Consider the following 54,779-nt stretch of genomic DNA (forward strand, 5'->3'; position numbering starts at 1 on the left):
GCATACATTAGACTAACGGATAAATACAGAACGCAGTTTGTAGCTAGGACAGCTTTAGCGACGGAGAGGCCAAATTGCGTAGATGACAAATACTGAAGGTGACGAGATGGGAAGTGCATGGAGTGTGTCACCAAGGAAAAACGGATGTGTCAGTATTGTAACTAATGGATGCCTGTAGAAGATTCGTTAAATTGCTGGTCGATGATGAGGTTAGGTAAAAGACAACCTAATTAAACTCGCAGGATGCAAGGCACTTGTTTCATAAGGATTGCAAACAAGCTCTGAGTACCTACATCGCAAGCACCGACAGTGATGTCTCGTGCAGCAAGGGATTGTTGACCCAATTTGGATTCGTTGAATGTACGTGTGTGTTGCTTCAGCGAGACCATAGTGAGGACACTGGTAATGTCGTCGATGTTATTAGTGAGTTGTCATCCGACGACTACCCTCTCCCCTCAAAGGCCCATCCCGGCCTTTACATACCTCTGATTTTGGCCCGCCTTTGGCGGGCATTTTTTTATCTTCATTTGTGATAAAATTGTGTTGTTTCTTTATCGCCTACCAAAAGGGCTACCTGCGTGCTTTCGCCGTCTGCATCTACTATCGTTTTTAGAGTTCTTTTTTGTGCGTTGCTCGCTACGTCTGTTGGCCAAAGCGTAATGCTTACCACACTCCCTTCTATGGGGCGACAGGCGAACCTTTCTGAATTCCACATTGCCACTATTATGTCTAGCTCTGCACTTATTTTTGCGTTCGGTACGAATGTGTGGAGCAAGGTCGCTAAGCGTGCGGGCTTTAAACGTATTTTAATGGTTGGTCTGTCGGGTTATAGCTTGGGCACATTTGCCTTCGCTAGTGCATGGATGGCAGGATTTTCTGGCATTATAAGCGGCACCAATTTGTTTTTGGCATTGTTGATAAGCCGAAGTCTGCAATCAACCATTATGTCTGCAACTCCGCCTTCTGCGGTAGGTTACGCCGTCGCTATCAGTACGCCCCAAAGTAGAGTAAGTGCAATCAGCAAAGTCACCTCTGCAAGCAACGTAGGGCAAATTGTGGGGCCCGCCTACGCTGGGCTTTTAGTCGGTTTTGGCTTATTGGCACCGTTGTACAGCATCGTGTTGCTAACCTTACTGGCGCTTTCATTGGTATATTTTAAGCTACCTGTTCTGCCGCCTTTGTCTCAGCAAAAAAACGCTCAGCAGACTAGCGACAATGACCAAGCGCCTAGCAAAGTACCTTATGTATTCGTCGCTGCATGTATTTGTGTATTTTGCGCAATGGCGATGATGCAGCAATCACTGGGTTTCTTTTTTATCGATTTTTACGACTATTCACCCGTAGACGCTGCTCGGCAAGTGGGTTTCGCGATGATGGTCAGTGCTGCCGCGTCTCTCACAGCCCAATTTGGGTGGGTACAAAAAGGCCGAATAAGCAAAGAAGCGATGATCACTATCGCGCTTCCGCTATTGGGCTTAGCCTACTTGCTGCTCTTTCTTCAACATTCGTTATTTATGCTTTATGCGGCCATGACATTAATGGGTTTAGGTATGGGAATGGCCTACCCATCTTTGGCAGCTGCAGCAACGACCTACTGCGCCCCCTCTCAACAAGCCACTATCACTGGGTTAATTACAGCGACTACTGCCATGGGCTACGTAATAGGTCCACCACTGGCAGCTTTCATTTACCAACTGGACATCGCGCTTCCGTTCGCAATAGCGTCAGCGCTAATCGCAGCAACCACGTGCGTCGTCTACATAACATTGCGAAGAATAAGACACGTTGGCTAGGGCCTGTTAACCGTTGCCATACATTTGGCCCAATTCGTCATAAAAGCTAAACAGGCCTGAGCGAATTAATGTCAGCCTGACAGGTGACAGGAATACGCCTATTTCAAAGGTATTTATTTTTTTACCTTTTATTTTTAAAAAAGCGGAACCTTTTTATAATTAGGCTATCTTAACTTATACATGAAGTCGTTGAGTGTGCGTCTTTGTGGTGTGTAAATGTGTTTTCCAAGTTATGTTGTGGTTTTTTAAGGGGCATTTTAGCCCCTTTTCTTTTGCTCCAATCTTCCTTTTCCAGTGTGTATTCCTCGCTTATTGTTATAGTGCTAATCCAACGTACACCTATCTATTTTATTTGTATTAGTTTCTCTTAAGACCGGTCAGTTAATCTAAAAAATAGAACTAAACAATCCTGATCATTTCACCTTTAGAAATAGAAATGAGAATTATTTCTAAATAGAATAGCTACTCAAGATCACAGGAGTAAGCTAATGTCTAAACCGCAACCTCGCAGAGCTATTGTCACCCAATCAGTCCGAATTACCCCGAATATGCAGCGTGTACACCTTAGTGGGGAAGACCTTCTTACCTTTCCCTCGGTCACTGCAGGTGCGTACATTAAACTTATGTTCGACCTAGAAGGAAACTCGCTGAAACGCCCCACAGATACGAACCAAGTGGCAATGCGCACCTATACGGTTGCGCACTTTGACACAGAGAAGCCTGAAATGGTTCTGGATATGGTTATTCATGCCGATGGTGGTAAAACTGGCCCTGCGTCGGCATGGGCGACAAGTACAAAGCCTGGCGACATCATCACGCTCGCAGGGCCCGGTTCTAGTAAGGGACTCAGCGAGCAATATGATTGGATATTGTTGGCTGGCGACATGACAGCGCTTCCTAGTATTAGAAATCACCTCGCCGAGCTTCCTGTACAAACCAAAGGCTACGCCGTGATTAAAATTGAAGACGAAAAGGATGCGGTTACACTTAAGAAGCCCGAAGGAGTAACGGTGATATGGGAACATGAGCAATCTTTACCTTCCCGCCTTGACCAGTTAACTTGGCTCGACGGAAACCCCACAGTTTGGGTGGCGTGTGAATTTTCTGATATGCGAGCGATTCGGACATGGCTCAAGGACGAAAAATCCGTGGCGCACGAGAATATTTATATTAGTAGCTACTGGAAGAAAGGCCGCAGCGAAGATCAACATAAAATAGAAAAAATGCAGGACAGTGAAGCGTATGCTAAAACATTGGCCTAGTTGATGACTATGCTTCCTGTAGGCTTTGCAAGAACTTGTAAATTGTGCATAAAAAACAACTGTACGACAGAATTTTCATAAACAACAAATTCAATACTTTCATATACCTACACAATGGAACAGCATTTGCTGCTAAGAAAATAACTGGCCAATTATTCCGCCAGTTTTTTCAACCAATTGTTTGGATAAGGAGAGCAAGTTATGAACAGTGATCGTATTGAAGGTAATTGGAAAGAAATGAAAGGTAAGGTGCAGCAAAAGTGGGGCAAACTAACCGATGACGACCTAGATGTAATTGACGGTCGACGTGAAGAACTAGTAGGTAAGATTCAACAAGCTTATGGCAAAAGCCGTGACGAAGCTGAAAAAGAGGTCGATGGTTATTTTAATTAATCGCCGTCTCCAATATATGAATTAAGACACTGGCAGTATGACAATCTGGTATCACTGTGTTGTTAATCTTTACTGCTACTAAAAGGGCCGCTGCATAATGCAGCGGCCCTTTTTATTTGTGTCGTAGTCAAGGGAGGTTATGCCCTTTGATTTTTTATCACTCTTCCGTCTTAGGCTGTAAGTTATCGCGAACTTCCCTTGCGTCAAAGCTCGTTGCTTGTTTGGTTTGCGGATAATTGTTCACCGGTATCGGCTGAGTTCTCGGTGGACATTTGGCTCTGCGTAGATGCTTCGCCTTCGGCAGAAATCTGCGTATTAACCTGATTTGCAGACTGTGTAGTTGCACCGCTTTTTAGTGAAAGCGATGCAGAAGTCGACGTATTAGCTGATGTGTTAGCAGAGAACGTGGTTTCTTGAGCCAACACAGACGTTGACGCGATACCTAAAGCCAGTGCAATTGCAGTATTTAAGTTTTTCATCCGTTTATCTCCGTTTTCCATAAAGGACACTGAGATAACGTTTGAAGAAAGTTTTTATTCCGCACTTAGTTTGATTTTTTTAAAAGAATTAAAAAAGCCCTGTAAAAACAGGGCTTTCCGAGCTATTTTTCTGAAGCTGTCATGCTCTTTTCCCACCAGGGAAGCGAAAAATCTATATTATCTGGGTCGTAAGTTTTGGCATATTTCATTTTAACTGAACTCCAAAACGCAGCTTTAAAGGCAGGGTCATAAATTACGAACTCCCCCTTTTCGCGATACTGTTCAAACAGTTTTTGATAAGCACCTACCGGTGTTAACGGGTTATCCTGTTGAAAAACCACATCTCCGCCATACGCTTCGTAAAGGGCTTTCGATACTTTCCAGCTTTTTGCCATGCCTTCCGCCATTGCCAAACGGTAACGCTCTAGCTCTTCATCTTGATAGCCGCCATCGTTGTCCAAATCAACGGTCCATAATTTTATTACAGAATACGCAGATTGAACTTCGCTTTCATTTGGCTCAATCGCATTCTTATCGGCAAAATCTGAAAGCACAGACTCGGTAATTTTATTACCAAGCGCACGCTGAGCTAAAATAGCTCGTACTTCCTTCTCAGACTTGTCAGTTAAAATAGACTGAAAACGGTCGACATCAGCCTGTGAGGGCTGTAGTTCAGTATTAGAAATAGATTTGTTGAACAAACGAGCAATAATCTCGTTTGCGGCTTGCGGTGTATTAATCCCAAGCGAAACCACTATGGCTGCAAATAGCACCATAGGAATAACGTTCGAACGCGTCACTTTGTATGCTTCCTAAGTTCCAATAATTAGCATAAGCACAAGACACATTCATTTATTATTGTAAGAATTTTCCGTTGTCTTGCGAAATGACATCAATAAGGCTTTATACTTTAGATTAGTTTTGTTTAAATTTCCACTTTCTTACGCATAGATTTTTTAGCACCTTGTTGTTTTTTTACATCTACACGACGTGCTTTTGCCGCACGGCTCACCTTTGTTTTTATGCGCGGTTTTTGTTCAATTGTCGCAGCCTTTATCCACGCAACAAGTCGCGCTAGCGCATCTTCTCTGTTTTGTTCTTGCGTTCGATAATTTTGCGCTTTAAGCACAAAAACACCGTCGTTGGTAACACGACTATCTTTAAGCTGAAGTAGCTTTTCTTTTAGCTTTTCAGGCAGCGATGATCCATTTATATCGAAGCGTAAATGTATGGCGCTACTTACTTTATTCACATTCTGCCCACCGCTACCTTGTGCTCGAATAGCTTGCAATTCAGCTTCGCTTTCATCTATCGCGATAGAAGGGGTTATTGTTAATTCCATCTCAAATCCTAATACGTCATGGCGTAACCACGTTAACGTTGCAGCACTAGCGGCCCTACATCTATAGGTCACTATCACTACTGCTTACTTGACCATTTTTGCGTTAACCGATAGGTTGTTTTTTATCCTTATTTTGGACATAAAACATGATCATCGCATTGCTCATCATTATTTGTATCGTTGTAGCGCTTATTTGGTTTACCGCCAAAATGGACAGCAATATCGAAGCTTCATTCACACCATCAGGAAAACTTACGCCTGTTGATGGTGGAATTATTCACTGTCAAAAGCAAGGAAACGGTCCGGCGCTTGTGCTGATTCATGGTTTACTTGGCAATAGTAACAATTTTAGCGAATTAGCAAAAACCCTCGCTTCCCGCTACACGGTCTATACCGTTGATCGTCCAGGCAGCGGATTTTCGAGCCGCTACAAAAGCACATCCGCTAGCTTCGAACAGCAAAGTAAAATGATACTCGAGTGGATGCAAAAAGAGGGAATAGGTAGTGCGAGCATCGCTGGGCATTCAATGGGAGGAGGAATTGCACTGAGGATGGCAATCGATGCACCTGACAAAATAAAATCGGTTTCGCTTCTATGCCCGTTAACTACACCACTAAAAGGTGGTGCCGGGCCTCTTTCGGTGCTTTACATACCCAATGAATGGGTACGCAGCAGTGTTGCAAAAACCATTGCCAGTCCACTGCGTGCAAAGTTAGGTAGAAAACAAGTCGCCCAAATTTTTCACCCCGAACCTGTCCCCCCGTCCTTTTCAACTGAAGGCGGTGGTTTATTAGCGCTTCACTCTCGAAGCTTTTATGAAGGTAGCAGAGATACAGTATCTGCGCAGGGCAGTCTGCACCGTCAGCAAACTCGTTATGAAGATATTCAATGCCCTGTTGGGGTATTGTATGGTGAAAAAGATACTATCTTGAGGCCCGACGAGCACATCACCGCGGTAACAAAGGCAATAGGAAGTGCGGTACACAAAATTATTTCTGGCGCTGGCCACATGATCCCCGTTACTCAGGTGCAAGCGTGCGCAGACTTTATAATATCGATTGACGAAAGCGCTTAAGTAAGTGGCTTAGTGAAGCCTTGCACCTGTCTTTTCAACGTGCTCTTTATGAGAAAACTCAACAACGGCGAGTGTGCGCTCTCGACCATAAGTCGACTGCTTCAGTTTGCGAAGCTGATCGGCGACTCTCTCAATGCCGTCATACGCTTTGCACATTTCAAAAGGGGTCGCGCCCAGCGTTATATTGTAACTGCTAAACCACGCCTTCATTTGCTCACTGTCCCCATCTGACAATGAAATGAGTAAATGATACATACGAATAAAAGCGAGCTGCTTTCTGTACTCTGATGTGCCACTCTCAAACCCAAGTAGCGTAGTCTGCGCCAAAGAAGATGGAGAAATACCCAATATTTCAGAAGCTTGCTTGATATTTAAACCGAGTTCTTGGTATGCCCATGTGAAGGCTTTCGTAACAACGCTGGTAGGAAATAGTGATCTATTCATAATATCGCCTCGTTTCATCGAACAATGTTATACAGATGTTATGAAACGCTGCGAAATGCGTACCAAGTTTTATCTACAGCTTCATTGCTACTTTCTCACGATGCAAATCGATGCCATCTTTATCGACGGAAAATCCTTTTGAAGACAACCAATCAACAGCATCTTCTATGGAATCCACAAAAATATAATCAATATTGGTATCGCGATACACGCGTTTAAGTTGCGCCTGCGTGGTTGCTCGAACGCTTGACTCTCCCATCACTAATGCCACATGAGTGAGCCCTATGGGATTTACCGAAGCCACACGTTCGTGAAGCAGCGCTTCAGCATCAGGAATGAGTAGTGATTCGCCAACAACACTAACAATATCGCACCAAGCTTTCCCATGTAAGCACTCGGAAAGCGTGCGATACTCACTGGCAAAGCTATTTACACACTCTCTGTTCCACGGCCCATAAGCTTGCGTTAGCACCGCATCACCACAGCGTGTAATAATAAATTCGCCATGAGCATACTGCATATAACCACCTAACTACTTCGATAAAATATTAAGCTAGCAAATACCGTTAAGGCGATATATGCCTTTGACTACGAGTTGTTTTGAAACAACACGTAGTCAAAGTATGGTTCAGTATTGAGAAAATTGAAAATTAAGCGGCAAGAATGTTGATCAGCTCAGCAAACGTAGGGCGGCCCTGTATATCAAGCGGCAAACGCAGCTCTCTAGCAATGTCACTCACGCTGATTACGCCACGAATTTCATGGCTGTCTCTGTCCATGACAAGGCAATGGTGCTGCCCGTAGTCTTTGAGTGTTTCTATCACGTCCCCCACTGATGAACGTATTAGCTCACTGAAATCGAACGACATGAGCGAGGTTTTAGGACGCATGAAATCATGAACAGTGAGCTCTTCTCGCTTAACCTTAAGCTCGCTTACACGCTGAATGATTTGCTGTTCACCGACATCGTGACTGGTCACAATACCAATGAAACGGTTCTCACTGTTTACCACCAGCATCATACGAACATGAGACTGACGCATAATCGACTCTATTTTCGTCGCTGGAGTTCGAGCATCAATAACGTGTGGTAAGTGCTGCTTAAAGTCAGTGAAGACCGCCATAGCAGATGATTTTACAGTAATGGTGTTTTCAACAACCGGCCATGCCAATGTATCGATAGCTTCGGTTTTATATAGATTTAAGGCGTGCATACCTTTCTCCTAATCAAAAATAAAAAATTCAGTTTTTTAATGATTAAGTGAAAGAAGGTGGCCCTCGAATAATGTTATCGCGCTGCCTAGTAAAGGCTTTTGCATCAATCGTTTTTCCAGCCGAAAACCGGTATTTTTCCAAGCCGCTGGTGATGTCGACAAACGAAATGCCATCATCAATGTCGTCGTCAGACACTTCAAAAGCGGAGCTTTCCCATTCGCTAATGAGGGTTGAGAGCGTATTTGCACTGTTCGACTGCCCCGCAATATTTTGCACACTTCTTCCCTCTCCCAATACGGAGACGGATACTAGTGATGAAAATAACGCTGGCAGAATAACGGCCAACAAAACGTACGAAACGCGCAAAGCGTACAACCTCTACTGAACTAAACAACATTGAAGCAAAGCAGCCACTTTTGTTACTGCCTATTTAAACTATAAGAGTATTTAGCGCGTTTAATAGAGGTGTTTAGCGCAATTTATCGACCATTAAACGACATGTCTTAGAAAACTAGCCGTGTCGCGATTCAGATTTGGTGGGTTGTTTTCTGTACATCCGTTCTAAAAACAAGAACGAACACTCCCATTAAATGTAATGTTTAGCCAACGTAATTAGAAATACACTAGATTCAATTGATGCATGAGGTGCTTTTTCAGCGGTCATTTCGCGGTTGAGATAACGCGATTAACTGAATGTCTAAACAACCTGATTGCAAGTAAGTAATAACGGAAGTGATATGAAACCAAGATGGTCCAGACCTATAGTTTTTTTGCATTGGATATCTGCTATTGCCATTGTCGGCATGTTTGCTTCAGGGCTGTGGATGGTCGACCTCACATATTACAGCGACTGGTATAAGACGGCACCGCATTGGCACAAGAGTGTTGGATTAATTTTGCTTGCCATCACTGTTATTCGCTTAGTCACGCGCGTTGTTACTTCACGGCCGCCGTCACATGGCACCCCGTTAGAAAAAAGGTTAAGTCGCATAGGTCATGGGCTTTTGTACACCTTGATTATCATGCTATTCGCGAGCGGCTATTTAATTTCAACGGCCGATGGAAGAAGCATCGACGTATTTAATTGGTTTTCTGTACCTGCAATGGGCGAGTTCTTTGAAAATCAAGAAGACATTGCAGGAAAGGCCCATTTTTATATTGCGTGGTCAGTGATTGTATTGGCGATCATTCACGCGCTGGCTGCGCTGAAACACCACTTTATTCGTAACGATGACACACTGAAGCAGATGTTACGGCTTCGATGATATTGAGGAAAAAGGAGAAATGATGAAGAAGTTAACACTTGCCTTGGCCGCTGCGCTGTCTTTAAGCACCGCTAACGCCGCAGATTATGTGATTGATAGCAAAGGCGCCCACGCGTCTATCAACTTTAAAATTCAACACTTGGGCTACTCGTGGCTCACTGGTCGCTTCAACGATTTTAAAGGTACTTTTAGTTACGACGACGCAGCACCTAGTGCAGCAAAAATTATGGTGACTATCGATACCGACAGTATCGACTCAAACCACGCAGAGCGTGACAAGCACCTTAAGAGCGACGATTTCTTAAACGTTGACGACTTTCCAGAGGCGAAGTTTGTCAGCACAAAAATTGTCGATAAAGGCAATGGCATGATGGATGTAATGGGTGACTTCACGCTTCACGGTGTGACAAAGCCTATCACTATAGAAGCCAAAAAGATTGGCGAAGGCAAAGACCCATGGGGTGGCTATCGTGCAGGATTCATGGGCACAACGACGATTGCACTTAAAGATTATGGCATCGACTATGATTTAGGCCCAGCGTCGCAAACGGTAGAATTAGAGCTTCACGTTGAAGGCGTGAAACAATAGCTATTTACGTTTGGTCCCAGCGAACTAAATTTATGATTTGAGAAAGCCCCAAACATGGGGCTTTTTTTATATGTGGTTAGTGAAGCTTCAGCTTAGGGCTGATGGCCTGACTTAACTTCTTCACAAGGAGCTTTAGAGCACCTTTAATTTTTCCGTGTACTGCAAACTGGTGCATATTATACAAAGAAACGTAAACCAACTTGGCTAGACGCCCTTCTATAAACATACTGCTGTTTGACAGTGAGCCCATTAAACTTCCAACAGTGCTGTATTTACTTAAGTGAACCAAGGATCCATAGTCCTTGTAAGTAAAATCTTTCGTGTCTTTTTGAGTAAATAACGACGTTATATTATGCGCAACAATATCCGCCATTTGGTGGGCAGACTGCGCTCGAGGCGGCACCCACTTCCCATTTTCCTGCTGGAAACCACAGCAATCGCCTAACACCCAAATATTCTTATGAGATGAACTGCGAAGCTGCTTATCAACAAGAATTTGATTGGCTCTGTTCGTTTCAAAAAGCGCAAGCTTTGTTATGAAGTCCGGTGCTTTCACCCCCGCAGCCCACACCATTAAATCAGCGTCAATTCGACCACCGTCTTTAGTGATCAGCCCTTTGGCGTCGGCTTCTGCCACCATGGTTTGCTCTTTAATGTCTACGCCCAACTTATGCAGTGCTTTTCTTGCAGAGTTCGCTATACGCTCAGGTAGCGCAGGCAATATACGCTCTCCCGCTTCTACGATCGTAATCTTAAGACGAGAAGCTGACATGTCTGGCATTCCGTAAGCCTTGGACAAATTCGCCACATGGTGAAGTTGAGCGGCTAGCTCAGTACCTGTTGCTCCTGCCCCGACAATAGCGACATCAATTCTGGCGTCTTTATCTTCTTGCTGATTGATGCGGATTAGCTGATTAAGAAGCGCTTTATGAAAACGTTCAGCTTGCTTTAACGAGTCAAGAAAGTAGCAATGCTCAGCAACGCCAAGTGTGCCAAAGTCGTTACTCACACTGCCAACCGCCAACACTAACTGGTCATAATGAATCTCGCGTTCAGGCAAAACCTGCGTCCCTTCTTCATCGATTAAAGGCGACAAGGTTATGATTTGCGCTTGCGCGTTAAGCGAGCACATTTCGCCTAATTGAAAGCGGTAGTGGTGAGCTGCAGCGTGGATGGCGTAATCCACACCGTCTGAATGCTTATCAATTACACCGGCGGCCACTTCATGTAATAGCGGCTTCCAGATATGGGTTCGACTGCGGTCGACGAGGGTAATTTCGGCTTGTTTCTTTCTCCCGAGGGTGCGGCTTAAGCGACTGGCTAATTCAAGACCACCAGCACCGCCACCAACAATTACTATTTTTTGCATGGGTATACCTATTAACAATCATTCCACGTATGTCGCCTGACCTTTCCAAGCGCTATACATGGCGTGACTGAGACCCATGCTGATGCCTACAGACTACGCCTGATGCCGCTGGGGTACAAGCAAGTCACGGCAATAGTCTGTATTTTCAAGATTAATAATTATCTATTGCATCTGTTTATTTAAATCTATAACGTGAACGATGCCGTTATCATGAAGTTTCGAGGCCGCCCAGGAAAGTAGCGAGGGCCTGTGAAGCTAGTAAAATCGGCGCGTTCAGCGTAGCCCGTATCCAATACGTTGTTAACCCGCGCATACAATGTAACGTCTTCGTTTACGCTGTAACGTACACGCGCATGTAACAAGTCATGCCCCTCGTACTCGTTGAGATTTTCAGCGTCGGTGAAATAGCTGGAAACATGCTGCCACTCTAGCTGCGTTTGTACTTTGTTCGACATCTCAAAGCTTAAACGAGCGTTAAACTGAAGCTTTGGCGCAGTATCAATATCATTACCTTTAATGTCTTGTTCACCTGAGAGCTGACTGTGCTCGTAGGTATGCCTTGCGTATGTACCAGCAAAATCTAAGCGCAGTATATCGCTTAACGGTTGGTCAAAAGTAAGCTCTACGCCTCTATGCCACGTTTCGCCGTTGCTTACGTTGAAAAAGTCGCTGTCGCGGTAAATCACATTATCTTTTTGTAGGCTGTAAAGGCTAAGCGTATAGCTGCCGTCAAATAGTGTTCCTGTAACGCCCATCTCGATATTATCGGCCGTTACCGAGTCAAGATCAGTAACAGTCTGTGCACGCTGCAAACGATACAGCTCTGTTGCCTGAGGCGCGCGATAGCCTCTTGCGATGCCGCCAAATAACTGGGTTTGAGGATTAAGTTGATAACGAAGTGAAAGCTTCGGACTAAAGTTATTAAAATCATTTTCGCTGTCTGCTGGTCTGGAATATCTGCAGCCGCCAAAACCGCACTGTGTGCCATCTTCGCGTACACGACCAACATTCATATTGTTGGTGTAGTCGTATTGCATAGACTCAAAGCGCCCGCCGACAGAAATAGCCCAACGCTCAGCTTGCCAATTGAAAGTAAAGAAAGGCGCAAATAGCGTGGCATCTACATCATAATCATAGTGCTTTCCTACAGGTATGGTTTCAACCAAAAAGGCAGACCCTTCTGTGGCGCTGTCTTGTGACTGGGTTAATTCACCTTCTGTGTATTCTACGTCTAATCCTATATCCGCACTTAGGCTGTCATTAATGACGTAATTGAACTGAGACAGCGCACCAACGCCTTTTTGAGTATTCGTTTCAAGGGGTTTGCCAGGTAAAAAGTGCATACGGAAACGCATGTCCTGGTTGCGTACGTAAGGTGTAATCAACAGTGCATGACCACCGCTAAAGTTAGTATCGAACTTGCTCCATAGCCTAAAACTTTCTGCTTTTCGAAACGCTTCGGGGTTTGGGTTGCTTTTGGCTATTTGTGTATTTTTGTAGCTTTCAAACCCTTCGATGTAGCCGGCAGTTTCTTGGTCCAGATGGGTATAGGTAAGGCCGCTCGTGATAACCGTGCTGTCCCACTCTAGCCTGTGGCGAAGCGAGACTTTCTCTTGGTCAACGCCCTCTTCATTTCGATATCCTGTATCTCTGGTAACACTGGCGGCGATACCCACGCCACTGTGACCAAAGTCTTTCCCTTCTTTTAGCTTTACACGATGAAACCCATAAGACCCGTAATCAACGCTAAGCTCTCCGTCGCCTTGGGTTGTGTCAGGGGTAACCACATTAATCACACCATGTATCGCATTAGAGCCATAAAGCGCTGACGCAGGGCCTTTTATCACGTCAATACGCTGTGCAATTTCACCGTGTGCTTCAAATAGCTCGTTAATATTGCAAAAACCTGCTGCGCGCAACGCAATACCGTCTTCTGCTGCTAAAATTCCGCCGCACGCTCCAGCGCCGGTTAACACTGGCGAACGAAGGGCAGGTAAATACTCTTGCCCATTGCCCCGCTGTACGCCGGCACCCGCAATGTAATTCAGCGACTCTTGGATATGTTGAAATGAAAGCAGCGAAAGCGTTTCTTCTGAAATAGACGACACTGCATAACCGGAAGCATTGATATTTCCCTGTATACGAGAAGACGTGGTTTCAATTCTTTCTATTTCATTGGTTTGTTGAGCGATGGCTGAATGCGATAGCAGAGACACAACTAGCAACGACAGAGGAAAGCTTGGGGCAAAGCGCATTATCTATCCTTATGATGACAAGATGTTTTTTTAGCAATTGGTGCTAGTGTATCGTTAATTTAGACAAGAATGGGTTAAAACTCGCTAAACTGTTGCGGCATTGTGACAATTACGCCATAACTCTACTTTAAGCGTTGGCGTAGACTTTGCAGTTCGCAGACTTTACTGTCACTACACAAGTCTTAGCTTTATACACTATTTCTAATTTTCGTGTATCTAACGCATATAGACTGGCAGTACGTTAGTAGATTGCAGCAATGGGATAATCACTCTTTGCCTGAAGTAAGAGCACCAAACTTTGTTCGCTGGAGGAACCATTGGATACACTTATTCCTAGTCTTTCACAGCTTATCGAATTCGCTGTTGCCCCCGTATTTTTACTCACCGGTATTGCGGGCTTCCTCAATGTTATGTCGTCTCGGCTGGGCCGAATATCCGACAGGGTGAGGGTGGCAGAAAGACAGATTCATACCCTTTCAGACCCGCATATTGTCGATCGCTCAAAAAAAGAAATTAAGGTGCTATGGCGCAGGGTAAAAGTGATTAACTGGGCGATTGGGCTATGTGTCGCCGCTGGACTGATGGTGTGTACCGTCATTATGGCGCTGTTTTCTGGGTCGCTCTGGGTTGTCGACTTAAAAACGCCAGTCATCGTGTTGTTCATACTGGCTATGATGTTTCTAATTAGTGCGCTTATTGTTTTTCTGGTTGAAGTGAAACTGGCGACAAATACCATAAATATGGTCAGAACCATCCGCTAACCACGTATCGACAACGGCTTGCTCGCTGGCGTTCAATTGATCCCATCAGCGATACACCAAAAAGGCGGATAGAGCGTAATGTTTACCTTCTCTATCCGTCTACTTATTTTTAGGCTGTCGCGATTGGCTTAGTTTTGAAGCTAACATTCATATGCAAAGAAGCAAGATGAGCTCCAAAATTACCTTTAGCTACAAATGCGAAGATTATGCATAACTTTCCAATGTAAGCATTGCGTAAAGACCTGCTTCAAAAGCGTTCATCAACGTTAAAATACGGTAGAATTCGACTATTTCCGTCGTTAATTTGCTACATATTAACAGTCAAAATACTGCGGCCAATAAAAAGGATTAACTAAGCGCCATGAATACTAAATTACTTCGCTCTCTTCAGGTTTTTGTTGCAGTAACAGATAGTGGTAGCATGAGTGTAGCTGCGAGAGAGCTGCACATGACTGTCTCTGCTATTAGTCAGCAGTTAAGAAAGCTAGAACACGATATCGGCCTTAGCCTTTTTAACCGAAATACCCGAAGCTTGAGCCTAACGGAAGCAGGGCGCATCTATTACGAAACCAGTAAGCAAATGCTGCAAACCGCAGAACTTGCCCAGCAAAAAATTGAAAGTCTGCAGGATGATCCCACAGGTAAAATAAACATCATCGCGCCGGAGGGTTTTGGCGGAGGACTGTTAAGCGAGCCACTGAAAAAGCTTTGTGAAGAATTTCCTAAAATAACTATCTCTTTAACCGTAACTGACGAGCCTAAAGACATTATCGCTTCCAGTGCCGATCTTGTTCTTTGCTTCGCCCCAGTCTCAGATACAAATTTCAGCAGTTTGCTACTCGCGACCTGGAAGCGCATTTTATGTGTCTCTGCAGACCATCCGCTTGCTAGCGAAACGCTTACTTCACCTGACGCACTTAGTGCACATGTATATATTGCTCACAGGCATATTGAAGAATACGTTATGAAGCACGAAAGCGAAGGCGAGTATGAGTTGGATACACAACGCATTGATGTCAACTCAATGCAGACGTTGATTAAACTTACCCAAGATAGCGTTGGCTATGCGGTTCTTCCCGAACCAGAAGTGAGACATCTATTAAAGTCTGGTGAAATGAAGCAGCTCTTCACTGACTGGGAGTTATCAGATTATACGGTTTATGCGGTCACACCGAAACGAGAGCTAATGCCTGCAAAAATCAGCGCAGCAATTACATGTCTGCAAGATTTATTTGCGCAAATTTAATCGTTAAACAGCGCACAAGAACCCTATTGCACATAAAAAATGCGACGTTATACAGTGTGCATAGGTCATTACCAAAAAGGCAGCGTAAATATGCTGCCTTTTTTATCAACTTGGCTTCTTAGAAGTTAGAAGCGAGTGTTCATTTGAACACTTAGAATGTGCGCAGTAGCTGACTGTGTACCAACAAAAGTGCTAGTAAAATCAGCACCAGGTACTGCATTTTCTACAATCGTTCTCTTTTTATCGATGTCCGCTTTTCGACCATCAATAAACACATAGGCAAGATCAATCGAGGTGTCTTCACTCATGGTGTAAGTCATACCACCAGAGAACCAGTGACGGTCAGTATCTGGAATACTTAGCGAGCGGTTTTCTACCGATACCACGCCATCATCATAAGCATAGCCAGCACGAAGAGTAATTTCGTCGTTTAAGATGTAGGTAACACCGATAGATGCGCGCCACGAATCATCAAAGTTTTCTTCCTTGATAAGGAAATCATCACCACTTTCTAGATTAGCCTCAAGCTTTTGGAAAGTACTCCAATCAGTGAAAGTTACACTACTTTGAACAGACCACTGATCATTTAACTTCTGATCGATGGCTAGCTCCGTAATTGCAGCTAAATTCAAATCAAGGCTTCCATCTTGGTTGAGTGCTGCTCTCAAATCTGAAGATACTTCACCACTTAGCTCTAGTTTTGTCTCAGCACGATGTGAAAGAGCAATATTAGTCATATCAGTAGGCTGCCAGAAAATTCCCGCGTTCCAACCGTAGCCCCAATCGTCACCTTCTAGATTAAAAAGAGAAGCGCCCGCCGGTACATTAGTACCTAATGCATTGAAAGCAAATGATAGAGATTCAGAAACCCCTGAACCAATTTCAGCTTCGGTGTAGGTTGCGCTCAGACCAAAACCAACCATAAGTTGTTCGTTTACTTTATATGATATCGCAGGGTTGAAGGTTACACTTTTAACTTCTGCTTCATCTGCAAATGGCAAAGCTTCAAAGTCATCTGAATAGTCAGAGCGAAGACCGTAAGTAGTAAAAACACCAACACCTGCCGAGAATTTTTCATTAATAGGTGTAGTATAGAAAAATCCAGGTACGAACGCAGTATCTGCAATATCATCTTCTATTGCTGAAGTAGAGATAGAGGTTGCATCAGTAGGAAGAGGAGTCTCTCCCAACGCATAAGTTGCAGTGCCATTAATATCTACATTCGGATCGATAAAGCTTACTGATGCACTGAACTCAGCTTCTTTAAATACACCAATCGCTGCAGGGTTAGTTGCTAAAATGGAGGCATTCTCTGGCTTAGCCGCTTGACCAGCCATGGCACGGCCTAGACCGTTTGCACTGTGTTCATTAACTTGGAAACCAGCTGCCAGCGCTGAAGAAGAGGCTAAGGTAGCAAGCGCTAAGCAAACTGAGGCACGTAAAGAAAACTGTTGCTTCATAAGATACTCATTGTAAAAGGGGAAAATTGCACGGGCATTCTACGGATCTGAGTACTTTTGTTCAATGCAAGTAAACGCCATTTACGCACTTTTATCGCATTTTTTACAATTATAGCTACAATTTCGACGCATTTATAAGCAACTTTGATAAAACAGCGTTAACGAAAGATCTCAATATTGTTAACACCATTTTAATTAACTATCACTAACACCTATTGGAAATGCAAAAAGGTTTCACTCAAATTTATAAGTAGGCTGTGTTATAGGTTGTGTTTATGTCTATAACCCCCCACCCTATTTTAAACAGCGCAGATGCAACCGTGTTTAGCGACGCGCTTTTACATTCGATTAGACGTCGACCATTTGTGCTTGTAACAGGAGGACACCATGTCAACATACAAAGCAATTACACTCGTTAATCGCCCCCATGACAGAAAAATTGGGCCACATTTATTTGAAAGCAAAGAGCTCGAAATTCCCACGCCTAAAGACGGTCAAATTTTGATAAAGCAAACTCATATGTCTTTAGACCCTGCGATGTTAGGTTGGATGAGTGAAGACAGAGAGAGTTATATTCCACCTGTAGAGCTTGGCGATGTAATGCGCTCAAGCGGTGTGGGCGAAGTGGTTGAGTCTAACAACCCTAATTTTTCGGTTGGCGACAAAGTTATGGGAATGACTGGCTGGAGTGAATATGTGCTCAGTGACGGTTCTGGTTTTAACAAACTTCAGCCTGGCATTACTGAGGAAATGGCTCTTTGTGTTTTTGCACTACCAGGCCTAACGGCCACAACAGGTTTATATAACTTTGGCGAGCCCAAAGAAGGTGAGACACTTATTGTTACGGGTGCAGCAGGTTCTGTGGGCTCAATTGTAGGTCAGCTTGCTAAAGCAGACGGGCTGCGTGTAATTGGCGTAGTAGGAAGCGAAGACAAAGCCGATTGGATTGTTAATGAGCTTGGGTTTGATGGCGCTATAAACTACAAAACTGACAATTTAGAAGAAAAGTTAGCCGAACTAACACCAAATAAAATAGACGTCTTCTTTGAAAATACGGGCGGTCCTATTCAGCAGCACATTTTTAACAGAATGAATGCCCATGGCCGAATTGTGGTATGTGGAATGATTGCCGATTACCAGTCTGAAAAGCCGTCACCGGGCCCGAACTGGATCCCGCTGATTAAAAAACGAATTAACATTCGCGGTTTTGCTATGCCTGATCACTGGGGTGAAATTCCACAACTACTGCAAAAGCTTTCGCCTTATGTTCAACAAGGTAAAATCAAGTACCGTGCACACACTGTGGAAGGCTTAGAGAACGCCGAGAAGGGCCTAAATATGTTGTTTGAAGGCAAGAACACCGGCAAGATGATTGTGAAGCTGTAAGCCAATCGTAAAAAAGCGCAGTGTTATTCTAAGTACTGCGCCTGATTTAATACAAACTGGGCTTTACCTTTTTCTTTTGCTTCGTAAAGTGCTTTATCTGCTTCGTCAATAAGGCAATCAATTGACATGTTCTCGGCCGACTTGGCAAACACCACACCAATGGAACAACTCATTAAAGGATGCTTTGCATCTTGTGCATGTTCTAATGCGGCTTCTTTCCACTTGTTCAAAAGCGCATCACAGTGCTTCTCAACTTGTTCTTTCTGAATGTCGCTCAATACAACAATAAACTCTTCGCCACCGTACCGACCTAATATGTCTGTCTCTCGCTTAAAGACCTGCTTCATAATGCGGGCTTGTATTTTTATGGCTTCATCACCCTGCTGATGACCAAAACAGTCGTTATATTTTTTAAAGTCGTCTAAGTCGAGCATCATCACGGCCATCGACACTTTATGACGCTTACTCAACGCCAACAGTTTTTCACTCTGCTCTCGTAACGCACGCCGATTCAATAAATCAGATAAGGGGTCAAATTTGCTAAGTTTAAGTAGCCTGTCATTGGTTTCTTTTAACATGCGTACGCTGCGATCTAACCGATAACGGGCATAGACACAAATAAACAACGACCCAGATACAAATGCCATTGAAATTGGAACTCTGTCACCATAAACCGGCGCAACCCACATTAACCCCAAGAAACCCAGAATGTTGATGACGTTGGCTGCTAGCGCTAATTTAAAGGCAATACCCAGCGCAAACACACAGAAGAAAGCATATAAAATGGTGCCCTCGTAGGGGAAAATGAAGCTGTGCTCTTCCCAGCAAACCCATATTAACCAGTAGTTGCTGTAAGAAAGCGCAATAAGTAACCCAGCGAAAATGTAGGCTCGATGCTGAATGAACCTGCGCCAGAAGGAGAGTACAACAACGACGAGTATTATAGGGAATTGAAGAAGTAAGCGGTCGAATATGTACAGCTCGTACATGCTGCTTGGTAGTAGCATCAAGTCAGCAGCCATAAAGGCAAGCACAAGTACAGCACCAATGATCAGCGCAATTCTCAGCCGAAGTAGCTCGCGGGGTTTATTGATTTGCACACGCCACCTTAAGCAATCAGTTACTGTTAAAGCATCTATATATTAGCCCATGGCGAAATCCCCCACGGGCTCTTACAACTTCAAATTACTGAAGCTGCATCACTTTAACTATTATCAGTGACTTCTTGATTAAGCGCCAGTTTCGACAAACTTTCTTGCAGTGCCTCAACGGTGACAGGTTTGGTAACGATGTCGTCCATCCCCGCTTCTTTAAATGACACGTGACGCTCTTTGAATGCTTCGGCGGTGAGCCCGATAACTGGGATTTTGCTAAGCTCTCCATCAAGCTTTCGAATGCGTTTTGTCGCTTCAATGCCGTCCATCACTGGCATGTGCACATCCATGAAAACAACATCAATACCGCCCTCTTCTACTCGTGCAGCGGCTTTCAGTCCATTATCAACGTGCTCAACATCACATTTCAGCTGTTCTAAGAGTGCCTGTGCTACCACAGCATTAATGGCATTATCTTCAGCCAACAGAACTTTAATACCTTCTGGTAAGCTAGCGCGCTCTGCTTGTCGCGCGGAATCTAAATCGGCCGACGTCTCCACCATGCGACGACTCTGCACGTTGGCGGTAACGGTGAAACATGAACCTTCACCGACTTTGCTCACCACCTTAATATCACCACCTAATATTTGTGCAAGCTGCTTTGCAATAGCAAGACCTAGCCCACTGCCACCGTATTTACGCGTAATTGATGAATCGGACTGCGTAAACTTATCGAAAATATGCTCGAGTCTGTCTGGCTCAATGCCAATACCGGTATCCTTAACTGCAATTACCAAATGGTTCTCGCTCACGGTATCCCGTGAAGGCTGTTTGAGTTTGGCGGAAATAGTCACCGTGCCCTTATGAGTAAACTTAATTGCATTACTCACCAAGTTAATGATTATCTGGCGTAACTTCGTAATATCACTGGTTACTGCCACCGATTCCATGTTCTTACTTTTGTAAACCAAACGCGTACTATTGGCGCTAGCATTGGTACCGAGTAGCGTAATAAGGTCATTCAGCATTGCGTCAAGATCGAACTCTGTAACGTCAACCTCTGACATACCTGATTCAATCTTTGAGAGATCTAGAACATCGTTGATAACGTTAGCTAGAATAGACGCCGATGATTTCAAATCGCTGGCATACTGATGCTGCTTGTCAGAAAGTTGTGTATCTAAAAGCAGCGTTGCCAGTCCTTGGATACCGTTTAACGGCGTGCGAATCTCATGGCTCATCACTGCAAGAAAATCGGTTTTTGCGCGGTTTGCTTGCTGAGCTTGAGCAACGTATTGCTCTATTTCACCAGACATTGCCTCAACGTCTCGCGCTAAACTACCTAACTCGTCGTTCTGCTGTAAGTCTATACTGACCTTCTTATGGTCAAGGGCAATGCGACTTGCTGCTGATTTTATTTTTTCGATAGGAGCAACAACAAACACCTGTGTGACTCTTCCCATAAGCAAACTAACAGTAACGACAGCAAATAGCGTTACTAGTGACGTTAGCCACGCAATAGTAGATAGGGAAGATTGCAGTGCATCAGCAGGCTGCAATACGGTAACTTTCCAATTCCACGGCGCAAATTCCGCACACGCAAATAACACGTCAGCATCGTTAATATTCGACTCACCGAAGGCGACCTTACGACTGGCAATGGTTGCGATTGTCGCATCTTCGACATTAGGAACCACAGTGTGCTCCATCGTACTAAACACCACGGTATCGGCACTCTTGTCACTGATAGTAAAGTGGCGGTCGGTGGCTTGCTGCAACGACTTTAGCTCTTCAAACACTTCCTTTTGATAGGCCTCGCGAAACACAGGCACATTCTCTAGGCCCGACTCAATAAGCAGTTCACGTCTTTCGTCGATGATCTCTAAGACGTTTAATGTAAGCGTCTGAGTGAGGAGCTGATATTCTCTTTCGCGTACTGAATCGTACGCCGTCAAATAAGCCCAATACCCAGTAAGTGCCATACCAATTAATAAAATTGGAATGTAGATAACCAGCAGTTTCGATTTAATCCGCATACTTACTTCTAATTAGGCCTTATTGATACACATGTTTTTTTGACAGCTTCAAGTAATTTGAAGGAATGGGCAACTGTAGTTTGATTGCTGTAGACACATTTACCGCTACAGTGTACGTATCCATTTTACCAACGGGAATGTCCCTCGCCGATTTTTTCTCAAGAATTAGCTTGGCTTTTCTTGCAGCTGATTTACCAATACTCGCTGGCTCAGATACTACGCCAAGAAGCGCGCCTTCTTTCACAGAGGAAATGCTTTCTGCGAATAAAGGAAGCAGTCCCGTAGCTTCTTTTACCTTTGTTACTAAGTCATTCGATTCAGCGAGCGGCCCAGATGAAAGCCAGTAACCATCCAGCTCGTTTGTTTTTTGCTGCAAGCTGTTGATGATGCTGTCAGTCATTTCAACCAGTCCATCATCGCCTTCTATATACGGTGTACTAACAGCAACAAGATTTATGTTCTCGTAGTCACCATTCAGTGCCAGAAGTTGATTAACCAAGTTACTTGACGATGGGTATGTAGAATGGACAAGACCGATGGTAAAAAGCGATGAGGGTTTAGACGCTCTGAGCACGCCCTCTAACATGTCTAGTTTCACCTTTGCGTCAAGCACGTGTGACTCGCCCGTCATGTTGCGTTCACTAACCGCACCAATAGCAGAAACTATTCCTTCTTCAACCGGTGCTGAGACCGCCATAAACAGCTTAGGTACATCAACAAACGCTTCAGACGCATTCAGCGCTCTGGTGGCAAGGGTCGCCACCGATACAATAAGATCAGGCGCTGGGTGTTGTACAAGCTCGGTAAGTATCTCCTTAGCACGAACTTCAGAGCCTTCGGCGTTATACGATGTTACGTTAATCTCGTGATCGGGCATTATCCGCGCAAGTTCCTTTTCGAACGCGGCGCGCGAATCAGCGACAATTGGAGCAGGCAGTGTTTCAAGAATAATCAGGTCCAGGGTTTCGTTCGCAGAGGCGGCACTAGTGCCCCACATCAAAGAAGATAAGGCGAAAAGAAGAGAAAACCAGACCTTTGTCATGACTGTGAACCTAACACAACTAACTGAAAATACGCACATATAGGCGTATCATAAAGTTATTCGAAGGTCATTCATAGTGGCAGTTATTACCAAATATTCAATACTGGGAATAGCTTTCTAAAAACTAAGATGCGATTTCCGCAAATGCGTTAACGCTAAATAAGCGCGCTTCTATATCGTAAATCGGCATCGACACGATAATTTCATCAACACCCGTCGTTTTAACAAACTGAGCTAGCTTGTTTTGCACCGTTTCTTTCGACCCTACCAACGCATACCTCAATACATTTGCTAACATTGCTTCGTCAGTCGCCGTACAATATTCGTCAAAGTCAGGCATAGGCTTAGCGAAGGGTCTATTAAGACCACGTCGCATGTTCATAAATTGCTGCTTCACTGACGTGAATAGGAGTTCAGCCTCTTCATCGGTTTCAGCAATCACCACCATTACACCAGCCATAGCTTTTGACGCTGATAACTGAGACGACGGTTTGAACATATTGCGGTACACATGAAGCGCATCGAACAGCGCATCGGGCGCAAAATGCGAAGCGAACGAATATGGCAGCCCCATTTTTGCCGACACTTGTGCACTGTACAAGCTAGAACCAAGTAGCCACAAGGGGACATGAGTATTTGCCCCAGGTACTGCAACAATTGGCTGCCCGTCTTGCGGTGTACCCAAGTAGTGCTGAAGTTCTTGAATATCTTCTGGGTAACTGTCTACATCGCTTTGCAAATTGCGACGAAGCGCGCGTGCGGTTGCCATATCAGTGCCTGGTGCTCGGCCAAGTCCAAGCTCTATGCGATTGGGAAATAATTCAGCCAAGGTGCCAAACTGCTCAGCAATGACTAAAGGTGCATGGTTTGGCAGCATAATACCGCCAGCACCCACTTTAATAATCGAGGTAGCGTTAGCAATGTGCGTTAACACTACTGAGGTGGCAGAACTGGCAACACCACGCATGCCGTGATGCTCGGCTAACCATACACGTTCATAGCCACAGCGCTCAGCTTCCATAGCCATTAACTTTGAATTGTTTAACGCGTCTTTTACGCCAAACCCTTCAGATATTGGCGCTAAATCTAGCAGTGAGTATGGGATAGCCATGTTGCCTCGCAATGTTGAAACTTGGTATGACTTATAGGTATGACCTTACTCCTCGTTTTACAACTGCCTTACCTGACAAAGTAAGACGGATGGAGAAGGTTTATCGATGAAGTGAGAGTGGTGAAAAGAGAAACGAAATAATAGTGAGGCATGAGCTTGCAGGAAAGCCACTTAAGAACCAGCCAATACTCGCCTATTGAAAACAAAAAAGCCTGCGCTTTTGTCAGTCGCAGGCTTTGTTCGTGAGCACGAAAAAGCGCTTCAGCAGTGTACTTTATTCCACCGTAACCGACTTCGCCAAGTTACGCGGCTGGTCAACGTCGGTACCCTTAATTAGCGCTACGTAGTAGCTCAATAGCTGTAGCGGCAAGGTATAAATGATAGGTGCGATTGGCTCGTCGCAGTGCGGTACGTCGATAACACGCATGGTTTCATCACCTTCAAACGCCGCATCCTTATCCGCAAATACATACATGATGCCGCCACGGGCACGTACTTCTTCAACGTTCGACTTTAGCTTCTCGAGGAGTTCGTTGTTAGGTGCAACTACAATTACCGGCATTTCATCGTCAATTAGCGCAAGCGGGCCGTGTTTCAATTCACCAGACGCATACGCTTCCGCATGAATATAAGAAATCTCTTTAAGCTTAAGCGCCCCTTCCATGGCAATAGGATATTGATCGCCACGACCTAGAAACAAACTGTGGTTTTTATCAGCAAACTCTTCAGCTAAGTCTTCGATGCCGCCAGTGATGGCTAAGGTCTCTTCAAGCTTTGCAGGTAGACTATGAAGCGCAGAGACAATAGCTTTGCTGTCAGCGTCTGTCATGCCGTTTTCTTTGCCCAGCGCTAGGGTAAGCATTAAGAACGCAGTGAGCTGAGTAGTGAAGGCTTTGGTAGACGCTACGCCAATTTCCGCGCCAGCGCGGGTCATAAATGCAAGGTCTGACTCGCGTACTAATGACGAACCCTGAACGTTACAGATAGTCAAACTAGACATATAGCCCAGCTCTTTTGCTAAGCGAAGGGCAGCTAACGTATCGGCTGTCTCACCTGATTGAGAGATAGTAATAAGCAGGCTGTTTGGATGCACCACTGACTTGCGGTAACGGAACTCTGATGCAATCTCTACATTGCACGACACATTTGCATATTGCTCTAGCCAGTAGCGCGCCGTCATACCCGCATGGTAGCTGGTACCACAGGCAATAATTTGTACATGCTGTACTTTTTTGAATATCTCGTCAGCACCTTTACCAAATATGTCTGCGGTAAGTCCGTTTTCGTCAATACGATCTTTAAGCGCATTACGCACAACGGTTGGCTGCTCGTGAATTTCCTTAAGCATATAGTGGCGGTAACCCGCTTTGTCACCCGCGTCGTGCTCGATATTCGACTCAATCACTTCTCGTTCAACAGCATTGCCGTCTTTATCGAAGATTTTAACGTCGCGACGAGTAATCTCTGCCACATCGCCTTCTTCTAAAAAGATAAATCGGCGTGTCACTGGCAATAATGCCATTTGGTCCGAAGCAATAAAGTTCTCGCCAAGCCCTAAACCAATGACTAGCGGGCTGCCCGAACGTGCAACGACCACGCGGCTTGGGTCTTCTTTATCCATGATAACGGTGCCATACGCACCGTGGAAGGTTTTAACGGCACTTTGCACAGCGTCTAGTAAAGTCTTACCTGACTTAAGCTCTTCGTGTACGGTGTGAGCAATAGTTTCTGTGTCGGTGTCGCTGGTAAAGGTATAGCCCTGCTCTTTTAGCTGTGCTTTTAAGTTAACGTAGTTTTCAATAATGCCGTTGTGCACTACAGCAACACGATCAGTTGAGAAATGTGGGTGTGCGTTCGCTTCTGTCACCCCACCGTGCGTTGCCCAACGGGTATGGGCAATACCTGTCGTGCCAAGTGCTTCGCCTTCTGCCACCGCATCAGCAAGCTCTTGTACTTTGCCTGTACGGCGAATACGTGTAAGCGTGCCGTCGCCTTGCAGTAGCGCTACGCCAGCTGAATCATAGCCGCGATACTCTAGCCTTTTTAAACCTTCTAATAGGATTTCAACTACGTTTCGCTCAGCTACAGCGCCAACTATTCCACACATAACTATTCTCCACTCGGCGCTGCAATAAGTACTGTCACGCCCTGATTTTCAATATTAAGTTTGTCTTGTTCACAAATGCCTTCATCAGTGATCAAAACAGAAATGTTTTTCCAGCTTAGCTCTAGGTTAGGCATTTTATGCGTTAATTTCTTTGAGCTGGCTACTATAACCACCTTACTCGCCGCCACAGCCATGGCGCGGGTTACACCAATAAGCTCGTTAAAGGTGGTGGTGCCTCTGTTGACATCTATGCCCGCGGCACCAATAAACGCAATGTCAAAACTATAGGCACTAACCAACTGTTCAGCCATAGCGCCTTGAAACGACTGTGATTGGGCATCCCATGTGCCCCCTACCATTAACACCGTCGGCTCTTTTTCACTTTGAGTAAGGTAATTGGCGGTTGATAACGTGTTGGTCATTACCACTAAATCATCGATATGGGATAAATGGGGCAAGATGGATGCGGTGGTAGACCCGCAGTCTATAACGAGCTTATTGCCTGGTTTAACCAAGCTCGCTGCAAGTTGGCCTATAGCGTTAATTGCTGGGCTAGTAGTTGAATTCGTGGAAGGGTCATTGGTAATAAATTGAGATGGCCCAGCATTTGAGTTGGTAGATGATGGTACAGGCACTGCGCCACCAAACTGTCGAATCAGTAAACCTTGCTGCGAAAGGGCTGCGAGATCTTTTCTAATGGTGACTTCAGACGTAGCAAAACGCACGGCCAAATCTTCAACTTGTGATTGACCATGCTCTTTCACCCACGCCACTATCTGCTGGCGGCGCTGTTCAACTGATTTACTACTTTTCAATATAACCTCATGCTCTTGCTGCCTTCTCGCTAAACCTTCCTGTACGCGTTGTTCCAATTGAGAACAAGCCATGAAAAGTCTGCAAAACAGTCCGCAAACACATCTTCAACATTCAACCATAACTTTCAAAACGAAAGCTATTAGTTTTAAAGTGAAAGTATCGTAAGTTAAATTGAAACGACGATCAAGGTAATTGTTTAATTAAACGCCAGCGATTTCTTTTGAGCACTCGCTTTTATGGCTAGCTCAATGACTTTGATAACAGGTACGACCGTACTTGCGTCAGCCGGCGAGAATTTACCGTCTTCAATAGCGTGAGCAAGGCGATTGAAAAACGTGAGATATTCACCCTTCAATGTTGTCACCGTCTCTTCAACTAGCTGGCCGCTTTCATTGACCACAGCTAGCACGCCATGCTCGTTATCTTTTGTAATCGCCCAGTGTTCATCATCAAAGGATAGCTCTCCACGCAATTGATCTTCTTGCGGATCTAAATAGAACTTTCGAAAGCTGCCTTTTGTGCCTTGCAAGTCGTAGCGCAATGTTGCTCCTCCCTGAAAGGCTGAACTACCTAGTTTTACAACTTTATCAACATAGTGAAGAGTTACATCGAACGTGTCGTCTGACTGCCCATTTTCACGCAAGGCCTGTATGTTTGCCGACACTTCTTCCGGCTCGCCGAAAAGCTGTAGCGCTTGGTCGATTAAGTGGGGACCCAAATCCCAGAAGATACCGCTTCCTGGCCCTGCATTTTCACGCCACCTGTCTCGTGGTACCGGGCGAAATCGATCGAAGCGGCTTTCCAAACGTTTAATGTCGCCAAGTTTTCCATCGTTAATTAGCTGCTTAATCGTAAGAAAATCGCCATCAAAACGTCTGTTGTGATAAACACAAAGCTGTTTATTTTGAGAATGTGCAAGCTCTACTAAAGCTTCTGCTTCTTCACTATCTAATGTAAATGGCTTTTCTACCAATACGTGACAACTGTGCTCTAATGCCAGTTTCGCCTGTGGCCCATGAAGGTGATTTGGGGTTGTAATAACCACCAAGTCTACATCGTGAATTTTAAGCGCTTCTTCCAACGAGCCATACACTTCAGCATGGGGTAAAACTGCGTTAACCACATCAGGTTTTGAAGAGATAACCACATCGACAGAGAACTGCGGTAGATAATTTAGAAATGGCAAATGAAAGGTTGTGGCGGAAAATCCAAAGCCAACCAGAAGGGTAGATATCATCGCATATCCTTATTTAAAAAGAATCAAGAGGTAAGTAAACACACACTATCAGTAATGATAGATAGGGGAAACCTCAGATGGTTCATTATTTAGAAGACAGATAGCTGAATGAGTTGCGTTTACAGCGACACAGTGGACGTTAATTCAAGCCCTCTGATTTTGTCATCTTTCTGACTGGGCGATATTTTGATGGGACTGAAGAAGAAACTGGGCTAGCTAATCACTATTTGTGTTTGCCAGCCCTATCTCATCATATAACCCGTTAGCGAGCTTTAATTAGGGTACGTCTTTATTTTTTGGTCGGGCGCGGCCAATTTGGAATATTGCGCTGCTTACCGCGGGCAACGGCTAGCGCGTCTTCGTCTACGGTTGACGTGATCACGGAACCAGCACCTACCGTAGCCCCTTTGCCAATGTTTACAGGCGCGACAAGCGACGAGTTTGAGCCGATAAAGGCATTTTCGCCGATGACGGTTTTGGACTTGTTCACACCGTCGTAGTTACAGGTAATTGTGCCTGCGCCAATGTTCGCTTTAGCACCCACTTCAGCGTCGCCAAGGTAGGTTAAGTGATTCGCTTTGGCGCCTTCACCTAAAATAGCCTTCTTCATTTCAACGAAGTTACCCACTTTGGCATTTTTCTGCATTACTGCACCAGGGCGCAACCTTGCGTAAGGCCCAACTATGCAAGCTTCACCTACACTGGCTTCTTCAATAATAGAATTAGCTTCAATTACAGCGTTATCGGCAATAGTACAGTTGCGCAGAATACAGTTTGCACCAATGTTGACGTTGCTACCAAGCGTAACCTTACCTTCAATAATAACGTTAACGTCGATAATGACGTCGTTACCGGTTTCAAGCTGACCACGTAGGTCAAAGCGAGCGGGGTCCAGCAAGGTTACGCCATTGGTCATTAGCTCTTCGGCTTGGCGACGCTGAAGCGCGCGTTCTAGGTTAGCTAGCTGCAAACGATTATTAACGCCTTCCACTTCTACCGCAGACTGTGGCTGTGCTGACTGAATTCGCTTGCCTTCGGCCGCTGCCATGGCAATAACGTCGGTAAGATAATACTCGCCTTGCGCGTTATCATTGCTTAACTCACCCAACCAACGCTTAAGATCAGCGCCAGACATCATCATCATGCCAGTGTTAATTTCTTTGATTTCACGCTGAGCATCAGTGGCGTCTTTGTGCTCGACTATCGCGGTAATATTGTCATTTTCGCGAATAATGCGGCCCATACCTGTGGGGTCGTCTAAATTTACAGTGAGCAGTGCTAAATCACAGCTTTCCTTTGCTGCTTTTAATGCACTTAGTGTTTCTTCGCGAATAAGTGGTGCGTCGCCAACAAGTACAAGCACGTCTTCATCATCTTTAATGTGGGGTGCAGCTTGTTGAACAGCGTGGCCTGTACCTAACTGTTCGGCCTGTAAGCACCAGTTTAGATTGTCTTCAACAACCGTTGCCTTTAGCTGGTCGCCGCCATGGCCGTAGACCAAATGAATATTGTCAGCACCCAGTGATTTTACTGTGTTGATAATGCGCTGCACCATAGGCACACCAGCTACTTTGTGTAATACCTTCGGTAACGACGATTTCATACGGGTACCTTTACCCGCTGCTAATACAACCACTGAGAAAGCCATATAATTCCTTTATTTCGCAAAGAGAATGAAAATCGGAGTATAGTGTAACCAAGGCCCAACAATATGTCAGCGATTGATTCACTTTGAGGTCTGACCGGACGACTTCACATTGCGCTTTTGCTCTTCGTTATTTAGTCTAAGTTAAAAGAAACCGCCTAGTAGTTCATTATTGCAACAGGTATACTCAACACTTAGGTTAGGTTCAGTCAGGCAAGGGAGCATGCGCAGTCTGTGAACACATTTCGTACACTACATAGAAGTATTCTGGTGTTATTTGCGGTAGTGGTTATCGCTATTGTGACACTGGTTCATTTCAGTATTTCAAAAATCGTTGCCGAACAAAGTCGCGCACAGCAGCAGTCACTGTCGCCTGCAATATCGCTTATCGTCGAGCAACTTCTTAAGCCTCTACATATTTCTGAAGCATTAGGGCATTCCACTGAGTTGGTAGACTTGATGGATGGAGAAACAATTGATCAAGATGCTGTTTTTAAGACATTGGATCGCCTTGAAAATGAGTTTGGTTTATCTTTCTTTATCGCCAGCGAGGCAGACAGAAAGCAATATAATTCTGACGGCAGTATTATCAACCTTATCGAAGGTGAAGTAAGCTGGTACTTCAAATATCGCGATTATCCCGCTGATGCCGTTGCCGATATTGGTAAATGGGAAGACACACACTTTTATATTGATATTAAAATTCACGACGAAAATGGCCGCTTTTTAGGTTTTTTCGGTGTAGGAAAAAGCCTGCGCAGCTTTATCGAAGTGTTCGATACCTACAAACAAGAATACGGCTATGACTTCTTATTCGTGGATAGTGAAGGCGATATTATGTTGTCTTCAGATCCAAGTCTTATCGCCTCTTACTCAGAATTCACCAACTTGTCCGAGTTGCCTTGGTACGCGAGTTTGCCAGTGACAATTCAAAGCGAGCAGGCGCTGAATAACAAGCTGGTCACTATTGACCAAAAAGACTTTCTGATTGCGGAAGTTAAGCTGAATCAATTTGGTTGGACTGTGTTTCTTTTAAGTCCGCTTGAAGACCGCCAAGCAGAGATTTCTCAAGCGTTTATTTTTAGCGTGGTAACGCTGCTGGTTGTTGTCTTCTCGCTGTTCTTACTTATCTACAATCTACTGTACTATTTCAGAAAAGATATGCAGCCAGACTTGGTGGTACGTCACAGCAACCGACTTCCTGAAAAAGATAACTTGCAGCTTATTTATAAAACGCTGTTAGCCGAGCACAAATCACTCAGCGTAATGTTGCTAAGCGTTGACGAATTTTCAGATATTGTAGACGCCCACGGCCGTAATGCGGGAGATGACATTCTTGATAAAGTGGTCTCTTACTTAGCTGAACATATGCGCGACCAGGATATATTGGGTAGATGGAGTAGCGCAGAGTTTATAATCTTGTTGCCACACACGGGCCCCCATGTAGCCTTTGATATAGCGCAAAACCTTCGACATGGCATAGCTACGCTTTCACCATTGCAAGAGTTACCGGAAATTGTGATTACCGCTTCTATTGGTATTTCTTACACTGCGTCACCGCGCGCTATGCACGAAGTAACAGCGCACGCGGAAGACGCGCTTTATCAAGCCAAGCGCGACGGCAGCAATTTAGTAAGAATGCAGCTGATTGACTAGCCCTAGTTCAAGCTAATCTAAGCAGGTTTAATTTTGAGGCGTTTTCTTTTGAGAACGCCTGTGGTTAACGCCACACCGAATAAAATCATTAAACCACCCACAATGGTTTGAATCGATAAGTGCTCTTGCAAGAACAGTACACCCCAAATAATGCCAAATAGTGGTACTAAGTAAGCTACGGTAATGGCTTTGGCTGGGCCGATGTCAGCTATGAGTTTGAAATACAAGATATACGCTATGCCCGTGCCACCGACAGCCAGCGCTACCGCGTTAACCCACGCATTTACGCTTGGCATAGTGGCGGGGAGAGTTGCAAGGGCGAAAGGTGCCAGCATTACGCTTGCCATGGCCTGACTACCTGTTGCAACAACTAAAGGTTTAACCCCTTGTAGCCATTTTTTCATCATACATGCCGCTATGCCGTAGCCAGTGGTGGCCAATAATGCAGTCAAAATAGGAAGAAAACTAATATCGCCCTCGCCGAGCTTTTGCTGACTAATAACGGTTACGCCTACAAAGCCTACAAAAAGCCCCGCTACTGCTGACTTTGTTAGTTTGTCACCTAACCACAGCCAAGCGACAATGGCGCCAAACATAGGAGCCGTGGCATTTAAAATGGCATTCACCCCTGCCTCTAAATGTAGGCTGCTGTAATTAAACAGGACGAAAGGCACCGCAGTGTTAGCCATGCCCACTAGCGCAATGGCCAACCAGTGGCGTTTTATGTCTTTTACCGACCCCCGTATTAACAGCAATGGTAGCAATACCGCTGTAGCAAGCACGGTACGAATGGCTACTAATACATAAATGCCAAATTCTGGTGCGGCAACACGCATGAAAATAAATGAACCGCCCCAGATACCGGCTAACACCAGCAGCGAGATAATGTCTCTTATTGCCATTCTTTTATCACCATTTTCTTATCACCCATTCTTTTATAGCCCCAGCACCCCTTGGGCTCCTTCTAAATTAAGTAAATACTGCTTACGCGGTAAACCACCTGCGTAGCCCGTTAGGGTTTTATTACTTCCGATTATACGATGGCAAGGTACAACAATAGCAATAGGGTTACGACCATTTGCCATACCCACGGCGCGGACAGCTTTTGGCTTGCCAATGGCTTTTGCGATATCTAAATAGCTAGCGGTTTCGCCGTATTTAACGTGCTGCAAAGCATCCCACACCTGATTCTGAAACGCCGTACCTTTAGGGCAAAGCGGTAGGTCAAACTCGCGTAACGTACCGTCAAAGTATGCCTGTAACTGACTGCACGCTGCTTCGGTGATGGCGTTTTTTTGCGAATGAAAGCCGTTGCTTAGCATGCTTTCTTGCGCTGCAGTTTCTCTGCCTATAACCCCCTGCTTCGCGTTGGCCGTATCATCTGATTCAGCGGCACTCACGAACTCGATAGCCGTTATGCCTTTATCAGTGGCTTCAACTTTAACAAGCCCCTGTATGCTGTTCACGAAATCTGTATATTTCATACTAACGACTCTCTTTACTGATTGCTTAACTGCCACAATTGAAGGGTTAAATAACTGCGCCAAGGTGCCGCTTTTTCGGGCGCTATGGGGTACTGCTGGGCCATTTTACGAACGATCAAATCGCCGCCAAGGTAAATATCAGGGTTTCTCTCCCCCCGCATTTTTAAATAGTCGAGCGTCCACGGGCCCACGCCTTTAATGGCGAGTATGTCTTCATGGCTTGGCATGTTACCGTTTATGAATAAACGAGCAAAATGACGTACGGCTTCTTTCCTCGCCTGTGGCATACGTAAGAATTCAAGACTGTTTTCGGCCACACTTTCAGGCGAGGGAAAGCTGTAGCGTTCACTCGTTATAGATTCAAGACCGTTTGACGGGAGCGCATCAGATACCGTTTCGCCCAACTGATGTACCAGTAAAGTCAGCTGGCCAATAGCCGCTTTTACACTAACTTGCTGGCCTACAATAGCTCGGCAGCCGCTTTCAAATACGCTCCATGCACTGGGAAGGCGTAGCCCAGGCGTTAACTTGCTCGGCGGCAATCCAGACTGCAATAGGCTTTGTTCAATTAACAGCGGGTCAGCGTGAAGATCCAATACCTGCTTTATGTTTTCAATTATCGTATGAAGACAACCTAGATCTGGCATATCAATGAGAAGTTTGAACCCGTGGCGCGCCTCGTCGTGAATGGCTTTAAAAAAGCCTAAACTTTCATTGCATGAAAAGTATCGTTCATAGCTCTCGTTCGTTACTCGTTCCATCCCTTCAATAGCGCGGGTTGCCAAGAAATCTCGTACATAGGGCCAATTGTACGGCGGCCGATATGAAAGAAATAAAGAGATAACCTTTTGTTGAACCGGCTCTTTTTTTCTAAGCTGGGTAGGAGACGTAGCGCAATATTGCTCTATGGCCCGCTGCAGTTGTCTCAGGGATTGATAGCCTGCCGTAATTGCGATATCTGTCATAGATAAATGAGTTTGTTGAATAAGCTGCTTTGCAAACAAAGTGCGCTGCATATTTTGAAACTGCTTAGGTGGTATGCCCACAGCATTGACGACCAACTTATTTAGATAACGCTCACTAATACCCAACCGCATAGCAATGTCCGCAACCCGCTCAATGGGAATAACAGATAGCAGCGACAACGCTCGGTTAATCGTTGCGCCCACTCCTTTCCACGCCGCTGAACGAGGTGCACTGTCAGGCCTGCAGCGAAAACATGGACGATAACCATGTGCCATTGCCTGTGTGGCGTGTTGAAAGTAAGTCACATTCTCTTCTTTCGGAAGTCGCGCTGGACAGATTGGCCTACAGAAAATACCGGTTGTTTTTACCGCCACAAAAAATCGTCCGTCAAAGCGCGGATCTCTGCTAAGTCTTGCTTTTGAAAGCACTGACTCTGCAGTTGTTGAGTTTTCTGAAGCCCCCATGTCTGAGACAAAAAGATTGTCTGGCATTAGAATGCGCTTCCCACCTGTCGTTTATCACCTTTATCTAGTGTATCGTGCATTGGCCCTGTTGGTGCGACAAAATCAGAACTCAATAATTACAAACCTTGCTAGTCAAACTTTTCTTCCCTTCTTGCATATTCTTACAACGGTTCGCTTACCACTAGAATAAATCAAATCATTGAAGAGATAGTGAGCATAATTAGCGACATTTGATCATTGGAGCAGCTAAACGCATAATAATGCGATAATAATAATGAGCGCCTGATGGATGTATCAGAAAACCACAGGCTTAACGAGCTGACTGTATGCTGAACTCTTTGCGCACCTTCAAGCTGCGCCTGTCTAAAATTTGGCTGATAGCGATGCTAATGGTCATTACACAAAGCGCTTTTGCGGATTGGCTTGATGACTATGCTAGTTACGTTCAAAAGGAAGCTTCAAAATACAACGTGCCTGGTTATGCGTTTGTGTTTTATGAACAGGGCAAAGCGCCAAGGGTTTACGTATATGGAAGAACCCGCAAACGCGGCGGAGAGAAAGTTACAGAGAACACAGTATTCAGGCTAGCTTCTGTTTCAAAAACCTTTACTGCGTTGTTGTCAGCTAAACTTGTAGAAAAAAACCAGCTTAGCTGGGAAACGCCGATAACCACCTTATTACCCGACATTCCTTTTAAAGGCAAAGGAATGAATGCGCTGCAACTGCAACATATCGTGGGCCAATCTAGTGGCTTTATGCCCAACGCTTACGACAACCTTATTGAAGCTGACTACTCGCTGGAGCGCGTGCTTAAATCCCTGGGCGAGCTTGAACCACTGTGTGCGCCGGGTGAATGCTATACCTATCAAAATGCACTCTTTGGTGCGCTGGAATACTACTTCAGCAACAATAATACCTCTTACTCACGACAGCTTCAGGCCAATCTGTTTGCACCACTAGGCATGAAAACAGCTAGTGTTGGAAAAGGCGGATTGCTTGCATCAGAATCATGGGCTCAACCTCATATTGCTATCGCCAGAAATAAATGGCGCGAGGGAAAGGTAGAAAGCAACTACTACCGGTTCTCTCCAGCTGCTGGCGTTAACGCTAGCATTTCAGATATGACGATTTATCTACAAGCGCTGCTAGGCGAGTTCCCCACGGTCATATCCGATGAAATGGTGGACTATGTCACTACAGAGCGCGTGAAAACGAAGCGTGAAACCTACCGAAGAGGTTGGCGCGGCATGATTGACGATGCTCACTATGGTTTGGGTTGGCGTATTTACGACTTAAATGGATTACAACTTAACTATCATGGGGGTTGGGTAAAAGGCTATCGCGCTGACGTGGCGTTTTTGCCTGAACACAAAGTTGGCTATGTGATGCTGATGAACGCAGAGTCGAATATGATTAATTCAACAACAGCCGAGTTTTGGAAGCGTTACTTGAAAAAAGCCGACGCAGATAAGTAATATCGGCATCGGCTTTTCGGTACTTTCATTCAGATATTAAACGCTACTGTTTTAAATAGGTATAACCTGCCAAACAGTTTTCGTAAAAATCAGTCCAGCGAACCCCTTCACGAGGGTTCAATTTTCCGTCCCACACTTGCTTGTCTATCATGCGTTTTACGTCTGATGCCATTGCGCGCGGGTTATACTGCATAACGTTAAGTACATCTTCTACCGACGAGCCCTTCACCACTTCTTCAATGTAAAAGTCTTCAGGATCGTCGTCATAGCTGTAAATATGCACTTCATTTAAGCGACCAAACAAGTTGTGCATATCGCCCATAACGTCTTGATAAGCGCCCGTTAAGAACAAACCAATGTAGTACGGCTCATCTTTCTTAAGTGGGTGCATTGGCAGTACGTCAGTAATTTCACGGCCAATAGTGAACTGATCAATTTTACCGTCGCTATCACAGGTAATATCCACTAGCGAGCAATTAACCGTTGGCTCTTCATTCATACGAATAAGAGGCACTACCGGCAGCAACTGGTCGATGGCCCATGTATCAGCAGCCGACTGGAATACAGAGAAGTTACAAAGGTACTGAGACGATAAACTGTAATCTAGCTCTTGAAGCTCTTCTGGAACATATTCTTCGTTGCGATACCACTGCTGTAAGCGACCCATAATTTGCCAGTACAGCGTTTCGATTTTGCCCAGCTCTTCAAGTGACAACACGCGTAATTTAAATGCATCTAGCGCTTGCTCTTTGTACTGCGACGCATCGTTGTAAATTTCATGCATGTTCGTTTGTTCATCAAACGTGTCTGCAAGTTCGCGCATATTCTTAAGGAAGAAGTGTTCACCCGCTTTTGCTGATGTATCCATTTGCGACGCATTCGACTTAATTTCGCCCACAATTTCCGTGATAACACAGCTGTGATGCGCAGTGATTGCACGTCCACTTTCACTAACCAGATGCGGATGCGGTACGCCTTCAAGGTCGCACATTTCCTTCATGCCATAGACAACGTCAGCAACATACTCTTGCATGCTGTAGTTACGCGACGATTCATTAGTTGAATTACTGCCGTCGTAATCGATACCAAGGCCACCACCTACATCAACATAATCTAGCTCGAAGCCCATTTTGTGAAGGTCTGCGTAAATACGCGCGCCTTCGGTTACCGCTTCTTTAACCGCACGAATGTCTGTTAATTGGCTACCAATATGGAAATGAAGTAGCTTTAAGCAGTGCGCCATGCCTTGCTCTTCAAGGTAGCGGGCTGCGTTAATGATCTCAGTAATGGTTAAACCAAATTTCGCACGTTCACCACCAGAGCTTTCCCACTTACCACGACCTTTCACCGTCATTTTTGAGCGCACACCAATGATAGGATCGATATCCAGCTCTTTGGCTATTTTTACCAGAAGAAGAAGCTCGGTGTATTTTTCAACTACTACCACAACGCGGCGACCCAGCTTTCTTCCTAACAGCGCAAGACGCATAACTTCGTCGTCTTTATAACCATTTAGGATAGTCAGAGACTCTTCGTTAGTATTCATGGCAAGCACAGTCAGAAGCTCGGCTTTTGACCCCGCTTCTAAGCCATAGTTAAATGGCTTGCCCGCATCGACAATTTCCTCAACGACTTCGCGCATTTGGTTTACTTTTACCGGATACACACCTTGGTACTGGCCTTGGTATTCGGCTTCTTCGATGGAGCTTCTAAATGCTTTGTTCAAGCCTGCAACTTGCGAGCGCAGAATATCGTGGAAGCGCACAACAACAGGAAACTGTACGCCTTCTTTGCGGATATCTTCAATTACCGAATTAAAGTCGATTCGAATGCTAGGATCTTCAGGAACAGGGGTAATATGGACGTTGCCGTTTTCACCAATTTGAAAATAGCCGCCACCCCATTGAGACACGCCATAGACGCGCTCCGCTTCTTCGATGCTCCAATCTGACAATTTATTCACCTATTTGTAAGTGGGCTAGGCCAATACCTAGCATAGAAAGTGCGAAAATAAGCAGCGTATTATAGTCAACGTAAGACTGAACGCGATAGTTGTTGCGATATAAAATATCTATTGTCTCGACGAATTTTGTTTATCGAACGCGGGCTTTTTTAGCCTATCCAAGTTCGAACATAATCTATAACAACGTTATCTGCTTTTTCTTCACAAAGGGTTATAAACTCTGAGATGTTTTGAGTACGTTCAAGTTCAAATCCCAGTTTAATTGATGGCGCGCTAAAAAACTTCTCTGCAATGTGATCAGCATCGGTTGCTTCATCTTCTAGCCATGTCTCGCTGAGCTGACTTCGCCTATCTAACTTAATGGGCGCTTTTATTTGATTGAAGGTATCAGAATTGGGGATTTGCCAACTACGCATGTCTACAAATAAGTGAAAGGGTCGGCCTTTACGGGTTTTCAAGCAATCAGAAAGCTTAGCAAGGTACTGAATGTTCGTGGACATATCCCACTTACCGCGAAGCGTGACCAAAATACAATTTCTAAACGGCTCAATATGAAAAGGGGTCGTAGACATTTACTCGTACATCTCTATGCGACTATATGAATAGCTAACTCAACATCTATAGCATTCACATACTAGAGCTGATAAGCATCAACTACAACTATAGTTGAGTACTTTGTAATTAAGTTTAATACCCAATAAAAAGGCCTGTGTTTAAACAGGCCTTTATAGAAGATGTATCAAAGAGATACGCTGTATTAGTCGTCTCCGAACTCGCGAATAATGCTGTTAATGGTGTCTTTAGCGTCACCCAGAACCATGCGCGTGTTGTCTTTGAAAAACAGCGGGTTGTCTACACCGGCAAAACCGGCATTCGCAGAACGCTTAAGTACAAAGACCGTTTTCGCACGATGTGCTTCGATAACTGGCATTCCGTAAATAGGGCTGCCTTTCATCTCTTTGGCTGCTGGGTTAACTACATCGTTTGCACCGATAACAATAACCACGTCATAGTTTTCCATACGAGGGTTAACGTCATCCATCTCGTATAGTTGGTCATAAGGCACGTCAGCTTCTGCCAATAACACATTCATGTGGCCCGGCATACGCCCCGCTACAGCGTGAATGGCGTAATCAACCGTACAGCCATTTTCCTCTAGCAACGACTGAAGTTCACGTACCGCGTGCTGCGCTTGCGCAACCGCCATACCATAACCAGGCACCACCAGTACTGCTTGCGCTGCTTCTAATACATAAAATGCATCTTGCGCCGACAGTACTTTAATCTCGCCTTCTATTTTTTCGCCGGCTTCTACTGGCTTGGCAAAGCCAGACAACAACACATTCATCAATGAACGGTTCATGGCCTTACACATAATATTGGTAAGAATTAAGCCTGACGCGCCTACTAGTAAACCGGTAACAATCAATATTGTGTTGCCTGTAGCAAGACCTGCCGCCGACGCTGCTACACCTGAGTAGCTATTTAAAAGCGCAATAACCACCGGCATATCTGCACCACCAATTGAAATGGTAGCCCACAAGCCGAAGCTTAGTGACAACGCAATAGCACAGTAAATCCAAAGTGGGTTGCTTGGGTCGGTAGTAAAGAAATAACCAATCACCACCATGCCAATTAGATGCAAGATGCTTAGCTCGCGAAGCCCTGTGAAAATAACGGCTTTAGAGCTCATTTTTCCTGACAACTTACCCCAGGCTACCACCGAGCCAGAGAACGTAATTCCCCCAACTAAAATTGTGAAAAACAGGGTAATAAAAGTAAACGCACTTTCAGTTTTAAGGGTAATTAGGCTCATTCCGGCTAATGTTGCCCAACCCAGAAGCAATGACGCTGCGCCACCAAAGCCATTAAATAACGACACCATTTCCGGCATTGCCGTCATTTCAACGGTCTTGGCTTTCCACGCACCAAAGGCGCCACCAATAACAAAACCTAGCAGGATGTAATGATAGCTAATAATCTGCTGGTCAAGCAGGGTGACGACGACAGCAACCAGCATACCAATGGCAGAAATAAAGTTACCTTTTTTCGCGGTATCTGGATGGCTAAGTAACTTAAGTCCTAGTATAAATAGTGCCGCAGCTACTACGTACGCAAGGTTTATTACGGTTACGATATCACTCACTTGCGTACTCCTTATTTATCTTTTTTCTTGAACATGCCAAGCATGCGATCAGTAACGAGATAACCACCCACCACGTTGATGCTGGCCAGCGCCACCGCTGCGGTACCAAGAATGGTCGTTAGCAAATTGTTGTCGCTACCCGAGGCTACCAATGCTCCCACTAACGTAATACCCGATATCGCGTTAGAGCCGGACATTAGAGGTGTATGCAAGGTTGCTGGGACTTTTCGAATTAACTCAAAACCCAAAAAAGCAGCCAGTAGCACGATGAAAAGTAGGTAAATGATTTCCATGATTAGGCTCCTTTGTATGCGTTGTTAAGCATGTCGTTGGTGATGTTACCGTCGTGGGTAATAACACAGCCGGCCAGAATGTCGTCTTCTAAATTAAGCCCAAAGGTTTTGGTTTCATCGTCAAAGAACTCATCCACAAGGTTGTAGATGTTATTGGCGTACATGTCGGTGGCGGCTTTAGCCACATACTGGCTCCAGTTACCATTACCAATTACCTTTACACCGTTAACTTCAACGGTTTCGCCAGCAACCGAGCCTTCAACATTACCACCTGATGTTGCAGCCATATCTACAACCACACTACCCGGCTTCATGAGTGCTAATGTATCTTTTGAGATAAGCACTGGTGGTTTGCGACCAAATAACTGCGCTGTCGTAATAACAATGTCAGAGTCGGCAATCGCGTCGCGTTGCGCTTCTTGCTGCTTCGCTTTTTGTTCATCGGTCAGTTCTTTTGCATAACCGTCTTTCGTTTGGCCTGTTTCCCCAATGTCGATCTTAAGGAATTTGCCACCTAGCGATTCTACTTGCTCAGCCACCACAGGGCGGGTGTCATAAGCAAGTACGTTTGCGCCTAAGCGTTTCGCGGTTGCTATAGCTTGAAGACCCGCTACGCCAGCGCCAATAATAAATACCTTTGCTGGTTTTATTGTTCCTGACGGTGTCATCATCATAGGTAATATTGATGGCAACTGATTCGCCGCCTGCATCACCATTACGTAACCAGCAAGGCTCGCTTGCGAGCTCAATGCGTCCATTTTTTGTGCACGAGAAGAACGAGGGATCATCTCTACAGAAATAGCGGTTAGCCCCTTTTCTGCAATAGACTCAACAAGCGATTGCTGAAAGAAAGGGTCGAGATGGCCTACCACAATGGCCCCTTTTTTCATCAACGCTAGCTGTGCATCGGTGGGTTTGTTCACCGCCACCAACATATCTGCTGTTGATAATGCATCATTCACATCATCGATGACAGTTACGCCTACCTCTTTGTATTCTTTATCTGAATACCCTGAGTGTACGCCCGCCCCCGCTTCTAGCAGTAAGGTCGCCCCTTTTTTCACCAGACGCTGTGCACTACTAGGTGTAGCCGCACATCGCTTCTCCACATTATTTAGCGGATCTGGCGCTTTTGATTCATTTAATATTATGATTTTCACACGCTTCTCCTCACATTCCGGCTATCCGAGAATGACACCCTTTAAACATTACTAAGCCATTTTATTCACTTATGCCTAGTATTCTCTAGCGAAATCAAAAACAGAACAGGCAATTTCTGTATTTATTTTGCTTCGAATAGCACCCCTCATTCCGCTTATTTTTCAAGCGAAACTGGGGCAAAGCTACGCTATATGGTCATACATCACTAGTATCATTTGCTTACGAGTCATAACTAATATTTATATAGAAATGGCATACAGGCGATAAATGAAGTGGATAAAGAAGCATTTATTTTGTGAATATATCAATAATTGTTTATTTTTTAAACACACGTAAAGGTGAAATACGCTAATCGATGACGAGGAAATCACGCCTTTTAAACAAGGCGATTCAATTAATTTAAAAAATTGTTAAATAAATTTGGGGGATTTTACAAACCGTGTCGTCTTGATGAATTAACAGCGAAATGCTGTGAGAGAAAGCCAAGTGGGGTGCACACCACAAGGCGCATTAAAATTAACGATTAGGACACACACCATCATGTATAGGAAAACCAAGCTTGCATGCTCAGTGGCAGCAGTTTTAGCGTCGGCTATTTCTGCTAATAGTGCATTTGCCCAAGACGCGCAACCCAATAAAGACGTCGAAGTGATTGAGGTAAGTGGTATCCGCTCATCGGTTGCAAAATCGATGGATGTTAAACGCAGCTCTGCTGGCGTAGTCGACGCCATTAGCGCAGAAGACATCGGTGATTTTCCCGATACCAACTTAGCTGAATCACTACAGCGTATTACCGGCGTATCTATTGACCGTTCAGGCGGTGAAGGCCAGCTAATTACCGTACGTGGTTTTGGACCACAGTTTAACACCGTGTTGGTAAATGGCCGTCAGATGGCGTCTGAAAACGATTCGCGTGCGTTCAGTTTCGACACGATTGCTTCTGAGTTAGTAAGCAGCCTTGACGTGCATAAAACGTCAACGGCCACAATGCAGTCTGGTGGTGTAGGCTCTACCATTAATATTAATACCGCGCGCCCGTTTGCATTAAACGGTTTTAAAATGGCGGGCTCAGTAAAAGGCGTGTACGACGAAAATAGTGAAGAAACTACGCCGCAATTTTCAGGCCTTATTAGCAACACCTTCAACGACGACACCTTCGGTGTATTACTTGCCGTTTCACACCAAGAGCGTGAGACTCGCCTTAACCAGGCTCAAATGGACGGTTGGCTAGAGAACGTTGGCGTGCCAAACCCTGTTACGCAGTCAGGCGACGCTTGGACAGGCAATGTATTTTCACCGCGAAACTACGATCACAAAGTGACCTTTGAAGAGCGTACCCGAACAAACGCTAATCTTGTATTCCAATATGCACCTAACGACAAACTGGTTGTAACTGCTGACGCACTGTATTCAGATTTTGACGTAGAGTCTGAAGCAACGTCGTACGGCCACTGGTTTACCGCACCTAACATTCAGGGTGTAGGTGATGACGGCAGCCTGTTTGATGAAAACGGCAATCGCCGCAGCCCAACGGTTGATGCAAACGGTACTATTGTCGATTTATACCAAGAGGTAGGTTTGGCGACAGATATGCACGCCAAAACGTTCGACCGTTTAACTGATACCTATGCCATAGGCCTTAACTTTGATTACCAGTACTCTGATAATCTGAATTTATCGTTTGATTTAAGTCATTCAGAAGCCGAACGCGAAGCCAATAACGGTGGCGGCGATCAGCTTTCACTTATCGGTTATGCCAACCGCGTACGGTTCCAAGTAGACGACAACATTTTACCTGTTGCCAGCATGTTCGCCTCGCCTAATGCCAATATTTACAGTGGCCAACAAGAACTGGATGGCGCGATTGTTACAGGTCCTGACGGTTTCCCTATATACAACCCTGCACTGACACCTGATGGAGTAAGCAATCACTTAGATGAGGCTAATAGCCGAGCTCACGTAATGCTGCGTCGAGGCTGGGCAGTAGAAGACGAAGTGAGCCAACTGCGCTTTGACGGCGAATATGTAACAGATGGAAGCGGCCTAACTGAAATTCGCTTTGGCGCACAGTACAGCACCGAAACCAAATCACTTACCCGTTGGGACAATGAAGGTGTAGGGATTCACTGTACTTACTGTGGTTACCCCGACTTACCTGAGATCCCAGCGGGCAGCCAATACGTTTTTGACGCGGGCAGCGACTTCCTCTCTGATGTGAGTGGTAGCGGTCGCATGCCCACCTCTTGGCTTGCCCATGATGGCGAAGCCAACTTTGCGTTTTTAGAATCTTACTATCAAAGCGTAAATGGTGATTCGATTAGTTTTGATGCGGTGCGCCGTAACAACAGCTTTGAAGTTGAAGAAGATATTATCTCTACCTATATGGAATTCGACTTTGAAGGCGAAGTTGCAGACATGTTCTTAAGCGCAACCGCAGGTGTGCGTTATGAAATGACGGATGTGACGGTTAACGGAACGCAAGCGCCAATAACGGGCTTAACGATTCTGGATCAAACCGAAATGCTGGCTGGTTTTGGTGATGCGCAAAGTATTGCCACTGAGTCTGATTACGACGTGCTATTACCTAACTTCAGCGTACGTTTAGAAATTACCGACGATTTAATTGCGCGCTTTGCGGCGAGCTCTACCATTACTCGCCCTACGCTCAACAGCATGTCACCGGTAACCGTAGTTACGACCACCCGCCAAGGTGGTGATTTAACGTCTACCAGTGGTAACCCTGCACTAGAGCCATTCAAATCGGATAACTTGGACTTGTCGCTTGAGTACTACTATGACGAAGCAAGTTATGCATCAATTGGTTACTTCAGAAAGCTGGTATCGAACTTTATTGTTAATAGCCAAGAAGACAAAACCTTCGAGCTTGCTGACGGCAGCCTGCTAACAGATCCCTCTACTGGCGCTAACGCTAGCGCGCCAGATGCGGGTGACGACGTAGCGGTGTTTACCAATACACTGCCAAATAACGGTGAAGACGCGACGGTAGACGGCTTCGAGATTGCGCTTCAGCACACTTTTGACAACGGCTTTGGTGTACTTGCCAATGGAACCATTGTTGATAGTGATGCCGAACTCGATCCATTCGATATTAACCAAGTATTTGCGCTAACTGGGTTAAGCGATTCTTACAACCTAGTGGCATTTTATGAAACTGACGACTATCAAATTCGTCTTGCCTATAACTGGCGTGACGCATTTGTTCAGTCGTTAACACAAGGGCAGGGTGACGGCCCAACCATTGTTGAGTCTTATCAACAGCTTGACATTAGCGGTAGCTACAGCGTGACAGACAATGTAGAAATCTTCTTTGAAGGTATTAACCTTACAGAAGAGTTCGTACATAAGCGCGGTCGCTTCTCTAATCACTTGCTGTTGGTTGAAGACAGCGGCAGACGTTGGGCCTTCGGTGTGCGCGGAAACTTTTAGTTTCGCGTAATTGGGGCCGGCGTTTGTTGGCCCCACATTCGTGGCTACCCTTTGGTAGCCACAGTTTTTATTCAGGAACACAGTATGACAACAGCAACTCCCATAACGCACATTGTAGTAGTCGGTGGCGGCAGCGCAGGGTGGCTTACGGCTGGTCGTATTGCAGCGCAACATCAATGCGCTATCCGCAAAGACATTAAAGTAACCTTAGTAGAAAGCCCCAATGTGCCTATTATTGGCGTGGGGGAAGGCACCTGGCCTACCATGCGATCTACGTTGATTGCGTTGGGTATTAGTGAAACCACCTTCATTAAGGAATGTGACGCCACATTCAAGCAAGGGGCAAAGTTCGCTAAATGGACTACAGGTGAAGAGCACGATTTTTACTACCACCCTCTCATGCTGCCCCAAGGGTTTTCGCAAACAAATTTAGGCCCTTATTGGCAGTCTGTTGCACCCGAATTAAACGAATCTTTTTCCCATGCAGTATGTGTTCAGGAAGCTATATGCGAAGCAGGCTGTGCACCTAAAAGCATACGTCACGCAGAGTTTGCAGGCACCGCAAATTATGCTTATCACCTAGATGCAGGGAAATTTACCGCCTTTTTAACCAAACACTGTACTGAAAAACTAGGTGTACACCATGTGTTAGCCGACGTTAACCGCGTCGAAAGCAGCGATAACGGCGATATTAAAGCCCTTCACACCGAGCAAGGGGTAATAGTAGAGGGCGACCTTTTTGTTGACTGTACCGGCTTCAAATCTATGCTGCTCGGCGAACACTATAAGGTGCCGTTTATTCCCTGTGACGATGTACTTTTTATAGACCGAGCATTAGCCGTACACGTGCCTTATGACACCCCGCAAAGTCCTATTGCATCCCACACTATCTCCACCGCACAAGACGCCGGTTGGATTTGGGATATCGGTTTGCAGTCACGCCGAGGTGTAGGCCACGTCTACTCCAGTAGGCACCAAAGTAAAGATGAAGCCTATGCTCGCTTAGACTCATACGTACGCCAAACCAGCACGTTAAACGGCATAGATGGGATAAACGTAAAAGACATTACTATTCAAAGCGGACACAGGCAGCACTTTTGGCAAAATAACTGCGTGGCTGTTGGGCTAGCGGCGGGCTTTCTAGAGCCTTTAGAAGCCTCAGCGCTTGTACTGGTTGAGCTGTCTGCCTCAATGATTGCCGAACAGTTACCCGCAAACCGAGCCGTGATGGATATTGTGGCGAAGCGCTTCAATGACACCTTTTCCTACCGTTGGCAGCGAATTATCGACTTCTTAAAGCTGCATTACATGCTAAGTAAGCGAGAAGACAGCGCATTTTGGCGGGACAATCGCGATAGTCATACTATTCCCGATTCATTAAAAGAATTACTCGCACTGTGGCAATACCACCCGCCTAGTGACAAAGACTTTACCAGCAACAACGAGGTATTTCCCGCGGCAAGCTATCAATATGTGCTGTACGGAATGGGGTTTACCTCAGATTTAGCTACACATCAGCAATGGGTGAACGCCGACTTTGCCAAGCAGCAATTGATGCAGAACAGGAAAGCTCGCGCCATGGCGGTGGAGAAACTGCCTAAACATCGCGAACTTATTAATAAAATTCACCAATTCGGCCTGCAGGCCGTTTAACAGCAAATCAATAAGCAGGACCTACGTATGACTCATATGGTTGCCATTAATAATAAACAGCATGCAGATTTGAAAGTAACCGACGATGCATTGTCACTAAGCGCCAATCAGCACCTTGTTCCTGTGGTGGTCTCTGAGCTAAATAAGCTAGTGGTTCATTATCCCGTGGTGATTACCAAGTTTGACGACTCAGGACAATTTGGCTTATCTGCCTTGTTAGGTTTTGAAGAAAAAGAAAACCTATTTTGGCAGCAAGGTGAATGGGATGCGGTTTATATTCCCGCACAGTTTGAACGCTTGCCTTTTTATGTAGGAACGGAAGCGCAAAGCGCTGACAGCAGTAACCGGGTGCTGTGCATTGATATGGATAATGCCTCAGTAAGCGAAGAAAAAGGAACGCCGCTCTTTGATAACACAGGAGAGCCTAGCAGCTACCTGTTAGAGAAGCAGCAGATCCTTGCTCAGCTTCTTGACGGTGAAACGCAAAATCAGCGTTTTATTGCCGCCCTACAACAGTACAACCTTATTACACCATTCACTCTAGATATTACCTTTGAAAACGAAAGCAAAACGTCTATAACAGGGTTATATACCATTGACGAAGATAAGCTAGCGGCGCTTAGCGCTGACGCAATTGCTGATTTGCATGCACAACACATGCTGCAAAGCATTTACACGCTCATAGCGTCAAACGCACAAATCTATGCCCTTATCGACAAAAAGAACAAGGCGAATAAAAACGCAGACGCATGGTTTCAAACTACGAATTAATTAAGGTTGGTGAGCAATCCACACCGATTATCATAATCGATAATTTCATACCAAACCCGCTGAGTTTGGTAGAAACAATTGCGCAACACCACCCGTTTACGAAACGAGATGGCGACTTTTATCCGGGGGTGAGGAGTCACCCGCCCCAGGAGTATGTGGAACACCTACATACCTCGCTTTCCCAACTTTTTAGCCAACTTGCTACGCATAATGGGCTACAAAATTTTGGCGTGGAAAAACCGCTTCATCTACCCCTAGTGCAACTTTCCATAGCCAATCAAGCGCCGAAAAGCTTATCGCCCATTCAATGTATTCCGCACATCGATACGCAAAAGGATAATGAATGGGCATTGGTGCACTATCTGTTTAGCGCTCCTTTGGGTGGTACTGCTTTCTATCGACATATTGAAACGGGGTTAGAACGGGTTAACGCAGCGCAGTACGAAGGCTATTTTAAAACCTTAAAACGTCAGGCCACCAGCGTAGGGTTACCACCTAAAGCGTACATAAACGGTGATACCGCCATGTACACCCAAATCGCCCGCATTGAGCCTATGTTTAATCGTGCCGTGTTGTATCCAGCCAACTTGCTGCACAGCGGCTGTTTACCTAACGATATTTCAGATTCTGTTGATGTGAAAGAAGGCAGGCTAACCGCAAACGCCAGTATCGTTTTTTGACCCACTTTTAACTGGGCATGACGTAACATCTATAGAGTAGTCTGCGCGTGTAGCATCACAATTAGTGTGCCTTGTGCAACGTATTCATGAAGGTTTATTCATACAAAAAGGTGATCGAAACTTTATTTTCAAACGTTTCCTCGCTAAATCACCGTATAGGATATTTATGATGTTTGGACTTTTCAAAAGCAACCCAACCAAAAAGATGCGAAAGCAGTATGACGCCCTCCTTGAGAAAGCCATGCATGCGCAAAGAAACGGCGATATAAAAACGTACTCCTTGCTCACAGCACAATCTGAACAGCTATGGAAAGAAATAGAGGCATTGGAACAAGGTACGCCAAAATCATAGAGCGCTATGAACCAGGATAAATAAGGCGGTTAGTAGGTGATATTAACGCCCACTGCATAGCGAGCTCCTGCATCTTGCACGAGCAAGAGATGATTGCTAAATCGGCCGCGCTTATGCACGGTTTCGTTGGTAATGTTGATACCTTCAAAAAATACAGAAACCCTAGGGCTGAACTGATATGAAAGGCTCATATCCCACTGCTGGTAAGGGCTAACAAAGGTAGGCTCGGTGCTTTGGGTTTGGTTTAGTGACTGCAAAAAGCCTTCTCGCTGGTTCCAAGCCACCCGCCATTGCAGCGCATTTTTTTCATAAAACAGCACCATGTTTTTGGCACCCGACAACCCCGTAAGCGCAAAGGTTGAGCGAATATTGGCAGTGTCTAATTCAGCGTTACTGTCTACAAAGCTCGCATTGGCCTGAATTCCCCACCCTGAGTCGCCAAACAAATGCTGCACTGCTATCTCGACCCCTTCGACCGTTGCTGACTCGCCATTGCTTGGAGATATTACGGAAAACTGCGCTAACGCATCGGCATCGTCAGCCGCGTTTGGATTTGTGCCGGTACTAGGGTCGGTTACGTTATTAAAGGTTTGCGTACTGCTTTCATTAACAATGAAATTGTCTACCGTTTTTCTAAAATAACCTGCCGATATATAGCTATTTTCCTGGTAGTAATGCTCCACAGCCACATCAATATTTTTTGCCTCAAAGGGCAATAGCTGTGCGTTTCCGATACGCGCCCGCAAATCGCCACCTTGTCGCGTGGTGGTATAGGTTACACCCGGCGCCATCTGCTCTAAGGTTGGACGGGTAATACTATGATTGTAAGCCGCGCGAAATACCCAGCTATCTAACCAGCTGGCTTTAAAACTTACGCTAGGTAAAACATTGGTGTAGTTTGACGATTCATCAATACTTACCGAGGCGCCGAATTCTTGCCCCAGTTCGGTTTGGTCTAAAATAACTAACGCCGACAACTGTTCGTCGACACCACTTACTTTTACGTCAGTATACTCAGCCCGTAGCCCTGCATGCACATCAATAAACCAAGGCGCAAAATCCTTTTCAATAGCGGCTTGAACATATCCCGCATACACGGTTTCCTTAACCGCGAAAGAACTCCCCCGGGTTTCAGCGGCTAAACTGACATCACCAGCGTTCTCCAAGTAACGAAATAATGTATCGCCGTCGTGACGCAGCCACTGATGAGGTATGTTCTCATGCCCACTAATTGACCCAAGAAAATCGTCGCCTGCGTCAAATATGGTTTGAAAGCTATCGGGAATATCTGGTGCATCAAAATAGCCACAAAAACTACAGTGTCTTGCGTCGGCTTCGTTGTCTCTTCTTTCGTTGGCTTTTTCTCGCTGAGTTAATGCTCCGCCAACGTCAATTTTGCTAAACCAGTTATCGTCGCCAAGCACGCTTACATTGATTTTTGCTTGCCCTATATCGTCGTCAACACTCCATCCTCTGCGCAGCATCACATGAGAACGGCCGTTAGCTGGGTCTAAGTAATGGGATACCCCCACTGGCTCACCCAAAGCGTTAACTTGACGAGGGTTGGCTTGTTCAAAGCCCGATATAGCCGGCAATATATTTGACTGAGTATGGTCGAATGAAGAACGATTTAAGTAGCCGATAAGAGAGAGTGAATTGCCCTCTCCGTTGTTGTCATCGACATTAGCCATTGAATAAGACAGATCAGCATCAACAATTACGCTATCGCTCGCGATATAGTTTGCTGCAAAACCGAAGCTTTTCAAGGTCGATGAACGGTTAAATGTGCGCGCGTGAAAGTCGGTGGCGTGCCCACTGTTTTGTGAAAAAGCCACCGCCGTGCCGTTTTTATCAACCGTAACATCTTCAAGATTACTCGATGTAAACCAATGCCCCATTGAGGTTGCCGAGGTCTCCACATCGAATGTCGACCCCAGATAGTCGGCAGTAAGCTCTAGCTTGTTGTTAGGTCTATACTGTAAAACGAGTGCAGACCCCGTACGGGTCCTATCGTCAAAACGCACTCTTTGATCGTAATTTCTGGGAACGTATAGCGTAGGAACGTCTTCAGAAAGCTCACTTTCAGGTACGTTAGTATTCACCAACCATCCATCGATTTGCGCTTCTTCTAACCGCGCTTGGCGCTTGTGCTGAGTAAAAGAGGCTAGAATACCAAACGAGTTATTTAAGTAGGTGTTGCTGAACATGGCAGACGTTGAAGGCGCGTATTGTTGTGAGTTGGTATCGTACTGCATTTTGACGCTGCCAGCCGCCCGCATTCCCTTGAAGGATAAAGGTTTAGCAGTTTGAACATCGATCGTAGCGCCAATGCCACCCGACTGCATGGTCGCCTGGCTTTGTTTGTGCACAGTTACACTGCTGACAATCTCAGAAGCCAGTGTATCAAAACTGAATTCGCGCCCGAGCTTATCGGTTGCCATAGGCCTGCCGTTTAATAAAACCCGATTAAATTCCGGCCCAAAGCCCCTCACCGTAACAAGTTGCCCTTCCCCTTCTGCGCGGTCGATAGATACGCCAGACACACGCTGCAGCGCTTCTGCGAGGTTCTGATCGGGGAACTTCCCCATATCCACCGACTGGATAGTATCAATGATGACATTCGCGTTGCGTTTAATCCCCACCGATTGAGCAACACGCGCTCGCAAGCCCCTTACTTCAATGTATTCAATGTCGTAACTACCTTGCTCATCCGGTACGGTCACCAAGCTATCGTCTTGTGCGGTAATGGCGTTAAACAGGCGACCTAGCAAGTGATTGTTTTCATCGCCATCGCTAGCAGGCACTATTTTTATGCGTGTGTTATCAACAATGTGAGCACTCAGACCCGTACCAGCTAAAAGCTTTTTAATTGCCTCCTGCGGCGTATAGTTACCACTTACTTCGTTGGCAAAGACGTGTCTGACTTTATTGAAGGGAAAGACTACGGTTAACTCGGCCTGATTTGCAAACGCGATGATCGCCTCATCTGCGCTTTGTGCGGGAATAGCGAAATTTATCGCTGGAAGCGGTGACTTATTTTGAGCAATTACTTTGGCTTGTTGGTGAGGAAGCACCGATTGAGCAATAGCGGTGTGACTTGCGCCGAACGACACCATACACAGCGCAACCGTTAAAGCTTTAGGCTTAAAAGGCAGCTTGGGTTGTGTGTCGAATGGGTTATTTGCCACAGGCATAATTGTATTTACGCTATTGTTATTATTAATTTATGAAGGGGCAATGCCTACGCGTCACCCTCCTCTTTATTGTTGGTGTTGTTTTAAACTAGCGCCGCATTATATACAACCCATTAACAAATTTAATTTTTGAGCGATAATGTTGAAAATACTGGGGGAAAATAGCGTGGCTGTCGTCTTAGTAATTAACAACGATAAAAAATAACAATATGCCCATAGAAACAGCCATACATAATGCCTATATGTCGGCGCGCGGCTCGATGGCCAAAATGCTATCGCGCCTTGTGCCGCCTAAAGAAGTCGACGACATACTACAAGATACGTACGTCCGCTTGTGTCAGGCTAAATCTACTGAGCATATTAAAGAGCCTAAGTCGTTTTTGTTTAAGACCGCAAAAAACTTGGCCTACGATCATTTAAAGCGTGCTGATACGCGCATGGTAGACGACAGCGTAGAGGTTGCGGCAGCGCTGGAAAGTGCAATTAGCGGTGTTGAAGATGAAACATTTCACAACAACGCTACCCAGCAAGAGTTTAAGTTGTTTTGTGATGCAGTGCGCGCCCTACCCAAACAATGCAGGCGCGCATTTGTGTTGAAGAAAGTGTATGGCTACTCTCTTAAAGAGATTGCCCAGGAATTAGAGATAAGCGAAAAAACCGTGGAAAAGCATATTGCTGAAGGGATAAAAAGATGCACCTTATTTATGCGACGACAAACAACGTCGTATACACGGCCGAACGCTTATCAAAATGGTGGGCAACACAGCTCGGCGGATGTAAAGAGAGACGCCCATGAATAGTTCTAAAAACGAAACTAAAACCGACAAATCAGACACCCAAAGCAACGTTGTTCAATTTAATAGCGATGATCGTGTGCTTGATGTTGCTAGCGAATGGCTTGTGAAGCTAGACGAGGGGCTTGATGACGAGGAAAGGCAAGCGCTAAAAAAATGGCTTGCAACGCCATTGCATCGAGACACTTTCCTAGAGATGGTAGCGTTATGGGACAAAATGTCTGTGCTTAGCGAATTGGCTGATATCGTACCTCATACACCTGAGCCTAACGCTAAACACAAAACAAACAGTACTGTGGCTTGGAAGCGCCCGCTGGCCATTGCAGCTTCGCTCCTAATGGTTGGATTGTTAAGTTATCAGGGTCTAAATTTATTCTCGTCTTCTAATCAAACTGAACCTGCTTTACAGGTAGCAAACTACTCGCTACAAGCCACGACCAAAGCGGGCGAGCACAAAAGTATTAGCTTAGAAGACGGCAGTACACTATGGCTTAATACCAACTCTCAAGTGAACATTGCCTTTACTGAAACCTCACGGGTTATTCAGCTTGTCAAAGGTGAGCTTCATATCGAAGTGGCAAAAGACAAATCCCGCCCGCTCAATGTACTTGCAGCAGGTAAAGCTATACAGGCGGTTGGTACTGCATTTAATGTGCAATATCATCGCGGCGACCTTGAACTGGTAGTTACCGAAGGCGTGGTAGAAGTCGCCAGCTATACACTTAACAAAGCGAATGGCGAAAGCATTATTGATCCAATTATTAAACCGCAGGCGCAGCCACTGACGTTAGTTCAAGGTGAAAAGTCGCTTTTATCTTTACCCAACAGCACTATCGAGACAGTGTCAGATGAAGATATCGCGAATGATTTAAGCTGGCGGGAAGGCAAGATTGTATTTCGCGGCGAGCCATTAATTGACGTGATTGAAGAAGTAAGCCGATATACGGATAAAACGGTTGTTTTAGGTGATGCAGCGCTTGCCAATATGCAAGTAGCAGGGCTATTCAATACCAACGACGTAGATGCGCTTATTGCCGCCCTTGCCGACAATTTACAGATATCTACAGACTACTCTAGCGACACTATTGTCCTTCGCCCCCGTTAACGGTGTGCTTGGCTCATAGGTTCTTACTTAGCTTTATTAGCTACAACCTTCATTGAAACCGCGTTCCAAAGCTTAGCTCGCGCTTTTAGCCACTACCCCTTACAATGGCGCCTTATACCAGCCCGCACGCATTGGTATTATAGATAAATGCATCAAACAATAAGGCGTCTTTGATATGCAAATAGGCAGCACTGTAACGGCAATTAAGCAGCTCACTTTTAGGCTACTACTTATGGCCACCTGCGCGGTGCTATCTAATACAGCTTTCGCCATTGAAGCTGGCCAATATTACTATTTCATCTCTGACAAGTGCGTCACTAAAGGCCCTCAAACGCCTGAAGAACGAGGCGCCGTAACCCCAGATGTTATGCTATTTGAAGTGGTACCTGCGGGGATCAGCGACTACTACGTAAACATGAATACGAGCGCACTGATTCACTATACAGAGGAAGGGCAAGCGCACCTTTCTTCAATGGAAGCAGAGCAGGCCTATACTGCTGGTAAAGCACCGTCGAAAGACAGCCTTAGAAAAGATGGCAATGCCATCCAGCACGACTTCATGCTGCAGCGCGAAGCAATAGATTTAAAAACCTTGATAAACACGTTAAATGGTTTTTCCCAGCTGCAGTCTGATAAAGGCTACTTTTTTAAGAAAATCGTAGGCCTTTCTAACCCCGATGCTAAATTTAAAGCCATTACCCGGGTTCGCTTAAGCGATATGGGTTACGACAATCGCATGATGCTAACAAGCTACTCCAGCGACTACTTTATGCTGGATGAACAAGGTAAGGCCTCTGACACAGCATTTATTACGGTAGATCACGGCGCAGCGCTACGCAATTCACTGCACGACACCAACAGCCCGTACGCCATATTTACCGAAAATTCAGTATGCGGTGAAAAGTGGGAGCCGGGCAATTAACAAGGTAATTAGCTAGGACATACTTTAAACGCTTGTTGAATGGATCGGGCTTGCTTCGGCTTTGGTTTAAAAGGCTTTGGTTTTAATTACTACGATAAAGCGTTTTAATAAGGTGGTAGCCGAAACGGGTCTTCACCGGCCCGTGTACTTTGAGCACGTCTTTTTTAAATACCACATCGTCGAAGGCTTTTACCATTTGGCCTCGACGAAATTCACCAAGATCGCCGCCACGCTTGCCCGACGGACATTTAGAATGACGCTTTGCTAACGTCGCAAAATCCTTACCCTTTTTAAGCTGCTCTAAAATAGAAAGCGCTTCTTTCTCTGTTTTAACCAAAATGTGAAGTGCAGATGCCGTTGCCATGGAAAGGACCTAATTTGTATCGGAGGTTTAAGAATAATATCGTGCACGCTGAGTATACCCTAGTGAACAACCCGCCTGCCATTAGTCAATGTGATGTGTTGGGCTAAAAAAGCGATGTAAAGGCTACTCTGCTGTTTAAAAACTGCGTATCGTTAACCTTTATCAATCATTGACGAGCCTTCCCTTTTGTTACCAGAATTTGACTTGGCCCAGGCAATAGGAATGCTGAGTTTTGCGCTTGGCATTTTGTGCTTTTATCAGCGTGATGATCAGCACCTGCGAATAATGATGGTGGTGATGAATTTAAATCACGCCCTGCATTTTGCGCTACTTGGTGCCGTAACCGCATGCTTAAGTGCCTTGCTTTCAGTGGTAAGAACAGGCATTTCAATTAAAACCCGCTCCCGCAGTGTCGCCTATCTATTTATATTAATATCGCTAGGGTCTGTTGATCTTTGCTGTACAT

The 54,779-nt window shown here is 45.2% G+C and carries 48 protein-coding genes; 20 read left to right on the top strand and 28 right to left on the bottom strand.

Annotated elements, in window-relative coordinates:
* Positions 1-629: 629 nt before the first annotated feature.
* From ACX5KA_RS06845 to ACX5KA_RS06855, 3 genes are all read left to right on the top strand, one after another.
* A complete protein-coding gene (locus tag ACX5KA_RS06845) occupies positions 630-1,793 on the top strand; it encodes an MFS transporter (RefSeq protein ID WP_275445305.1) in 1,164 nt (387 codons plus the stop codon).
* A gap of 488 nt (positions 1,794-2,281) precedes the next feature.
* Entirely contained in the window at positions 2,282-3,055 is a 774-nt protein-coding gene (locus tag ACX5KA_RS06850) for a siderophore-interacting protein (RefSeq protein ID WP_049585612.1), read from the top strand.
* A gap of 201 nt (positions 3,056-3,256) precedes the next feature.
* Entirely contained in the window at positions 3,257-3,448 is a 192-nt protein-coding gene (locus tag ACX5KA_RS06855; protein ID WP_014951177.1) for a CsbD family protein, read from the top strand.
* A gap of 203 nt (positions 3,449-3,651) precedes the next feature.
* On the opposite strand, the gene ACX5KA_RS06860 is transcribed toward ACX5KA_RS06855, so the two are convergent.
* From ACX5KA_RS06860 to arfB, 3 genes are all read right to left on the bottom strand, one after another.
* Positions 3,652-3,927 (bottom strand): hypothetical protein, encoded by a 276-nt coding sequence (locus tag ACX5KA_RS06860; RefSeq protein WP_458730739.1) that lies wholly within the window; start codon positions 3,925-3,927, stop codon positions 3,652-3,654.
* A 122-nt stretch (positions 3,928-4,049) separates the two neighbouring features.
* Entirely contained in the window at positions 4,050-4,727 is a 678-nt protein-coding gene (locus ACX5KA_RS06865; RefSeq protein ID WP_342288040.1) for a hypothetical protein, read from the bottom strand.
* Positions 4,728-4,852: 125 nt separating this feature from the next.
* The gene (arfB, locus tag ACX5KA_RS06870) at positions 4,853-5,269 is read right to left on the bottom strand and encodes an alternative ribosome rescue aminoacyl-tRNA hydrolase ArfB (RefSeq protein ID WP_458730740.1); all 417 of its coding nucleotides are present in this window, start codon (positions 5,267-5,269) and stop codon (positions 4,853-4,855) included.
* A 146-nt stretch (positions 5,270-5,415) separates the two neighbouring features.
* Here arfB and ACX5KA_RS06875 point away from each other — a divergent pair, with 146 nt between their 5' ends.
* A complete protein-coding gene (locus ACX5KA_RS06875) occupies positions 5,416-6,345 on the top strand; it encodes an alpha/beta fold hydrolase (protein ID WP_458730741.1) in 930 nt (309 codons plus the stop codon).
* 9 nt (positions 6,346-6,354) lie between these two features.
* On the opposite strand, the gene ACX5KA_RS06880 is transcribed toward ACX5KA_RS06875, so the two are convergent.
* The 4 genes from ACX5KA_RS06880 to ACX5KA_RS06895 form a co-directional block, all read right to left on the bottom strand.
* The gene (locus ACX5KA_RS06880; protein WP_039229334.1) at positions 6,355-6,789 is read right to left on the bottom strand and encodes a hypothetical protein; all 435 of its coding nucleotides are present in this window, start codon (positions 6,787-6,789) and stop codon (positions 6,355-6,357) included.
* Between the two features lie 73 nt (positions 6,790-6,862).
* On the bottom strand, positions 6,863-7,309 hold the full coding sequence (locus tag ACX5KA_RS06885) for a hypothetical protein (RefSeq protein WP_014951188.1): 447 nt from the start codon (positions 7,307-7,309) through the stop codon (positions 6,863-6,865).
* Positions 7,310-7,439: 130 nt separating this feature from the next.
* The gene (locus ACX5KA_RS06890; RefSeq protein ID WP_039221649.1) at positions 7,440-8,003 is read right to left on the bottom strand and encodes a CBS domain-containing protein; all 564 of its coding nucleotides are present in this window, start codon (positions 8,001-8,003) and stop codon (positions 7,440-7,442) included.
* A 43-nt stretch (positions 8,004-8,046) separates the two neighbouring features.
* Positions 8,047-8,280 carry a hypothetical protein gene (locus ACX5KA_RS06895; RefSeq protein WP_014977718.1) on the bottom strand — a complete coding sequence of 78 codons (234 nt, stop codon included), beginning with the start codon at positions 8,278-8,280 and terminating at the stop codon, positions 8,047-8,049.
* A gap of 461 nt (positions 8,281-8,741) precedes the next feature.
* On the opposite strand from ACX5KA_RS06895, the gene ACX5KA_RS06900 reads away from it, so the two are divergent.
* A complete protein-coding gene (locus ACX5KA_RS06900; protein ID WP_371341844.1) occupies positions 8,742-9,269 on the top strand; it encodes a cytochrome b in 528 nt (175 codons plus the stop codon).
* A 22-nt stretch (positions 9,270-9,291) separates the two neighbouring features.
* A complete protein-coding gene (locus tag ACX5KA_RS06905; RefSeq protein ID WP_014951192.1) occupies positions 9,292-9,858 on the top strand; it encodes a YceI family protein in 567 nt (188 codons plus the stop codon).
* 76 nt (positions 9,859-9,934) lie between these two features.
* On the opposite strand, the gene ACX5KA_RS06910 is transcribed toward ACX5KA_RS06905, so the two are convergent.
* Both ACX5KA_RS06910 and ACX5KA_RS06915 read right to left on the bottom strand, forming a co-directional pair.
* Positions 9,935-11,227 carry an NAD(P)/FAD-dependent oxidoreductase gene (locus ACX5KA_RS06910; protein WP_458730742.1) on the bottom strand — a complete coding sequence of 431 codons (1,293 nt, stop codon included), beginning with the start codon at positions 11,225-11,227 and terminating at the stop codon, positions 9,935-9,937.
* 185 nt (positions 11,228-11,412) lie between these two features.
* A complete protein-coding gene (locus tag ACX5KA_RS06915) occupies positions 11,413-13,482 on the bottom strand; it encodes a TonB-dependent receptor (RefSeq protein WP_458730743.1) in 2,070 nt (689 codons plus the stop codon).
* Between the two features lie 317 nt (positions 13,483-13,799).
* Here ACX5KA_RS06915 and ACX5KA_RS06920 point away from each other — a divergent pair, with 317 nt between their 5' ends.
* Positions 13,800-14,243, top strand: a complete 444-nt coding sequence (locus tag ACX5KA_RS06920; protein WP_014951195.1) for a DUF2721 domain-containing protein — start codon at positions 13,800-13,802, stop codon at positions 14,241-14,243.
* A gap of 361 nt (positions 14,244-14,604) precedes the next feature.
* Positions 14,605-15,489, top strand: coding sequence for a LysR family transcriptional regulator (locus ACX5KA_RS06925; RefSeq protein ID WP_458730744.1), 885 nt, complete (start codon positions 14,605-14,607; stop codon positions 15,487-15,489).
* 125 nt (positions 15,490-15,614) lie between these two features.
* Here the strand turns inward: ACX5KA_RS06925 and ACX5KA_RS06930 are convergent, their stop codons facing one another.
* Positions 15,615-16,949 (bottom strand): OmpP1/FadL family transporter, encoded by a 1,335-nt coding sequence (locus ACX5KA_RS06930; RefSeq protein WP_458730745.1) that lies wholly within the window; start codon positions 16,947-16,949, stop codon positions 15,615-15,617.
* 387 nt (positions 16,950-17,336) lie between these two features.
* Between ACX5KA_RS06930 and ACX5KA_RS06935 the strand changes: the two genes are divergently transcribed.
* Complete coding sequence (locus tag ACX5KA_RS06935; protein WP_039221630.1) at positions 17,337-18,335, top strand: NADP-dependent oxidoreductase; 999 nt, start codon at positions 17,337-17,339, stop codon at positions 18,333-18,335.
* Positions 18,336-18,358: 23 nt separating this feature from the next.
* Here the strand turns inward: ACX5KA_RS06935 and ACX5KA_RS06940 are convergent, their stop codons facing one another.
* The 8 genes from ACX5KA_RS06940 to glmU form a co-directional block, all read right to left on the bottom strand.
* The gene (locus ACX5KA_RS06940; protein ID WP_039221628.1) at positions 18,359-19,435 is read right to left on the bottom strand and encodes a GGDEF domain-containing protein; all 1,077 of its coding nucleotides are present in this window, start codon (positions 19,433-19,435) and stop codon (positions 18,359-18,361) included.
* A gap of 104 nt (positions 19,436-19,539) precedes the next feature.
* Positions 19,540-21,465, bottom strand: a complete 1,926-nt coding sequence (locus ACX5KA_RS06945) for an ATP-binding protein (protein ID WP_458730746.1) — start codon at positions 21,463-21,465, stop codon at positions 19,540-19,542.
* Positions 21,466-21,484: 19 nt separating this feature from the next.
* The gene (locus ACX5KA_RS06950) at positions 21,485-22,507 is read right to left on the bottom strand and encodes an ABC transporter substrate-binding protein (RefSeq protein WP_458730747.1); all 1,023 of its coding nucleotides are present in this window, start codon (positions 22,505-22,507) and stop codon (positions 21,485-21,487) included.
* Positions 22,508-22,631: 124 nt separating this feature from the next.
* On the bottom strand, positions 22,632-23,618 hold the full coding sequence (locus ACX5KA_RS06955) for an LLM class flavin-dependent oxidoreductase (RefSeq protein ID WP_458730748.1): 987 nt from the start codon (positions 23,616-23,618) through the stop codon (positions 22,632-22,634).
* 274 nt (positions 23,619-23,892) lie between these two features.
* On the bottom strand, positions 23,893-25,725 hold the full coding sequence (gene glmS / locus ACX5KA_RS06960; protein ID WP_171337237.1) for a glutamine--fructose-6-phosphate transaminase (isomerizing): 1,833 nt from the start codon (positions 25,723-25,725) through the stop codon (positions 23,893-23,895).
* Between the two features lie 2 nt (positions 25,726-25,727).
* Positions 25,728-26,540, bottom strand: a complete 813-nt coding sequence (locus ACX5KA_RS06965) for a DeoR/GlpR family DNA-binding transcription regulator (protein WP_039221926.1) — start codon at positions 26,538-26,540, stop codon at positions 25,728-25,730.
* A 197-nt stretch (positions 26,541-26,737) separates the two neighbouring features.
* Positions 26,738-27,778 (bottom strand): Gfo/Idh/MocA family oxidoreductase, encoded by a 1,041-nt coding sequence (locus tag ACX5KA_RS06970; protein WP_039221615.1) that lies wholly within the window; start codon positions 27,776-27,778, stop codon positions 26,738-26,740.
* 289 nt (positions 27,779-28,067) lie between these two features.
* Positions 28,068-29,426 carry a bifunctional UDP-N-acetylglucosamine diphosphorylase/glucosamine-1-phosphate N-acetyltransferase GlmU gene (gene glmU, locus ACX5KA_RS06975; RefSeq protein WP_458730749.1) on the bottom strand — a complete coding sequence of 453 codons (1,359 nt, stop codon included), beginning with the start codon at positions 29,424-29,426 and terminating at the stop codon, positions 28,068-28,070.
* Between the two features lie 231 nt (positions 29,427-29,657).
* Here glmU and ACX5KA_RS06980 point away from each other — a divergent pair, with 231 nt between their 5' ends.
* A complete protein-coding gene (locus ACX5KA_RS06980; RefSeq protein ID WP_338852650.1) occupies positions 29,658-31,079 on the top strand; it encodes a sensor domain-containing diguanylate cyclase in 1,422 nt (473 codons plus the stop codon).
* Between the two features lie 17 nt (positions 31,080-31,096).
* Here the strand turns inward: ACX5KA_RS06980 and ACX5KA_RS06985 are convergent, their stop codons facing one another.
* Genes ACX5KA_RS06985 through ACX5KA_RS06995 form a run of 3 tightly spaced genes read right to left on the bottom strand, consistent with a single transcriptional unit; the run spans position 31,097 to position 34,020 of the window.
* Positions 31,097-31,981: a DMT family transporter gene (locus ACX5KA_RS06985; protein ID WP_458730750.1), complete on the bottom strand. Its 885-nt coding sequence runs from the start codon at positions 31,979-31,981 to the stop codon at positions 31,097-31,099.
* A 33-nt stretch (positions 31,982-32,014) separates the two neighbouring features.
* Positions 32,015-32,563 (bottom strand): methylated-DNA--[protein]-cysteine S-methyltransferase, encoded by a 549-nt coding sequence (locus tag ACX5KA_RS06990; RefSeq protein ID WP_061096149.1) that lies wholly within the window; start codon positions 32,561-32,563, stop codon positions 32,015-32,017.
* A 14-nt stretch (positions 32,564-32,577) separates the two neighbouring features.
* A complete protein-coding gene (locus ACX5KA_RS06995; protein ID WP_458730751.1) occupies positions 32,578-34,020 on the bottom strand; it encodes a DNA-3-methyladenine glycosylase 2 family protein in 1,443 nt (480 codons plus the stop codon).
* A gap of 299 nt (positions 34,021-34,319) precedes the next feature.
* Here ACX5KA_RS06995 and ACX5KA_RS07000 point away from each other — a divergent pair, with 299 nt between their 5' ends.
* Positions 34,320-35,468: a serine hydrolase domain-containing protein gene (locus ACX5KA_RS07000; RefSeq protein WP_458730752.1), complete on the top strand. Its 1,149-nt coding sequence runs from the start codon at positions 34,320-34,322 to the stop codon at positions 35,466-35,468.
* A gap of 43 nt (positions 35,469-35,511) precedes the next feature.
* On the opposite strand, the gene speA is transcribed toward ACX5KA_RS07000, so the two are convergent.
* From speA to ACX5KA_RS07025, 5 genes are all read right to left on the bottom strand, one after another.
* Complete coding sequence (speA, locus tag ACX5KA_RS07005; RefSeq protein ID WP_014951242.1) at positions 35,512-37,422, bottom strand: biosynthetic arginine decarboxylase; 1,911 nt, start codon at positions 37,420-37,422, stop codon at positions 35,512-35,514.
* Between the two features lie 158 nt (positions 37,423-37,580).
* Complete coding sequence (locus ACX5KA_RS07010; protein WP_014980649.1) at positions 37,581-38,003, bottom strand: arginine decarboxylase; 423 nt, start codon at positions 38,001-38,003, stop codon at positions 37,581-37,583.
* Between the two features lie 185 nt (positions 38,004-38,188).
* The gene (locus ACX5KA_RS07015; RefSeq protein ID WP_014951244.1) at positions 38,189-39,577 is read right to left on the bottom strand and encodes an NAD(P)(+) transhydrogenase (Re/Si-specific) subunit beta; all 1,389 of its coding nucleotides are present in this window, start codon (positions 39,575-39,577) and stop codon (positions 38,189-38,191) included.
* 11 nt (positions 39,578-39,588) lie between these two features.
* On the bottom strand, positions 39,589-39,870 hold the full coding sequence (locus ACX5KA_RS07020) for an NAD(P) transhydrogenase subunit alpha part 2 (protein WP_014951245.1): 282 nt from the start codon (positions 39,868-39,870) through the stop codon (positions 39,589-39,591).
* A gap of 2 nt (positions 39,871-39,872) precedes the next feature.
* Positions 39,873-41,030, bottom strand: coding sequence for an NAD(P) transhydrogenase subunit alpha (locus ACX5KA_RS07025; protein WP_039221594.1), 1,158 nt, complete (start codon positions 41,028-41,030; stop codon positions 39,873-39,875).
* 541 nt (positions 41,031-41,571) lie between these two features.
* On the opposite strand from ACX5KA_RS07025, the gene ACX5KA_RS07030 reads away from it, so the two are divergent.
* From ACX5KA_RS07030 to ACX5KA_RS07050, 5 genes are all read left to right on the top strand, one after another.
* Positions 41,572-44,478, top strand: a complete 2,907-nt coding sequence (locus ACX5KA_RS07030; protein WP_039221588.1) for a TonB-dependent receptor — start codon at positions 41,572-41,574, stop codon at positions 44,476-44,478.
* An 84-nt stretch (positions 44,479-44,562) separates the two neighbouring features.
* Positions 44,563-46,131, top strand: coding sequence for a tryptophan halogenase family protein (locus ACX5KA_RS07035; protein WP_458730753.1), 1,569 nt, complete (start codon positions 44,563-44,565; stop codon positions 46,129-46,131).
* A gap of 27 nt (positions 46,132-46,158) precedes the next feature.
* Positions 46,159-46,902 (top strand): SapC family protein, encoded by a 744-nt coding sequence (locus ACX5KA_RS07040; RefSeq protein ID WP_318483425.1) that lies wholly within the window; start codon positions 46,159-46,161, stop codon positions 46,900-46,902.
* Complete coding sequence (locus ACX5KA_RS07045; protein WP_039221582.1) at positions 46,881-47,582, top strand: DUF6445 family protein; 702 nt, start codon at positions 46,881-46,883, stop codon at positions 47,580-47,582. The genes ACX5KA_RS07040 and ACX5KA_RS07045 overlap by 22 nt, the downstream gene beginning before the upstream one ends.
* Positions 47,583-47,751: 169 nt before the next feature.
* Positions 47,752-47,934, top strand: a complete 183-nt coding sequence (locus ACX5KA_RS07050; RefSeq protein WP_039221919.1) for a DUF6435 family protein — start codon at positions 47,752-47,754, stop codon at positions 47,932-47,934.
* Positions 47,935-47,963: 29 nt separating this feature from the next.
* Here ACX5KA_RS07050 and ACX5KA_RS07055 read toward each other — a convergent pair whose 3' ends face one another.
* The gene (locus ACX5KA_RS07055) at positions 47,964-51,128 is read right to left on the bottom strand and encodes a TonB-dependent receptor (protein WP_458730754.1); all 3,165 of its coding nucleotides are present in this window, start codon (positions 51,126-51,128) and stop codon (positions 47,964-47,966) included.
* A gap of 209 nt (positions 51,129-51,337) precedes the next feature.
* Between ACX5KA_RS07055 and ACX5KA_RS07060 the strand changes: the two genes are divergently transcribed.
* The 3 genes from ACX5KA_RS07060 (at position 51,338) to ACX5KA_RS07070 (ending at position 53,949) form a co-directional block, all read left to right on the top strand.
* Positions 51,338-51,928, top strand: coding sequence for a sigma-70 family RNA polymerase sigma factor (locus ACX5KA_RS07060; RefSeq protein WP_014999965.1), 591 nt, complete (start codon positions 51,338-51,340; stop codon positions 51,926-51,928).
* The gene (locus ACX5KA_RS07065) at positions 51,921-53,027 is read left to right on the top strand and encodes a FecR family protein (RefSeq protein WP_458730755.1); all 1,107 of its coding nucleotides are present in this window, start codon (positions 51,921-51,923) and stop codon (positions 53,025-53,027) included. Before ACX5KA_RS07060 ends, ACX5KA_RS07065 begins: the two co-directional genes overlap by 8 nt.
* Positions 53,028-53,202: 175 nt before the next feature.
* Positions 53,203-53,949 carry a hypothetical protein gene (locus ACX5KA_RS07070; RefSeq protein ID WP_458730756.1) on the top strand — a complete coding sequence of 249 codons (747 nt, stop codon included), beginning with the start codon at positions 53,203-53,205 and terminating at the stop codon, positions 53,947-53,949.
* An 82-nt stretch (positions 53,950-54,031) separates the two neighbouring features.
* Here ACX5KA_RS07070 and ppiC read toward each other — a convergent pair whose 3' ends face one another.
* Positions 54,032-54,313, bottom strand: a complete 282-nt coding sequence (gene ppiC / locus ACX5KA_RS07075; RefSeq protein ID WP_012520075.1) for a peptidylprolyl isomerase PpiC — start codon at positions 54,311-54,313, stop codon at positions 54,032-54,034.
* Positions 54,314-54,535: 222 nt separating this feature from the next.
* Here ppiC and ACX5KA_RS07080 point away from each other — a divergent pair.
* A partial coding sequence (locus ACX5KA_RS07080; protein ID WP_458730757.1) for a YgjV family protein occupies positions 54,536-54,779 on the top strand: 244 nt, incomplete at its 3' end.

This window comes from Alteromonas alvinellae (assembly GCF_902705805.1).

Excerpts from the sequence above, each read along its gene's own strand:
- ACX5KA_RS06850 (WP_049585612.1), top strand. The coding sequence starts at position 2,282 with ATGTCTAAACCGCAACCTCGCAGAGCTATTGTCACCCAATCAGTCCGA.
- ACX5KA_RS06855 (WP_014951177.1), top strand. The coding sequence starts at position 3,257 with ATGAACAGTGATCGTATTGAAGGTAATTGGAAAGAAATGAAAGGTAAG.
- ACX5KA_RS06860 (WP_458730739.1), bottom strand. The coding sequence starts at position 3,927 with ATGAAAAACTTAAATACTGCAATTGCACTGGCTTTAGGTATCGCGTCA.
- arfB (WP_458730740.1), bottom strand. The coding sequence starts at position 5,269 with ATGGAATTAACAATAACCCCTTCTATCGCGATAGATGAAAGCGAAGCT.
- ACX5KA_RS06875 (WP_458730741.1), top strand. The coding sequence starts at position 5,416 with ATGATCATCGCATTGCTCATCATTATTTGTATCGTTGTAGCGCTTATT.
- ACX5KA_RS06880 (WP_039229334.1), bottom strand. The coding sequence starts at position 6,789 with ATGAATAGATCACTATTTCCTACCAGCGTTGTTACGAAAGCCTTCACA.
- ACX5KA_RS06885 (WP_014951188.1), bottom strand. The coding sequence starts at position 7,309 with ATGCAGTATGCTCATGGCGAATTTATTATTACACGCTGTGGTGATGCG.
- ACX5KA_RS06890 (WP_039221649.1), bottom strand. The coding sequence starts at position 8,003 with ATGCACGCCTTAAATCTATATAAAACCGAAGCTATCGATACATTGGCA.
- ACX5KA_RS06900 (WP_371341844.1), top strand. The coding sequence starts at position 8,742 with ATGAAACCAAGATGGTCCAGACCTATAGTTTTTTTGCATTGGATATCT.
- ACX5KA_RS06905 (WP_014951192.1), top strand. The coding sequence starts at position 9,292 with ATGAAGAAGTTAACACTTGCCTTGGCCGCTGCGCTGTCTTTAAGCACC.
- ACX5KA_RS06910 (WP_458730742.1), bottom strand. The coding sequence starts at position 11,227 with ATGCAAAAAATAGTAATTGTTGGTGGCGGTGCTGGTGGTCTTGAATTA.
- ACX5KA_RS06915 (WP_458730743.1), bottom strand. The coding sequence starts at position 13,482 with ATGCGCTTTGCCCCAAGCTTTCCTCTGTCGTTGCTAGTTGTGTCTCTG.
- ACX5KA_RS06925 (WP_458730744.1), top strand. The coding sequence starts at position 14,605 with ATGAATACTAAATTACTTCGCTCTCTTCAGGTTTTTGTTGCAGTAACA.
- ACX5KA_RS06930 (WP_458730745.1), bottom strand. The coding sequence starts at position 16,949 with ATGAAGCAACAGTTTTCTTTACGTGCCTCAGTTTGCTTAGCGCTTGCT.
- ACX5KA_RS06935 (WP_039221630.1), top strand. The coding sequence starts at position 17,337 with ATGTCAACATACAAAGCAATTACACTCGTTAATCGCCCCCATGACAGA.
- ACX5KA_RS06945 (WP_458730746.1), bottom strand. The coding sequence starts at position 21,465 with ATGCGGATTAAATCGAAACTGCTGGTTATCTACATTCCAATTTTATTA.
- ACX5KA_RS06950 (WP_458730747.1), bottom strand. The coding sequence starts at position 22,507 with ATGACAAAGGTCTGGTTTTCTCTTCTTTTCGCCTTATCTTCTTTGATG.
- ACX5KA_RS06955 (WP_458730748.1), bottom strand. The coding sequence starts at position 23,618 with ATGGCTATCCCATACTCACTGCTAGATTTAGCGCCAATATCTGAAGGG.
- glmS (WP_171337237.1), bottom strand. The coding sequence starts at position 25,725 with ATGTGTGGAATAGTTGGCGCTGTAGCTGAGCGAAACGTAGTTGAAATC.
- ACX5KA_RS06970 (WP_039221615.1), bottom strand. The coding sequence starts at position 27,778 with ATGATATCTACCCTTCTGGTTGGCTTTGGATTTTCCGCCACAACCTTT.
- glmU (WP_458730749.1), bottom strand. The coding sequence starts at position 29,426 with ATGGCTTTCTCAGTGGTTGTATTAGCAGCGGGTAAAGGTACCCGTATG.
- ACX5KA_RS06985 (WP_458730750.1), bottom strand. The coding sequence starts at position 31,981 with ATGGCAATAAGAGACATTATCTCGCTGCTGGTGTTAGCCGGTATCTGG.
- ACX5KA_RS06990 (WP_061096149.1), bottom strand. The coding sequence starts at position 32,563 with ATGAAATATACAGATTTCGTGAACAGCATACAGGGGCTTGTTAAAGTT.
- ACX5KA_RS06995 (WP_458730751.1), bottom strand. The coding sequence starts at position 34,020 with ATGCCAGACAATCTTTTTGTCTCAGACATGGGGGCTTCAGAAAACTCA.
- ACX5KA_RS07000 (WP_458730752.1), top strand. The coding sequence starts at position 34,320 with ATGCTGAACTCTTTGCGCACCTTCAAGCTGCGCCTGTCTAAAATTTGG.
- ACX5KA_RS07010 (WP_014980649.1), bottom strand. The coding sequence starts at position 38,003 with ATGTCTACGACCCCTTTTCATATTGAGCCGTTTAGAAATTGTATTTTG.
- ACX5KA_RS07020 (WP_014951245.1), bottom strand. The coding sequence starts at position 39,870 with ATGGAAATCATTTACCTACTTTTCATCGTGCTACTGGCTGCTTTTTTG.
- ACX5KA_RS07030 (WP_039221588.1), top strand. The coding sequence starts at position 41,572 with ATGTATAGGAAAACCAAGCTTGCATGCTCAGTGGCAGCAGTTTTAGCG.
- ACX5KA_RS07035 (WP_458730753.1), top strand. The coding sequence starts at position 44,563 with ATGACAACAGCAACTCCCATAACGCACATTGTAGTAGTCGGTGGCGGC.
- ACX5KA_RS07040 (WP_318483425.1), top strand. The coding sequence starts at position 46,159 with ATGACTCATATGGTTGCCATTAATAATAAACAGCATGCAGATTTGAAA.
- ACX5KA_RS07045 (WP_039221582.1), top strand. The coding sequence starts at position 46,881 with ATGGTTTCAAACTACGAATTAATTAAGGTTGGTGAGCAATCCACACCG.
- ACX5KA_RS07050 (WP_039221919.1), top strand. The coding sequence starts at position 47,752 with ATGTTTGGACTTTTCAAAAGCAACCCAACCAAAAAGATGCGAAAGCAG.
- ACX5KA_RS07055 (WP_458730754.1), bottom strand. The coding sequence starts at position 51,128 with ATGCCTGTGGCAAATAACCCATTCGACACACAACCCAAGCTGCCTTTT.
- ACX5KA_RS07060 (WP_014999965.1), top strand. The coding sequence starts at position 51,338 with ATGCCCATAGAAACAGCCATACATAATGCCTATATGTCGGCGCGCGGC.
- ACX5KA_RS07065 (WP_458730755.1), top strand. The coding sequence starts at position 51,921 with ATGAATAGTTCTAAAAACGAAACTAAAACCGACAAATCAGACACCCAA.
- ACX5KA_RS07070 (WP_458730756.1), top strand. The coding sequence starts at position 53,203 with ATGCAAATAGGCAGCACTGTAACGGCAATTAAGCAGCTCACTTTTAGG.
- ppiC (WP_012520075.1), bottom strand. The coding sequence starts at position 54,313 with ATGGCAACGGCATCTGCACTTCACATTTTGGTTAAAACAGAGAAAGAA.